The following is a 57671-nucleotide window of genomic DNA, read 5'->3' as shown; positions in this document are numbered from 1 at the left end:
TACCTAACGGAAATCTATATACCATAGGAATACCCTGTTGGTTCTGCACAACTTTTTCATTAAATGCAGCAGGATCAACTCTTACCCCATTTACAGGTTTGTGCATATCTATGGCTTGACCATACTTAGCCAACTGATCCATGTCTACACCAGCAGTATTGTTATAATCAGCTAATGCGTAGTTATTAATACCAGCAGTACTTCCAGCACCGAGACCATAGAGTAAAGCTGCAGTTGCAGCGGTACCATAAGTACGGTTCCACATTGTATCTGTACCGTTAGGTTTAGGTGCTTTACCCTTAAAACCTCTTATCATAGGTTGAAATGCCCAATAAAAAGGAGCAGCAGTACCTTTAATGGCAGATCCAATAGGATTTTTACCAGCTTCTATACCTACTGCCTTTAAAGTTTTAAGAGGCTGCTCTTTAAAGTGTTCAGGGAATTGTGCGTAATTTCTTCCCCAATTTGCAAACTTTTGTCCTGCAGCTTTTCTTGCACTCAACTCAGATTCTGATGGTTCTTTTGTATGTTTTCCTACGGGTTCTACTGTTTTTACTATTAAAGCAACTCCCACCCAAAAAATTACAGCCATAAATCCCAGAATAAATTCTTCTATAAACTTACTCATATAAGCCTCCTATATATTTATAGAAAGCTTACCATTAATGCTGGGATGCAGCTCTTGCCTTTTTAATCCATCCTTGTTTTATGTGATTTTTGGATAAAATCTATCGAAGGCGGAAAGTTTTCACTCCTGTTGCAACGGCCTTGGAAATTTTGAGACATCTCATTCCGTATAATACTGACAGCCGTTTCTTCACATTTCTGCCCCCGTTGCCTTCATCCCAGAAATCAAAAAGGCCCGGAAGATAATATCCTCCGGGCCCTCTTCTTTAGGGAAGGTCAGAAGTTACGATCCCCTGCTCCCGTCGGTGATAATTCCTCCGAACAGAGCGGCGTCATCAGGCTTGCCATTGGCGATGCGTTCCTGATTGTAGGCCACGGACTGGCTGTTCATCTTCAGGATATCGCTGGCATTCTTGAGATCGCCCTCTCTGGCCACACTGGCGATATTTTCGCGGGAGTTCATGTATTCCCGGAACTCTCTGACGATTTTGTCCAGTTCTGGCTCGTCCTTATGCATTTCCATGATATAGCGCTTGTTGTTGAAGCGGTTCACACCGAAGCCCAGGAAGGTGGTGCTGACAATTTTGGAAATGATGATCCAGGGGGAGATGCTGGATCTGACAAGCTCGTTTTCGGAACGGGTGGAGTCATAGACGCTCATGCCGGTGGAAATCTTGGAGCTGGTAAAGGTGCCGGTAACCCGGAAATACAGCAGGAGGGACTCGAACTTCATTTCGGCCCAGATTATAAAGGTGCCGCGATCCAGAATTCCGGAGTAGATCCACAGGCAGAGGATCCCCATGATATAGGGAAGGAAATACTGGATCTGTCCGGAGATGTCGCTGCCAATAGCCCTTACATCCGGGGCGCCGCGGTAGGCAAAGTACACGATAATGCCGGCGATCACCAGCTTCAGGAGATGCCCCATGACTGATGAAAAGAATCTTACAACATTAAAGGTTATGGAGTTGTTCGGTCTGATATAGGCCGGCTGGGTTTCCTGAATGGTAACGCCCTCGAATCTGCCCTTGGCGTTGTTGCTGTCCACGGAAAGATTCGGGTTGAGCTCCAGATATACCCGGTTCGGCACCTCCATATATCTTCTGTTGGCCATGATTTTGTTTTCAATGGCGATGAACAGCTCGTCAGGATGTATGGACTGCTGCCAGTTGTCCCGGAGCTCGGAGACCTCGGTTACCACCTCGTACCGGTGGGAACGCTGCCATAGCAGCCACAGGAGCGGCAGGCACAGTGCTATGTTGCCCAGGGAGATGGCCAGGAACCAGGGAGTAATGGAGAAGCTGTTTATGAAGCTGGAAATATGCTGGTACGCCGTGGTTTCATAAAAGTTTACGTAGGAGAACAGCGTCACCGTCAGTACCGGAAAAAGCACCGCGATGGAGATGCTGGCAATGAGCTTCTTCGGTGTCAGGTAGCTGGAGGTGTCAGGACTGTTGTAGAAGGTGCTGTAGTCATAGCGGCACATGGAGGTCCAGATGCCGGTCATGGCCAGGAAAAGATACCAGGTGTAGACAGTCAGCACAAAATCCAGGTCTCCGCTGATAAGCCCGGTCTTGCAGAGGAAGAGCGCCAGAATGTAGCACAGGATATTTATGAGGGTGCGGATAATGGCCGAGGAGATCTTCAGTGCCAGATTGCGGAACGGCAGCGGGAGAAAGAAAAGCGGCTTCAGGGTGGTGAAGAACATGTTTTCCAGCCAGTTCGACGGTTCCATGAAGGTGTGGTTGGTTCTGCTGTTCAGCATTTCCCAGAGAATCGGGGCAGAATAGTCGCAGGGGGAATGATCCGCCACGATGTTGCTGTTGGCGGCCAGAGACGAGGGATCGGTTCTGCCCAGGGGCATCTTGAAGGTCATGTAGAAGCCGCGCCAGATTTCCCTGACAGAATAGGCCAGAACCATGAATCCCACCAGAAGACAGATCCAGCCGGAGATCATATCGGTTTTAGTGACCCAGGTAATGCTCACCAGCACGTAAATGGACAGTACGAGAGAGATGAGACCGGTCAGAATCTTGATGTAGCCCAGCTTTTTCAGCGGGTTATCAATTTTGGGGAGATTGGAACCCCAGTCGTTGGTATTTCCCATAGTTTTTTCCTGAAAAATCAAAAACAGGGCATTATATACCAGACAGACCGTGGTGTGAGGAATGATATGGTTTTCAGTGTCGGAAGTTTCAGGCGGGGGCCCTTATCCGGGGATCTTTCCGGAAAATTCCGGGCCTCTGGTTTAGAGCCGGATCCGGCGGGACGGTTCCGGCAGTGCGTTCCGGCTATTTTCCCAGAGCCTTCTGGACGCGGCGCAGCTCCTGGCACCCTTCGGGATCCCGCTTCTGGCAGAGATCCTGATAGATTTCCAGGGCCTTTTTTCTGTCAAGAGCGGTATGGCCGTCATGGAATTCATAGTAACGGGCGAGGCGGAGGCAGGAGGCACTGTCGCCGTCGCGGCAGGTGTTTTCCAGATCCCGAATCTGTTCTGAGTCCCGCTGTTCTAAGCGGAGACCGCCCGCGTTCCAGTCCTTGCAGAATTTCATATTCTGGGGATTCTGGCAGATTTTATCGTGAATCTGCCGCCTTTCAGAAGCCTTGTCCGGGGGCAGACTCATAGCATACGCACGGCAGACCTCAGGGTACCAGAATTGTGTGCAGGTGTCCTTCAGAAGACCATGAAGATGCCGGGGAACCTGTTCTCCTGCCCCGTAGGACGCCAGTGCCAGATAAAGACAGCTTTGGGATCTGTTCTCCGGTGCGGGACAGGCCCGGGAAGCATAGTCGCGGGCAGAAGCATAATCCCCCCTTTCGTAGAGTTTTATGGCTGCTTTGCTGCATCCCTGAGCGACATTGAGGTCACAGGCTCTTTTCAGGGCATAAAGCATCCTTTCGGCAGAAGTGTCAGTCTGGGGAATACTGGTTCCCTGAAAATAGCAGGCGGCACCGTTTCCGAGATCACAGGCCCTGCCCATGTAAAGGTCTGCCTTGCTGTAGGAGGCATTTGAGATATTTCCGTAATAATGCCAGAGTCCCAGGGTCAGGCAGCTCCGGAGACTTCCCTCACTGCAGAGTCTGTCGTGCTCTTCGGGCGGGGTATTGTCTGTCCTGAGGATCTCCGGGGAAACCTCAAGTTCTCCGCTGTCTTTAAGTGTAAACTGAAAATCCCCGTTTTTTTCCTCTGGGGCGGCGTGAGTATTTCCTCCGGAATCCTTGCTGTGTGCCATCCCTGATGATGTGGCGGTGATATCCGGCGGCTCCCGGATTACAGGTCCGTCCCAGTTATAAAAATCCTTATACGTTATTGCAGCAAGGATCCCCGAAACTGCTGCCAGCGCGATAATGCCGGCGGCGGCCAGCTTATGGATTAAAACTCTGGCGTTTCCGGATGACGGATACTGGCCGGTACGGCTGTCATTTGCATTCATGATGATACTGACGTCCTTCTATGGTTGCGGGCTGCTGTTTCCGGAGGCTGTCCCGAGCCGCTTCTTTTCCTTTTCAAAGGGATCGCAGAACTGTTTCTGGCTGGAGGTGCTGCAGGCTTTTTCAAGATACTTCAGCCGTACTGCGGCATTTAACGACCTTAGGCCGTAAAGAAAGCACGAACCTGGGATATCGTACTTATCGCAGCCCTGTCTGAAATAGCTCTGCCGTACTTTTTCGGGAGGATCGGGATTCCCGGTGTTTTCTGCGGCAATGGCATAAACGGCACAGCCCTGCTCATTACCGGATTCGCAGGATTTCCGGGAAAGCTCCCAGGCCTTCTGGTGATTGTTACTGCTCCACTGAAAAACCGCCGCTTTAAGACAGCTTTCAGTGAGGTCCATTTCGCAGGCCCGGGTATGGTATTCACCGGCCCTCCGGGGATCCCGGGCGGTACCGGTCCCCTTTTCTGTAAGCTCTGCCATCATCTGGCAGGCCGGCGGGAAACCGGTGATGCAGCCGTTACGAACCTTGTCAGTTCCATGCCGCAGGGTATCTTTGACGGATCTTCCGGTGTTCCCGGCTTCCTGATTCTGGCGGGCTTCCCGAATCATGACTATCCCCTGAAGATAGCAGCCCTCGGCGCTTCCGAGATCGCAGGCCTTTACGGCTGTTTTCCGGGCAAGCTCCGTATTTCCGTTTCTCCCGTAGATGCGGGCCTTTTTCACGCAGTCATGCTGATTCCGGCAGATGTCTTCGCTGTCATCCTCTGCCGGGATGTCCATAGGGGGCGGCTTCGGGCTGTCGCAGCGGACCGTGAGAAGAAGAGGCGATAAGGCCAGGGCAGCGATGATCAGATTTTCTCCGGAAAACACTTCCCTGAAAAGTGCTCCGGCCCGGGACGGGAGCGCCATGATAAAATCCCGCCCCGCAAGCTTTCCGGAGGTGCCGCGGGGATTCCGGGGCTTTTCAGGCTCCTCTTTTAGACTGTTCTCAGGGCCATAAGTCTCCGGCGGGGGAGCAATCGGGGAGTTCTGGCCTTTTTCTGTGCTTTTTTTCATGGGCGGGATTCTGTTAAAGTGCGGTGCTATCCTGGTACTTAAGGCTTTCGGAAGCTCCGGGCCGGCAGCTTCAGAAAACTGTCTTCAGTCATTACAACTCTATATTGACAGTCGCGTTCCTGTCAACCGGATGAACCTGTCATTACGTCATATGCCGCATATCCGCCTGTCCTTTTTGGGAAAAGTGCGGATCCGGAAGGAACCGCTGCCCCCCGGCGCCGTTTTCCCCGGCTCCCTTAAAGTCCCGCCCTGGACTGTTTTTCCGGCTCTGATTCAGGAACGCACTTATGAATGTCCCTTCCGAAATTTCTGAAACTCAGGCTGTCAGGCTGGAACTTGCGAAAAATTTCCTGTTGTGTCCCTGGGAATTCATATTGTCAGGCGCATTTAGATCTGTATAATGCCTCTAAGTACTTATTACCTATAAGATAAATAGGTTTTAACAATACCCTAGGACTCCCTCCATTGCGGCTATAATGCGGATCTGAACAGATCCGGCCGGACGGCGTCCGGATAATATGATTTTTCAATGTTCTGAATGAGTTAAGGAGGTACGGATGACAGATATAAAGGGAGATACTTCTCCTCAGGAAAAAAATACGGTGGGCAGCAGCTGGAAGTATGCTCTGGCATTTACGGTTGCGGTGCTGGCCGGGGTTTTTAACGGCTGGATCTCCACCAGGCCGGGGCTGGAGGCGGCGCGATTCCTGTCGGAAGTATTCATCAGGCTTTTTAAATTTGTCAGCGTTCCGGTTATCGGTGTTACCATCTGCCTTACCATTGCAGAGCTGGGGAGCTCGAAATCAGGAAAATCTCTCTGGCAGCGCACGCTTTTTTACACCCTGACCACCACCCTGGCGGCAGCAACGGTGGCAGCGGTGCTTTATCATATTCTGTCTCCGGAAAACATCTCTCTCGCCGCAGGAACTGCGGATCCCGGCATTGCCGACAAAAAGAGCTATCTTGAATATTTCACTGCAGTGGTGCCTGATAATCCCCTGGCGCCCCTGGTTGACGGCAAGGTGCTGAGCATTCTGCTAATTGCCATTGCTGTGGGCAGTGCCATTCGCTGTGTTCCGAGTCCGGCCCAGAAGGAGACTCTGAAGAATTTTCTGGGCGGCGTGCAGTCGGTGATCTTTACTATCATCAAGTGGATCATTGCGGTTCTTCCCCTGGGGATCTTCGGCTTTGTTTCCCTCTGTGTCTATGAGTTCAGCACGGGGATCAGCACTGAAGGCATCGGCACCTACTTCTCGGTAGTGATTGGTTCCAATCTTATTCAGGGGCTGGTGATTCTGCCGCTGTTTCTCCTCGCTCACAGAATTAATCCTGTCAGGCATTTTGCCGGGATGTTTCAGGCTCTGGTGGTGGCATTTTTCTCAAAATCTTCGGCCGGCACCCTGCCCGTAACCATTTCCTGCGCAGAAAACAAACTGCACCTGAATCCGCGGGTTACCAGATTCACCCTGCCGATCTGCACTACTATCAACATGAACGGCTGTGCCGCCTTTATTCTGACCACGGTGGTTTATCTCATGCAGAATAACGGGACAGTCATTACTCCTGGCATACTGGCGGTCTGGGTGGTGATTGCCACGGTGGCCGCTATCGGTAATGCCGGAGTTCCCATGGGCTGCTATCTGCTTTCGGCCAGCCTGCTGGCTTCTATGGACGTGCCGATCGTCATCCTCGGTATTATCCTGCCGGTATATGCGGTGCTGGATATGCTGGAAACCGCTCTTAATGTGTTTTCGGATTCGTGTGTGGCTGCCATGGTTGACCGGACATCCGGAAAGGATGCCGGTGCGGCCGGAACTCCTATCCCGGAAAAGGCTGCCTGAGAGCCCGGGCGGAGCGGAAAACAGAGATCCTTTTTTTATTTTAGAGAAGTATCGGAGGCGGTTTTAAAATCCCGGGGGCGGCAGGAACGGCATAAATTTCAGGGCCTTCCGGGAACCTGGCGACGGAGCTGACTCCGCCGTGTTTTTGCAGCCTGGAGCATGTCTCCGGCGCCGCCCCCTTTAAATCATCCCATAATTCCCTTCAGTCGCTTTTCACCCAGGGCTTTCCCCGGCATTCTTAAATCGTCCGTACTGAGCCTCCCGGTGTTTCTTTCAGCTCTTCTTTCTGTGATTCTCCCCCATTATCTCCCCTCCATTCCTCCCATTTTAAAAATTCCCTTATCCCCTTCCGCCGTTCTCTCTCAGTGCTGCCGTATTTACGTGAACAGGCCCTGGAGCTTCTTTCGTACTGAAGTATTTTACGGGGCTGCCTGTAATTTCCGGAAACAGGTGTGATTTGTGTTGCAAAAATTTCCATCGCGGATATAATGAAAAAACTATTTAACCTACAGAGTTAATAGGCTTTAATGGAAGGCGCGTGATGCCTCTTGCCACGGAATCGCTGCTGACCGCTGTAACAGAATTATATTTATTAAGGACGTCATTATGTGCTGTTTTCTGGTTCCCGGAGCCGAGGCTGCTGCTTTAAGTATTGCCTCTCTGGCCCTGCATCACTGTCAGGGAGAACGGGCAGTATTTTTCAGGGATCACATTAATCGCCTCTCCCGGCTTCTCTGGGGCGGCTCCCTGCTCCTGGCACTTGAGCATATCTGGCACGGGGAAATCATGTTTGCGCCCCCGTTTATCACGGCCATGCAGTCTCCGGAGGACACGGAGGTAATGATTGCCGAAATGTCCACCTCCGGCGTAGCCATGGCGGTACTGGTGACTCTGGCCTATCTGGTATTTGCCCTGGTGCGCTCCCATGTTGCCGGCCGGACCGGCAGTGCCGCAGGCGCTCAGGAATAGTTTGCTTCTGGAACTTTGGACGGGAAACTCTCATGATTCTTGTAATGATTATGCTGATATCGGGGCTTCTGGCCACCGTTGGCTATGTATTGGACAAATCCGGCAAATATTCCTTTTCCGCTCTCTGCTATATGTTTTACGGAAGCTGCCTCATGTGGGTGGTGGATCTTGTAGCAGGACTTCGCGAGGAAGGTACTGCCGCGCTGGCGCTGACCGGGGAGGAAGCTCTTGACGACATTCTGCTCTCCCTTTCGGTAATCCTCCTGGCACTGACTGTCTGGGCCGTTATTCTGACAGCAGGCGCCCTGCGGAGATCCCGCTGTCCGGCCGCTGCCTGATCCGGATCCGAAGACCTTTTCTGAAAACGGTCCGGCGTGTCTGAAGCGGCACATCGGGCCTCAATAGGCCTTCGGACTTCATTTCCGCGTTTTCTTTCAGTTATTTCCCTAACCCTGGTATCAAGGAATATTATTCATGACCTCTGACAACTCCCTTAACATTACCGGTATTGCCGGCAGGAACAGCGATACTGTCTCTGCGGCACTGGCCGGAAACAGCCATGAGCACTCTCATGAACACGGGCACGGCCATTTTCATGATCATGTGCATTCTCATTCGCATGACGGCCTGGGCCATTTTCATTCACACCGCAACATTATCGGTTTCGACGAGCATGGCGTTCCGACAGTAATTATCAGGGGGGAGCATGATACCGGTGATGCGGAGGAGGATCCCCAGGCCTTCATTAAGGATTACAGCAAGGCGGTTACCGAATACCGGAAGACATTTCCTTCCAAACAGGATGTTATTGACAGCACTCCGGATCCTGCAGTCCGGGAAATGCTTTTAAGGTCGGAGCAGATCGGCTTTGATACCGCCTTTGACCGCTTCGACAAGCAGAAGCCGCAATGCAATTTCGGCATGGCCGGTATCTGCTGCAAGATCTGCAATATGGGGCCCTGCCGCATTACTCCCAAGGCTTCCCGCGGTGTCTGCGGTGCGGACGCGGATCTTATTGTGGCCCGGAATCTTCTGAGGGCCGGAGCTGCCGGAGCTGCTCAGCACGGCATGCATGCCCGGGAGGTCATTCTCAATCTGAAATGGGCTGCCATGGGAAAGCTTGATGTTCCGGTTATCGGAGCCCAGAAGGTTAAAACCGTAGCCGCCGCCTTTGGCATTGCTACTGAAAACCGGCCGGTTAATGACATTGCCATTGATCTGGCGGATGCCCTTCTGGAGGATCTCTCCCGCGCGGAACCCGAGGCCTATAAAACCATTGCGGCGCTGGCTCCCCAGGAACGGCAGAAGGTATGGCAGGAACTGGATATCATACCCATAAGTGCCTACCACGAGGTGTTTGAGGCCTACCACAAGTCCGGCTGCGGCATTGACGGTGACTGGAGATCGATAATGCAGCAGTTCCTGCGCTGCGGACTGGCCTTTACCTTTACCGGCGTGGTGGCCACCAATATTGCCACCGACTGTCTCTTTGGCGTGGGGGACCGGGTAACGTCCATGGTGAATCTCGGCGCTCTGAAAAAAGGCTACGTGAACATTGCCGTGCACGGTCATTTGCCTCTTCTGGTCAGTGAAATCGTCAAGTCCGGACAGTCTGAAAGGATGCTCGCGCTGGCAAAGGAACAGGGAGCGCTGGGGATCCGGTTCTACGGAATCTGCTGCTCCGGTCTGGCGGCCATGTACCGCTATGCCGGGGTAATCCCCCTGTCCAATGCGGTTTCCGCGGAGCTGGTGCTGGGCACCGGAGCCCTGGATCTGTGGGTGGCAGATGTTCAGGACGTCTATCCGGCCATAATGGATGTGGCAAAGTGCTTCCGGACTGCAGTGGTCACCACCTCTGAAAGTGCCCGTCTCCCGGGAGCCGAACGCTTTGAATTCGATCATCGGCACAGCAATATCGGAGAAGCCCGGGAGCTTGCAGACCGGATTGTGCTTCGCGCTATTGAAAGCTTTGCCGGACGCCGGGGGATTCCGGTATACATTCCGCCCTATGAGGTGGAGGCGGAAATCGGCTTTTCCGTGGAGTATGTCTGCAGGCGCTTTGGCGGCTTCGGCCCCCTTCTGGAGGCTCTGAAGTCCGGGCAGATCCTGGGGATTGTCAATATGGTTGGCTGCAATAATCCGAAGGTCGTATATGAAAAGACCATTATTGATGTTGCCGATGTGCTGCTGAAGAACAACGTGCTTATCCTCTCCAACGGCTGTGCCTCATTCCCGCTGATGAAGCTCGGCTACTGTGCCAGAAACGCCTTTGACAGGGCCGGAGACAGACTCCGGGAATTTCTGAAGCCGGACCTCCCTCCGGTTTGGCATGTCGGAGAGTGCATCGACAACACCCGGTCCTCCGGAATTTTCGGGGGAATTGCCGGAGTTGCCGGAAAGGCGATACACGAAATGCCGTACGGCTTTGCCTCTCCGGAATGGAGTAATGAGAAGGGTATTGATGCCGCACTGGGGTTCCGGCTTATGGGGGTTAATTCCTACCACTGTGTGGAGGCCCAGATCTGGGGATCCAAAAACGTTATTGAATTCCTGAAGGAAGGCACCCGGGAAACCCTGAAATCCGTCATGTACGTCAATACGGATCCGTTCCTCACCGGCAAGAAGATCGTGGATGACATGATTGTGAAGAGAAGAAATCTCGGCTGGCCGGTACCGGATGAAATTCTGGATCCCCGGACGGAGCAGTCCTGAACCCTGGGACTATGAGCGGGAGGTCCGGTATCGGACTTCCCTTGAAAACACCGGACGGGAAACAGAAATAAACAGCAAAAACAGCAGAAACGACAGCATTAAAAGCAGAAACAGAGGAGAGCAGAACATGATTAAGAATATCTATCTCATAGCGGCCTTCGGATTAATGGGCTTTACCGCCATAGGATGCGGCGACGGCGCCGGAAACAGCTCTAAGGCGAATTCTCTCGCAGCCGTGCCACCGGAAGCTCCGGCGGAAACGGCAAGGAATCAGACCCGCATTGAGGAAAGAGTGATAAAGGTAGCCTATCTTCCCATAACCCATGCACTGGCAGGCTTTGAAGCTGCCGAGCAGGAGAAGCTTAAAAAGGAGACCGGGCTCAATATAGAGCTCGTCAGGTTCGGTTCCTGGACGGAGCTTATAGATGCCCTGAACACCGGCCGGGTGGATGCCGCCTTTGCGCTGGCAGAGCTGGTGATGAAGGCCCGGGAACAGGGCATCGATGTTTACCTGAGTACTCTGGCTCACCGGGACGGCAATGTGATTGTGGTCGGCAAGGATATCGCCAGCGCCAGTGATCTCCGGGGTAAGACCTTCGCCATTCCCCACCGCCAGTCCTCCCACTATATCCTTCTTAACGAGGCTCTGGCAAAGGAAGGCCTTACCGTTAACGACGTGAACATTGTGGAGATGGCACCGCCCGAAATGCCGTCTGCTCTGGCCGCGGGCCAGATTTCCGGGTACTGCGTGGCCGAGCCCTTCGGTGCCCGGGCGGTATCTCTGGATATCGGAAAGGTTCTCTACAACTCTCAGGAGCTCTGGCCCGACTCCGTCTGCTGCGGTCTTGCCATAAGCGGCCGGTTCCTGAAGGAGCATCCTGAGCTGGCGTCCCGGCTGGTGGCGGCTGTAAAGAAGGCCGGAATTTCCCTGGACAGCGATCATGATCATGAAAAGGAGCTGGCGTCCCGGTATTTCAAGGTGTCTCCGGATACGCTGGATCTTTCCCTGAAATGGATCTCCTTCCAGGATCTGGATATCAGCAGGGAACAGTACGAAAGCCTGCGGGAAAAGGTTATAAAGTACGGACTCTCGGAAAAACCGTCAGCCTATGAGGATATTGTCAGAAATGTCGAATAAAGTGCTGCGCTATTTTTACAAAAAGGGCCGGGCTATTGGATGGGTGGTGCTGTCCTTTCTGATTCTTCTGACGGTATGGGGGACGGCTGCACACTTCAGCAATGTGAATGCTGCCCTTTTCCCGTCTCCTCTGGGGGCTCTGAACGGCTTTCTGGAGATTGTGGCTGACGGTTCTCTTCTGGAACATATCGCAGCCAGCATGTACCGGTTTTTCAGCGGCTTTGTAATTGCGGTGGCCGTAGCCGTGGTTTCCGGAGTGGTATTCGGCTGGTATGTTCCGCTGTTTCGGCTGGCGAATCCGGTGGTGCAGCTTCTCCGTCCCATTTCCCCTATTGCCTGGATGCCATTTATTGTGCTCATGTTCGGCATCGGGGATATGCCGGCCATTATCACCATTTTTATTGCGGCATTTTTTCCGGTATTTCTGTCTGCGGTGTCCGGAGTCATGACTATCCCCGAGATCTATCTCAAGGTGGCCCGGAATTTCGGGGTCGGCCGGGTTGCGATCTTCTGGAAGATAATTTTTCCGGCGGCATTTCCGCAGATCATGAGCGGCATTCACCTGGCCCTGGGTTCTGCCTGGGTATTCCTGGTGTGCGGCGAGATGATCGGGGCGCAGTCCGGTCTGGGATACCTGATTATCGATGCCCGCAATAACCTGCGCAGCGATATTCTGGTGGCCGATATCGCAGTGATCGGTCTTATCGGGTTCCTTCTGGATGCCCTTCTGAAATTTGCCGAAGGCCGTATTTTAAAAAGATGGGGCCTGGAGAAGGAGTAGCAGCATGTATATTGAGATTGCCAATGTAAAAAAGCAGTTCACCCAGAAGGGCCGGCTCTTTACCGCTCTGGAGAGTGTAAATCTGTCCATTGACCGGGGGGAGTTTATCTGTCTTCTGGGTCCGTCCGGCTGCGGCAAGAGCACCCTTCTGAACGCCATTGCTGGGTTTGATCCCCCTTCTTCCGGCCGGGTTGTTATTGACGGGAAGGAAGTAAGAAAGCCCTCCTCCCGGAATGTTACGATTTTCCAGAACTACGGTCTTCTGCCCTGGCGGAACGTGCTCCGGAACGTGGAGCTGGCACTGGAATCCCGGAAAGACGTGTCCCGGGCGGAACGGGAGGCGATTGCCCGGAAAAATCTGGAACTGGTGGGGCTTTCGGACTTCGCGGATGCCAGTCCGCATCAGCTTTCCGGCGGCATGCAGCAGCGGGTGGCCATTGCCAGAGCCCTGGCGGCGGATCCCGAGATCATCTTCATGGACGAGCCCTTCGGGGCGCTGGATGCCATTACCAGAATGAAGCTGCAGGACGATATCCGGGAGATTCAGAAAAAGAACCGGAAGACCATTATCTTCGTGACTCATGATATTGAGGAGGCGGTTTACCTGGCGGACCGGGTGGTGGTAATGACCCCAAATCCCGGAAAGGTGAAAAGCGTCATCAGGGTTGAGCTCGGCCCTTCCCGGGATCGCACCGGTCAGGATTTCTTCCAGCTGCGGGAGAAGATCTTCCGGATCTTCAGCCTGAAGCAGGATTACCCTATCGAATACAGCATCTAGCTTTCCCGGAGGGTGCTTTCAGAGGCCGGAGTGTGATCCTCCGGCTTTTTTAGCAGTGATTTCGGATCTACAATATGACGCGTGACGCGGCACCGGGGATTCCCGGCCGCAGCAGTTTTCAGAAAAATCGGAGCTATCCATGACTCTTTATAATTCCGTTACCGATCTTATCGGCAATACCCCGCTTGTGAGACTGTCCCGGCTGGAAAAGGCCCGGAATCTCGGGGCGCATATCTATGCCAAGCTGGAGATGTTCAATCCTGCCGGTTCCGTTAAGGATCGGGCCGCCCTTTTCATGATCCGGGATGCTCTGGACCGGGGGCTTATCCGGGAAGGTAGCACCATTATTGAGCCCACTTCAGGGAATACCGGCATTGGTCTTGCCCTGGCAGCCCGGGTATACGGACTCCGTCTGATTCTGACCATGCCGGAGAGCATGAGTCTGGAAAGACGGGCTCTTCTGAAGGCCCGGGGGGCCGAGCTGGTGCTTACTCCGGCATCAGAAGGCATGAAGGGAGCCGTCAGCAAGGCCGAGGAGATCAGAAACAGTATCCCCGGCAGCATTATTGTGGGCCAGTTTGAGAATCCGGCCAATCCCCGGGCACATGAGCTCACCACCGCTGTAGAGCTCTGGGAGGATCTTAAGGGTGAGATCGCTGCGGTGGTGGCCGGTATCGGTACCGGGGGCACCATTTCGGGAATTGCCCGGGGGCTTAAGTCCAGGAATCCCGCCATTAAGGCCGTAGGTGTGGAGCCTCTGGAATCCCCGCTAATTACCGGAGGTCAGGCCGGCCCGCACAAGATTCAGGGAATTGGCGCCAACTTTATTCCGAAATGTCTGTACCGGGATCTCGTGGACGAGGTTCTGCCGGTTGCGGGAGACCTGGCAATCCGGGAGACCCAGGAGCTTAACCGCATTGAGGCCATTATGGCGGGTATTTCAGGCGGGGCCAGTCTTGCCGGAGCACTGGAGCTTGCCAGACGGCCGGAGTATGCCGGAAAAAATATTGTGGCCATTATTCCGGATACCGGCGAGCATTATCTCTCAACCGAGATATTCTCATAAGGATGGAATCAGAAAGGAGCCGGAAAGACCTGGTTAGCGGAGTTCCCCTGCCGGAATAATGGTCAGGTTTGCCGCGTTTTCTAATCTGAACAGAGGAAAGTGCTATATGACAGTCTGCGCAGCCTGCGGCTTTACCGAAAATACCGGAAGATTCTGTCTTCGCTGCGGAAGCCCCCTTGCGGCGAATGCTGCCGGAAAGAAGCCGGATCCCGATTTGAGCTCTTCCTCCGCAGTGATCTCGGTTTCGCTGTCGGGGAGCTCCTCCGGAATGATGTACAACAGCAATTCCAGTCATGAGGAAATTCTGGAATATGATGCTGAAAAAGGTCTCTGGGTGGTAAGGATTTCTGAAAAGAAAGCCTTCGCTACTGTAAAGACACAGGATATCTACCGGGCTCCCGCGGACATGGCCGGGGTACTCCGGGATCTTATTGCCGGATCCGGCCTTCAGGAGGACGCCCGGAAAATCCCCCGGGATGCGCGGATTTCTCCGCAGGTTTTTGACTATTCCTCAGGGTACAGTCTTACGGTATGGTACCGAGAATCTCCGGAAAGCCGGAAGCCGTACCGGTTTTCAGTCAATAATGAAAAGATAGCCATAGCCCGGAAAACCGCTGTTGTTGCAGAGGTCCGGGCGTTATTCGACAGGGCTGCTGTTCCGGAAGCCCTGCTGAGCCACGAGGAGATTCAGCTTAATATCAGCCAGCCGTTTTTTCAGATGGTGCAGAAGCCGGCTCAGGGTTCTTCCGGAGCTCCCGCCCCCTCTGCTGCAAAGGAACCTAAAAGGACGTTTTCTTCAGGAATCCTGGCTCCTGACGGTTCCTGGACCTGTTCCTGCGGACAGTCCGGCCTTACCGGCAAATTCTGCTATGAGTGCGGTAACAGGAGACCGGATCCGCCGCAGGAATAGCACCTGTCAGGAGGCGGACTCTGTACCGGCAATGATTCGGAGGACGGGCCGCACGGTAATCCTGCTGTTCCAGCATTGGGTTCCCAGGTGCAGCACCCCGCCCTTGCTGACGATTGCCACGCCGTACATATGCGGGGATCTCAGAAACCAGGGGCTGATCCCCAGGTGACTTTCCGGCTTTTTGGCTTTGGCATAGGGGGTGGGCGAGCATTTCCGCTCTTCTCCGTTTCTGAGATATATCTGGGCCTCGTCGGCGCTGAGAATGAATATCCGGTCGTTAGTATCACCGCCGAAATAGTTTTCAACGTGCGAGACTGTTATCCATTCCTGCTCAGCGGCGGTAAAGGCTTCCTTTATAAAGATCTGGTTCAGCCATTTGCGGAGACTTGAGCTGTTCCAGCTGCTTCTGGATCCCCGCTCATTAAACGGGATGCAGTCCAGCCCGTAACGGCTTATCAGGAGCATTTCATGGTCATTCCTGTCCAGAATCCGCCATTCCAGCGGGGTTTTGCCGTTCTTCGGATCCGCAGACTGCCAGTATTTTCCGAACAGGATATAGGGGCCCTGCTGCCGGAACGGGGGCACCGGGTACCGCACCCCGCTTACGGTGATGGCGGCGGGGCGGATAATTGCGGAAGCTGCTTCCCGGATCCGGCCCACCAGGCTTTTGAAGCCACGGATTCCGGCAAGCTGATCCAGGGAATCCTTTCGGAATGCGGCGAATCTCCGGAAGAATTCGGGATAGCAGGCGTTATCCGAAAGGAGCTTTTCCAGCCAGGCTTTTAAATCCTTCAGGTTTGCAAAACGGTATTCGTCAAAGAACACTGCGGAGGCGTCCCCGGTATCCGGAGAGCAGGTTAAGGCGGGCACAGCTTTCAGAATTCCTGAGGCTGCTTCAGAAAGCTCCGGATCCCGGATGAGTGCATTAAGAGCCAGAGCATGACTGTTCCCGAATCTTCTCAGGAACTCGGGAGTTTCTGCGGCAGGAAGCTTTCTTAGAAAGTCTCCGAGCGCCTTTCGGGAGACAAAGATCCGGTCGTCAAACCACACAAGCTGAGTGCGGGCTTTCCGGAGGCAGTTCCGGGGATCGCCCTCCTTCCAGACTTCGCGGGAGAGAGCTCCGAGAGCGAGATCGAACCTTTCCGTGAGCCAGGCGATACGGATAGCGCTTCCGGATTTCTGAAGGCTGGCGATATATTCCTGAAAAGCAGCAGCGTCCCGGATCTGAAGCTCCCCCTCTCCGAAGACCGCCCTTTCAGTGTCGCGGCAAATTTTTCTGAGGGCGGTGCGGGTATCCTCCTCCGGGATCCACTGTGCAAAGAACCGGAGATCGTCACGGCACGGATCCAGAGAGTCGGCGTAGGAGGCGAAATCCCGGCTTTCCAGCTCCTTCATTTCAGAAATGAATTCCCGGGGACCTTTATAGACCCGGCCGCCGATTCTGATAAGGCGCTTTTTCCCGAAAAGATAGCCCAGGATCCAGAGAAGCTGGCCGGGAGTTACCGCTTCTCCGTTAAGCAGGGTAGCGGCCCGGTCAAGAATGGCGAGGGCCGCGCGGCTTTTCAGGATGCTGGCGGCCCAGAACCGGAGCGCCCCGCCCCGGAAGATAGTGTAAAAAGCAGCGGCAAATTCCCTGTCTCCGGCCGCGGCGGCCTTAAGCACCGCCTCTCCCAGTCCGGTTAATCCGGTAAAAGCCTGTCCGTTTACAAATAATTCCCGGATCTCCGGACAGAGACTGTATAACAGTCTCACGGTGATACCGACCTGTCCGGCCGGTTCTCTGCATTCCGCAAGCTCCGTCTCGGCTTTCTGGCAGATCTTTTCCAGAGGACTTCCGGTCATGCTGAAATACATGGCCAGCCGCCCGTGTCCCAGCTCCCGCACTCCGGCAGCGGGATCCCGGAGAAGTGCCCGCACCAGATCCGGAACCGCACTGTAAAAGACTTCTCCCAGCCTGTAGGGCTTCTGAACGATTCCGGATGCGGGGATTTCTCCCGGAACGGGGAGCTTCTCGCCCTTAAGCCACTGTACTACCTCGTTATAGCCCCAGCGGCGGTTGGGATTATCGGGTTCGTTCCGGTGTGAAAGATCCTTGTAGGTAAGCCCCAGTACCAGCTTCCGGAGATCCTCCGGGAAATTTTCCGGAAACTCGATTTTGCTGACGGAGGCCAGCCGGGCATTTTCCTCGGGAGGCAGGGCTTTGTTCTGAAAAGGAGTGTAACCTGTAAAAAGCTCGAACACGGAGATCCCCAGGGCGTAATAGTCCGTTTCCCGATGCCAGATCCCCTGCATGGCCTCGGGGGCGGCGTAAAACGGCGTCATGCCGGTAGAGGTGACCACAAAGGTGGCGCTGCCGGCCTCGGAGCTGATGCCGAAGTCAATCAGAACCACATGCTCTCCGGTATCGTCGGGAATCATGTTGGCGGGCTTGATGTCCTTGTGGAGGATTCCGGCCTCATGGATGGCCCGGAGTCCCTCGTTCACTGCGGGGATAATAAATTCCCGGAGATCCTCGGCGGTAAAGCGTTCTCCTGCTGCCAGCACCTCGCCGAAGGACGGATACTGATACCGGGGCATGATTACGTACTGGTGCTTTTCCAGCATGCCGTAAAAAAGAACCGGGGCGACGCAGGGATTATGCACCTTACGGAGTTTTTCCACGATTTCGGGCTTTATGGCGTTTTCCCGGCGGTAGAGTTTCAGGATAAACCCTGCCTCGGAGACGGGGCTGCCGCCATTATTGCTGTTCCGGGCACTGTTTCCGCTACTTATTGGGGCACTGCTCCGGGTGCAGAGATAGATATCCGCCTCTCCGGACTGGATGCTGAGACGGCGCTCCACATAAAAGCCGCCCAGGGTGAGTCCGGTAGCATCGGGAATCTCCATGGCGCTGCTGTTAATCATGGTCTTTTTAAACTTTTTAAGCATGGTGCTTATTCTGGTTTCGTTCATGCAGGAGCTCCGAATAATATTGCAACTGTCGATCCCCTGCCGGTTCCTTGTTTGTATTCCGGATCCATGAAAGTTCCCGGAGGATTCGGGCTTTGCTGCGTCCGGCGGGGATGTTTATTCAGATATGAATTTTAGGAAGTATACGTTCATAATCTGGTATCCTCAATAAAATTATGATTGGGATACAAAATATTGTGACAAGATACTTTTAAGCAGAATTATGAATTCAGGATTTTAATATGGCGCTTTGTATACCCGAATTTCCCTAAAAACGTTAAACATGAAACCGTTTTTTAGGAATAGTCTATAAATAACTTGTGCAAAACTAGAGTAGACATGATGTATAATAAGAACATATTTGCTGCAGGAAAACAGATATGTTTGATACCACCACAGATACTCTTGAAGAGAAGTTTAAACTCATCCTTCCCCACTTGAATGAAAGCCTAAAACGGAAATATCTCGCATCCGAAGCTCTTGCACTGGGACAAGGAGGTATCAAAACGGTCAGTTTGATTTCGGGGACTCACAGAAATACCATTAGTACGGGGATTAAGGAGCTCAGATCAGGAAACACTCCCAGCAGTTCCGACCAAACTGAAACCTCCAATAATGTCAGAATTAGAGCCAAAGGAGGCGGAAGGAAAAGCCTTATTGAGAAGCAACCTGGACTTCTTGAGGCTCTGAACCGTTTGGTAGATCCAGACTCCTACGGAGATCCGATGCGCCCGTTGCGCTGGACAATCAAAAGCTTAAGGACGCTTGCCGCCGAGTTGCAGAAGGGAGGTTTTATCATCCATAAAGACAAGGTTGGCGATTGTTTGAAACAGCTTGGCTTCAGCCTTCAGCAGAACCAAAAAATGAAACAGATCGGACCGGAAGCTGAGTACCGCGATGAGCAATTCAGGCACATTAACGATACTGTAGCCGCATATATCAGCCAGAACATTCCTGTAATATCAATAGATTGCAAGAAGAAGGAAAATATTGGTAATTTTAAGAATAGCGGCGCTGATTATCGGCCGGCAGGAAATCCAGTAGAAGTTTTAGATCATGTTTTTCCCTTAAAGGAAGGAAAGGCCTCTCCGTATGGTGTGTATGACATCAGCAGAAACGAGGGATATGTCACTGTAGGAATCAGTTCAGATACGGCTGTTTTTGCAGCAAATTCCATTCGTAATTGGTGGAACTACATGGGGAAGGAACGTTATCCCAAAGCTTCAAAGCTGTATATTACAGCTGATGGAGGAGGGAGTAACGGATATCGTTGCAGGCTTTGGAAATATGAACTTCAGAAGCTCGCAAATGATCTTGGCTTTCCAATTGAAGTCTCGCATTTTCCTCCGGGGACTTCAAAATGGAATAAGATAGAACACAGACTATTCAGCCAGATAACGAGAAACTGGCGGGGTAGGCCGCTGGATAGTATAGAGGTTATGGTTAGCTTAATTGCCGCAACAACGACAGAAGCTGGATTGAATGTTCAGTGCGGAGTTGATGAAACGGAATATAAAACAGGAATCAAAGTCTCGGATGATGATTATGCAGATATCAATCTGGTCAGGAGTGAGTTTTGCGGCCACCTTAATTACACCATATTTCAGCGGTGATGTGCACTAGTTATTTGTAGATTGTTCCCTAGTTTCTTGATTTAGTACACATAAAAAGATTTTTTTTTTCGTTTTTGAGGCTTTTCTAGTATATTTGTATAAGGGGGCTTTGTCTCGGTATGAAGACGCACCCCGGTACCCGTTAAAGATCTTTTTGCCATAAAACCTGCTTGCTTAGTTCCCCGCCCGGGAAGGCAAAAAAACGTAACGGGTCAGTGAATGATAATAATATTGGATAACTGATTGCCCATTTCGATGTCAGGCATTAAGAAAAAGCGCTAAAGCGGCCGTTATTACGGCTGACAGTATTTTCCAAAAGGGCTGCTTTTTCTGACGTCATTTCAAGATCCTTCAGGCATTTCAGGCAGGCTTTTCTGCGCTGCTTAAAATGCCGAATATTGCCTGCCTCGGCGAAATAAGGCAGGTTTGAGACAATCAATACGACTTATCACCGCCCGGGAATGCCGCTGCTCAAGTTTTTTCAGGCACGGTTTCCCGGATGACTATGAGCGTCATTATTAGAGAGCGGGATTATTGCAACTGTTTTTCTTCAAACATGAACGCACAGGCAACATGGTTATTAACACAGACTCGCTACATCGGAAAAGAAAACACTTTTCGCTACGCGCTGTCTTCATGAAGACAGCGACGGCAGAATTTATGCGGATTCGCCGGATTACCGCCATGCTCCTTGTTGCGGTAATAGCTAATATCCTGCTCTCTCTCAGCGCCGGCGCCGCCGAAGGCAAAGCAAAGGTTGTGCGGGTCGGCTGGTATGATTCATCCTACTGCTACAAGGATCAGTTCGCGCGCCGCCGGGGCATTGCCTACGAATACCAGCAAAGAATCGCCGCTCACACCGGCTGGGTCTATGAATATGTAGAAGGCAGCTGGCCCAATCTGTTTCAGATGCTAATGAACGGGGAGATCGATCTATTGAGCGACGTCTCCTATGTCAAGGAACGCGAAGAACATATGCTATTCAGCAATCTGCCCATGGGAACTGAATCGTACTACTCCTTCGTCATTCCTGAAAATTCCTCCATCGTCCCGGATGACCTGAGTTCTTATAACGGAAAGCATGTCGGAGTCAACAAGAACAGCATCCAGTCCGGGATGCTGAGGGACTGGGCCGCAAGAAACGGGGTTGACATAAATATCGAATATATCACCAATACCGGAGACGAGGCCGTAGACAGACTGAAACGGGGAGAACTGGACACCCTGGTTGCTCTGGACGGCTACGTCGCCCGGTATCATATTGAGCCCGTCAACAAGATTGGCTCCTCCGATTTCTTTTTTGCCGTTAACAAAAAACGCCCCGATATCCTGAATGAACTGAACAAAGCCATGTTCGCCATTCATGACGAGGATCCCCTCTATAACCACCGGTCGACTGACGAATACCTGCTCCTTACCAAAACAAACGCCTATGTCTCCCCGGATCTTGAAGCCTGGCTCGCCAAACACGACACCATCACCATCGGGTATGTGGATAATTTCCTGCCCTTCTGCTCCCGGGACAAGAAGACCGGAGAACTTACCGGAGCCCTGAAGGACTATCTGGAAGCAGCCGCGACACGGCTTAAAAATGCCAGCATTCACTTTGAAACCATCCCCTTTGCCTCGACGGAGGATGCTCTGGCGGCTCTGAAACGTGGTGAAGTGGACAGCATATTTCCCATTAATATCAGCTATGATGACGGGGAGAAACATGGGATGTTTCCCATTTCCCCGCTTATTAACACAGAAATGACGCTTCTTGTCAGGCCTGACAACCCGGTAATTGGTATGCTGAACATGAATCTTACCGTGGCCATCAACGCCGGCAACACCAGTTACGAAAATTTTATCAAGGACAGCGCTCCGAACTGGAATATAAAAAGCTGCTCCCCGGTGGAAGAGTGCTTTCTCATGGTAAAGAAAGGCGAAGCAGACAGCCTTATTGTCCCCAGTTACCGGCTGAATCAGTTCGAGGAAATGACCGATAACTACGGCCTCGTGCATATGCACACCGGCGAAACCATGGGCATGTCCTTTGCCGTAAGAAGAGATGCCCCGGAGCTTTATGCCGTGCTCAGCAAATTAGTTCATCTGGTATCCTCTGATGATATGCAGTATACCATAGCCAGTTATGCGTATCGCAACTACAAGGTATCGGTAATGGATGTGCTGAAAAACCATTGGATCGCCGTGGTTATCCTTATTGTGTCGATATTTTCAGTAATCCAGTTTCTGCTGATTCAAAAACTGCGCGCCGAACGCAAGATCAATGAACAGCAGCAGAAACTGATATCGGTTACCCGGATCGCCTACAGGGATCCCCTTACCGGAGTAAAAAGCAAAAATGCATATGATGAAGCCTGCCAGCAGATGGATGAACGCATTTCCGGCACGGAAGAGCCTGCATTTGCCGCAGTATTGTTTGACATCAACAATCTTAAACTCGTTAACGATACTCAGGGACACAACGCCGGCGATAACTATATCAGGAAAGCAACTCACATTATTTGCCAGTACTTCAGTCACAGCCCGGTTTTTCGCATCGGCGGGGATGAATTTGTGGCCATACTGGAACGCGTTGATTATGAACGCCGGGAAGAAATCTTCAGAGAATTCGACCTGATGATGAAGCATCACGCCGAAATAGGAGATATGGCCGTTGCCTTCGGATATTCCTGCTTTGAGCCGAAAACCGACAAAAACATTAAAGCGGTGATAAAACGCGCCGACAGCAATATGTATAAGCACAAAAAGCTTTTGAAGAGCAAAATGAAGGGGGGATTGCCGGAGGCTTAACCAAAACGCGCAAAAATTCCGTCAGTCTGTTATGCCCCGCATGAGTTTTTCAAGTTCGGTAAAGCTTCCTCATTTTTTTGAGAAGACATGCTGTCATGTCATATCCGGCCTTCTCATAACTCAGTTCCCTCACGCCTCCATTCCTTCTCAATAACGGAACCCGCTGCTCTTCCTGTTCATTTGCGCCCTCTTTCTCCATAAACAAAAAAGTATGTTTCCTAGATATCCGGGGATTGCAATTGAAAAAGAAAAGTTCTAAATTCGAGACTGGGAGATCTCAACCCGATTAACAGCAATATCAGAAAGCAAAAAAGAATTGGCGGGATATAAGCAACATTCCTGCTTTTGTCCTACTTAACCCTGAGGGGCTGACACTGATGTGATAAAGAGTCTAAAATAGGGATCGTTCTCCCCCTTGTTACCACTTGCAAGCGGCATTTTTAGAGAGGTTAGACGGTTAGGGACATTTTGTTTTTAGGAATCATGCGGTGTATTTGGAATTGGAAAGCCCGGAAACGGCGTTCCGGTTTCTGACATATACATATCATGCGGTTATATTGCCTGCAGAGGCCATAGTTCCTCGCAACCAGATGGCCGTGTTGCGAACACCGTTAATGACTCCATTGATAATTTCTCTGCCTGCTGATGTTTCAGAATCGGTTTCTGCTGATTCGTGACATCCCTCATCTGCTTTTTCGCAGTTTTCCTCAGCATGAGCAGGCTGCATTGCTGTGGCAGCTTTGCAGGCCTTTTCTACCTCGGGGAGCCATGGAAGCAGGACACTGTCAAGCTTCTCAGGATGCTGTCTGTATCCGGGAATCTTTCGGATGTTGTCTAGCACATACTGAAGGTAGCTGACAGGATTCAGTCCGTTCTGAGCTGCCGTTTCCACCAGGGTATATAGTAAACGAATTTAATTTCTGAGTTATAGCAGTGAGACATGGTATAATGGTCATGGAGGTAGTTGCAATGCGTACAAGACAATTCATCCATGATCCCCAAGAACTTCTTTCCCAGGGCAAAGCTTTAGTTAAGGATAACTCTGATATTAAGTTCGCATACCGTGTGACTATGGTAAACCTTCTTCTTGGTGGCATGTCCGCCAAGGAACTTGCTGAACATTGCGGTGATGGTGAAACAACGCTCATGTCATGGGTCAAGAAGGTAGATGAAAACGGCTGGGATTCATTGCGGGCAAAGAAACAGACCGGCCAGCCTCGTAGATTGACTGATGAACAGATTGCCAAACTTAAGGAGAACGTGAGCAGTAATCCTAACAACTTTGGCTTCAACGTTTGGGATGGGCCTTCGTTATCAAAACACATCAAAGACACGTTCGATGTTGAACTTGGGGTCAGAGCATGCCAGAAGCTGTTTCATAAGATGGGGTTTGCCCTTATCAGACCGCAAACATACCCGTCTCTTGAGAATCCTGACGACGAGGCTCGTGACGCCTTTAAAAAAACAGTGCGAATTGAGTAAGAATCCTTCCTTCAAGGTTGTATTTCAGGATGAGGTTCATTTTCAAGTTCAGACAAGTATCACTTCCAGGTGGGCAGAGAAAGGCTGCAATGGGCGGAGCTTCTCCCGATGATTACCCGCAATCACTTCCAGGTGGGCAGAGAAAGGCTCCAAACCGAAGGTGATGTCTAAGCCAGGCAAAGAGAGCATTGCTTATAGTGGTTACCTGATTCCGGAGACAGGAGAACTGATTGTTACGAAACCAGGGTGGTTCAACTATGAGACTGTCATTGAATCGTTCAGAGGTTTCCTGTCTGCTGTACCTGCAGAGGATGGGAAGATGTACTGCATGGTATTGGATAATGCTCCCTGGCATAAGAAGGCGATCAGGCTGATTTGGGAAGAGGAACTTCCTAAATACCAGGACATCCGGGATAAAATGACCTACATCAGCATGCCACCGTATTCTCCGGATCTGAATCTGATTGAGCAAGTGTGGATAATTACACGCAGAGAGATGACTCACAATCGATACTTCCCAAGTAGAATAGCCCTCGAAGAAAAACTGGATGCTTACTATTCTAAGTACAGAAAACCTAATGCGAAACTGGCAAGTCTCTATAGTTTCAAGTGCTTTCGAGATGAACAGGTTCCGGTACCTGTATAACTCAGATATTAAATTCGTTTACTATAATTACCCGATCCTGCTCTTCATGCCTTTTCTGCAGCCCCTATAGCGTCTTTGGCCTTTTCAAATCTGGATTCGATATCCAGATTTTTATCAACGAGTGAATAAACTCCCATTATGAGCTCCACCTGTTCCGTGGACTCATCATCAGCATAAAGGCCGGCGGAGAGGCGGGGCAGAAGCTCCGGATAGTTCTCCCGGTGCGGACAGTAAATCAGGAAGGTATCCTCACCCTGACGGCTGCCTACACCGCCGAGCTCCCGGGCCAGAGTTCTCAGACGCTCTCCGATGCTCCGGATTATCTTGCTGCCGCAGGACGTGCCATAATGCCCGCAAATGCTGCGGTAGTTGCTTACCGTCACTGCTACTGCATCCATGGGAGCCTCCCGGTCGCTCTGGTCAAACAGCTTCACGTACCGGAAAAAATAGTTAATGCTGAAGAGACTGGTGAGCTTGTCCCTTTCAGTGGATCGCATCATGTCCCGGTCTTCGGAGAGCTCGATGCACCTGTTTACCCGCGCCTGGACAATTTCCCACAGCGGAAATGGCTTGGAAACAAAATCCATCACCCCAAGACGGAGACATTCCATCTCAGCATTCTGATCGTCTGTCATAGCAATAACGGGAATATCTCTGAGATCCTCATCGTTATTCATGGCCCTGAGCACATCAATGCCGTTCATACGGGGCATTACCAGGTCAAGCAGGATCAGTGCCAGATCGTCTTTGTGGGCACGTATCTGCTCCAGAGCTTCATAGCCATCCAGGGCATATACGAGATCATAGCCATTGCCAAGACCGGCTGCGATGAGCTCTCTGTTGACCTGCTCGTCGTCAGCAATAAGGAGACGCCGTTTTACCCTGACAATGGACTGCGGGGTACCATCCCCTGATTCCTGCGTCCTTTCAGGTTCGCTGTCCCGCGTAACCGCCCCGTGACTCTTAAGGAGCTTTTTCTCCGTATACATCAGATCGTCGGCACGCTGGAACACCTCATGCGTGCTCCGGTCCTTACCGGGGCGGAATTCGGACATTCCTCCCGAGATTACCGCGCCACCGGCGGTAATATGATCCAGGGAGCGGTTATGGAGCATATTCATCAGCTCCTTGCGGATGGCATAATCCCGGCCGGTCATGATTACGGAAAATTCATCGCCGCCCACACGGTATACAGGACTGTGCTGAAATATCTCGCACACCATCATGCAGGCTTCTTTTATGTACTCGTCTCCCGCCTTATGACCACAGGTGTCATTGATCTTTTTCAGGCCGTTAACATCACATACAGCCACGGCAAATTCCCCGGAGCGGTCTGCTTCAATTTCCAGATTGAGGTCCTTTTCCTTCATCAGGTAGGCATGCTTGCTCCGGACTCCGGTCATAGGGTCGGTCTCTGAGAGTGCTTTGAGCCGGTCCCGGTCCTTTTTTTCCGCATCAATGGACTCTGTCAGCCACATCACCCGGACTACCTGGTGATCTGCATTTCTGGCGGCGGCGAGGAAACGGGCGCGGCACCAGACATTCTGGTCATTCAGATATTCCGCCGCCACGGTATTGGTGTTCTTAAGACGTTCGGAGATGGTGCCGATGTCGGCAAAGGAGGTCATGACCTCTTTTGAGGGTTCGGCTACCAGGCTGTCGCAAATATCGCGGAGGGCCTTCCCTGCGCCGTGCTGGCTGGTGCCAATGACATGACCGGCCTTGTCTTCAGGCTCCCGCCGAATGGCACGAATGCTGTCGGTGGCGAGGTCAATATCCTGAATAGACATATACATATCGCCAAGAGCGCCCAGCTGGACATTCTGAATGGAGATTGCCAGGTTTTTGGAGCTGAGGTGGTAAAGCGCGGCAATAAATACAAAAGCCTCCAGCAGTGTCAGGATGATAAGAAGAGCCAGAATGATCTTGAGCGGTCTGTAGAATTCAGCGGTGTTTACCAGAGAGGCGCAGTACCAGCCGCCTTCAAGCTTTTCGGCATAGACCATGTACTGCTGTCCGCCGTATTCCAGCTCAAACTGGTGTTTCTGTTCGTCGTAGAGAGACTGAACTACCGCTGCCCCGAAGGTTCCGGTCTCCTCCTGATAGTTTTTTCCCAGCTCGCCGGAATCGGAATGTGCGATAACCTTGCCATCCTTGTTGAGCACAAAGCAGTAGCTGTCTCTGGTCTGACGGGCAATCTCCTCGGTGATTATCTGAATCTGCATGAGAGAGATGTCCAGAGCCAGCACACTGACGCCGTCATTGAGCCGGGTGGCCAGAGTCATCATTACCGTATTAGTCTGAGCATCCAGATACGGGCTGACAAAGGTTATTTCACTGGTGTCAGCCATTGTTTCTGTATACCAGGGACGTTCTGTGGGAACAAAGTCCTTATCCGGAATCCAGCCGCCGCCGTCCAGATACTGGCCCTGCACCCACCCGTATAGACCGGTGTAGTCCCGATCGATGGAATCCTTTACACTTTGTGAGGCGTGAGTAAGGTATTCCAGAATATCGCTGGCAGGCCGCTTTTCCGTCAGCATGTTGTTGACGGCATTGCCTGCCAGGAGAACCGTATTCTTGCGTACCAGAAGATAGCGATCAAAGGACATGGCAGACTGTTCTGCATTTACTGCGCCCTGAAGCACAATACTTTCCTTTGTGGCTCTATAGAGCTGTATTCCGCCGGTGAAAGTTACCGCCACCGTAAGCAGGAATACAATGACGGAGGCAATGATGCTTCTGGTTCCGATGTTTTTAAGAACGTCACGGATATGCGACCATTTATTCATGGCAATTCCTTCCCGCAATTCCCAGTATGTCAGTTCCGCATCACAGACAGGCATGCTTTTGATTCTGACAAATGTTCTGTGGCCGGAAAATGCTGTCTGCAGGCTAACAGTGCCCAGAACTCTTTTACACACCTGCTTTAGGGCTGGAGACTATAGCTTCATGTTTTCCGGTGATTAAAGCGGTATTCTTCTCTCTCCGGCACTGCTGTCATATTCTCCTGCCAGAAGACTCATTGCCGGGGATTTTATTCGGGGGCCTGATATCCGGCTCATTAAGCCCCGGAAATAACGCCGCATCTCAGGTGTTATACCACACATAGACGGTCATCTCTAGTTTCCGGAACCGAAAATGCACTATGGGTCTCTCACATGCCTGGCATGACACCTCCATGCACCAGAATGAGACAGCGGCACGGTGCTCTGTTTCTGGCTTCCGGCTGCTTCTGAATTATTCCCGGTCATGCTCGTTCTCCAGATGAAAGGCTCCGGAGATTCTGGTACGGAAGCTTTTCCAGACAACGCAGCACTGCAGATATAGCAATCACATCCTCTTACTTGCTGGCTGGACATGCTGGGAAATGGCAGGCTGGAGTCATTTCTGACTGTGGCGGTGAACTGTGCCCGCCACGGTATCTCATGGCCGACGCGGCGAGGTTCGCAGTCATCAAATTTCTGATACTGTGCTTCATGTTCACTAAATGTCGTATTTGTCAAATTTCGAGATGGTTAAAAGTTCTGACTCTTTAACTGAGAATATAGTTTTAATACAGGCGGTTTAAATACCGGCTTTTCGGAGAATTTGTTACAGGATCCTTTTTTAATACGTTTTATTTCCGGACTGATATGCGAGCGCCGCGGGCGAACGCAGTCAGTGTTTCCGGTTTCTGACGGAGATATTGTTATGGGTAAAAAACTCATTGGCAAGAAAAGTGCCGCAGAACTGGCCAGTGCCATTAACAGACTGGCCGACTCATTTTTTGCGCTGGCGGAGAGCCTTCAGGGGGCTTCAGATGTTCCCGGAAGGCGGAAGTCCGCAGCCGGTTCCGGATCAGCCCCGGAAGCGGGGGCGGAATTTGGCACTGCGGATGCGGTGCCGGAGGACGTGCTTCAGAATACAGCCGCCGATCCGGGAGTGCCCGGGATTCCGGATGTCATGGGTCCGGTTCCGGCGCCGGTGGCTGCTCCGGCCCCGTCTGTGGATGCCAGCGAGACCCGCTGCGGGGATGCTCTTCAGAAATTCATGAAGGACAACGGTTTTCTGATAACCAGAATCGACAATATTATTAACGAATCGCCAGTCTGGAATCAGATGGCCCGGATTATCGGCCGGGACTATCATGCGGTGCTTCCGATTATTAATGCCCTCAAGGTATCCCAGGGCCGGGGAAACCGGGTGTTTCTAAACCTGTCCCGCTTTGACCAGAAAACCCGGAACGCCTGCACCAATCTTGCCTCAGTGCTGTACCGGAACGCCCTTCTGGTGGAATACCGCTATTCCTCGGGGGCGGTGCCGACTCTCACCATGCGGGTTCAGAAGGATGGTGCCATCATTAATTTCATTACCGGGCACTGGATGGAGATCTATGTATACGGCATGGTCCGTGAAATCCTGGACAACTATGCCAGACTTTACAGCATCGAGGTGGAAAACTACAGCAATGTTCAGTTCCAGATGAATCAGAAGGAAACCTTCGAGCTGGATGTGCTCAGCTTCGTAAACGGCATTCCGGTCTGGGTGGAATGCAAGACCGGGGAATTCCAGCAGTCTATCGTTAAGTACAAGACCTTCGGAAAGCGCACGGGCATTGCCCCGGAGCATTCCTTTCTGGTTCTGGCCGGTGGCACTCCGGAACAGGCCCGGAACATCACCGATATCCATCGCTATAACGTCATCAGCCTGGATAGTTTCCGGACAGCATTTTCCCAGGCTATGGCCGGTCTGTGTCTGGCTGCGGGCAGAAAGGATCCCCCGGCGGTTCCGGAGGCCAGGACGGCAGCGGGCTCTGTTCCCGGTGCTTTTCCGGGTTCTTCCGGAAATCAGGATGGCGTCACTGCCGCAGCTCCGGCTTCTTCCGGGGAGGAAAATCCGGCAGGAACGCCGCTCACATCAGCTGCCGCCTCAGGAGATCCGGAGAATCCCGCTCCGGATAACGGGATCCCGGTGTCAGGTTCCCGGGCCGTTTCCCGGAACCGGAGCTCTTATGACCGGATGATGGCCCTTATAAGCAGCACCCGTCCGGTTAAAAGTCTGGAAAACCGTCCGGAGCAGTCCCGGCCTTCAGCGGCTCCCACGTTTACGGTGCCCGCGGGGCTCTATACGGTGATTGACCATCCCTTTCTGAACGAGGCCATGGCTGAGCGTCTGAAATCCCTCGGGGTGCAGTGTCTCTCCGGACCTCCCGTCTCGCGGACGGAGATCGACCTGGATGTGCTTTCCCGGATGAAGTCCGGCAGATACGTGCTGGCTCCGGTGCTTTTCAGGAGAATTGCCCGGGCTCTTCAGACCGGAGATCACTCGGTTGCCCAGTCCCTTAACGGCTGCGATGCGGTACAGGTAGGCACCACTGTCCAGATGTGCCGGCACATGGCTGATAACATGAAGGTGATTCGCAGCTTTGAATACTACAGCAAGGAAAAGAGCGTCAGATTCGATCTGGTCTGCAACAGCAATTTCAGTCAGTATGTACTGGAGGACCGCCGGTTTTTCCATGCTGCGGGCAATGTTATCGATACGGTATTTCAGAATACGGATGCCGGTGTTTGCGGTATCTCCCGCAATGTGCGTCTCTGCAAGGGGGAGGTGCGGATTGATCTGGATTATCTGGTGCGTTTCCAGGATATTGTTACCGCGGTTCTTGCCGGTGCGGCCGATCCCGAAAAGGCGGCCGGGAATCTGGAGCTGGCGGGAAAATGGCTGAACATTCCGGCCCGGAACCTTCTTTTCATTCATAATTTCAGAAAGGACAGTCCGGAATTTGCCAGCCTTTCCAAAAAGACCACGATCAATGCTCTCAGTCATGACGAATTTGATAAAACTGCCAGGCAGCTTATGAAAGTGCCGGAATTCCCCGAGAACGCGGGTTCTGCCAGGATTGCCATTCCGGAGCTGCAGTTTAATCCGGACCAGCTTTATGCCTGGTTTTCGCGTTCCGGCGTCATTGTTACCGAGGCGGAGCTTGTCAGTGCTGCCCTTTCGGCTCTGGACGGCAGCGCCAGCGAATTCTGCAGGAACGAGGAGATTTTCCAGCCTCTTCTTAAGGAGGTGTGCCGTATTCATGAAAATCACATTTCCAGACAGCGTTTTGTCTGGAATGTGGAGCAGCTTGACGGCGAAAAGACCTCTTCAGTCAGCAACCTGTGCTCCAGTCTTTACCGGACAGACCTTATCAGGGACTTTAACTACTCCAGACAGTCCCGGAAGTTCATCATTGATCTTGACGATAATCCTGATCTTTACAGCTTCTTCACCGGAGGCTGGCTCAGGTATTACGTGGGCAGCAGGACGCAGAAGTACCTGGGGCAGCATATCCGGAACCCCGGAAGTGTCAGGTTTATCAGAAACATTGCTCTGGAGCTGCCTGACGGTGATGATGTCCGGATTGATGTTCTTATCTGCCATGCCGGAGACTGGACCGCTATCAGGAGCTGTACGGCCGAGAACTGCATTGCCATGGCGGAGCATCTGGCTACGGCGGGAGATCTGCTGAATATTCCGCGGGAAAGGCTCCTTCTGGTGTTCCGGAGCGCGGCCGAAACCCGCTGTGCTCCCCCTGCCGTCCGTGAAGCCATGACAATCACTGCGGTATCTGGGTTCCTGCCGGCTCTGGAGGAGATTCTTCCCGAAGATCTGCTCGCAAAGGAAGGTCCGGATTTTGCGGAGCTTCTGGGCCGGATCGGGGCAGAGAAAAATGCTCCAGAGACCTCTCCGGAAACAGCTGCTCCTGAAGCTCCGCAGGTTTCGGAAATGACGGAGGCATCTGTCCCTGACGCCGGGGCAGATCCCGAAATCTCCGGTCCGGATCAGAAAATTCCAGACGAGGCGGCTAAGGGACTCACTCTTCCCGAGGTTCCTAAGGAAATTATCACCGAGGTCATGGGAGAGGAAAAGAAGAATACGCAGGAAATCGTGAAGAAGACTGAGGAAGTCCCGGGGCCGGAGACCGGGGAGCATGGTCCTCTAGGAGCTCCGGCGGATTCAGATCCCCCCCCTGCGTCTCCTGAACCCGCCGCTCCTCCGTTTTCAGCTACTGCCGCCCCCGGGGGCTCCGGTTCCGCGGCAGCAGCGTTTCCGAAGCCGTCCCGCAGTGAGGACCGGGATTCTGCGGAGGCTGCGGCCAAACGGCCCCGCCCTGCCATTTCGGACAGTGTCCTCGCCTCCTACTATCAGATGCTTATGGATGAAGCCCGGGATCAGGCCCTCCGGGACGATTTTCTGGAAAGTCACCTCATGAAGCCGGAGGAATGTGCCGATTTTCTGGATGATGAAAACATCAGAGTGATGGATGTTCTTCGCTACAACGGTCAGGCTGAGGATGCCGACAGGCTGTCTCTCTGCATTCTGACGGACTGCTGCCGGAATCAGGAATATGGAACGGTCTTCAACATGCTCCTTGAGGGACTTTCCCGGGAACTCTCGTCTTTTGCACTGGACATGGATTTTCCGGATGAAATTCTCTCCCGCTATCAGAAGCTTCTGAATGACATGATGGAAATTGGCCTTATATACAGGAACGTCTATATCAGGGATTCCCGGGAATCGCGTATTACCGTGCTGAAACCCCGGGCGCTCCGGGACTTCATTACCGGAGGCTGGTTCCACAGAGCCGGTGCGGCCATCGTGCAGAACCGGCTTATGGACATGACGCTCAGGCATCCGGAATGCTTCTGTCTCTTTGCCCGCAGTGCCGGAATTCTGCTGGATAACTACAGGATAGAACTGGATCTGGTTATCAGAACCATGAGCCGGGTGCTGCTGTTCGTGTTTGCCACCGCGAATGCCGAAGCCGCTGCCGGAGAACTGACGATGCTCTGTGAGTACATGGACAGCGATCCCCGTGATGCGGTTCTGGTATGTCTGGACAGCGATCCGGAATTCCTTGCCCGCCTTTCGGAAAAATTCCCCGTTTCGGTAATCGGGCTTGATGCTCTGGGAGAATTTCTGGACAGCCGTCTTACTCCGGAATATCTGGAATCGGAGTTTGTCCCTGATGAAGGATCTGCTGATGACGCGCCGGATGATCAGGATGCGGAGACAGTCCTTCATAAATTCGGTTACTGTCCGGGACTTTTTGACTACATGAGGTACGAGTTCTAGTACCGCCGGAGGAGCATATTTACAGGGGCTGCCGTGATGATCTGCCGGCCCCCGTTTCCTCCGGTGATGGCAGGATTTAGCGGATTCGCCGAAAATATCCGGAGCTCCGTGCCGGTTACAGAATGAGAGGCCTCGTCCCCTTCCCCTTCCCCTTCCCCTTCCCCTTCCCCTTCCCCTTCCCCTTCCCCTTCCCCTTCCCCTTCCCCTTCCCCTTCCCCTTCCCCTTCCCCTTCCCCTTCCCCTTCCCTCCCTTCCAGTTAGCTGTTTTTCCCGGTGGCTTCCATAACAGCTCAGTCTCTTCATTTGCTTCTCCGTCATCACCTTCTGTTTCTCTCGCTGTACTGCTCCCCTGTGCTGGAAATCTGCATTTTCCGCGAAGGTTTTCATTAATTGTGAATTCCCGTTCAAATTTGAGCTGTCAGGGTTCATATATAATATGGATATGGGGAGATTTGAAAGCATGATGAACTCAAAAACCGGTTTTGTGGCCAGACTGATAATCGGTATTTCTGGTGCTCTTATAACTGCCAATGTGATTCTGGGGACGGTGCTTTTTGTTAATTCCCGTTCGGCCCTGCAGTCTCTTATTGACAACCGCATGCTGGATATTTCCAAGACAGCTGCGGATATGCTGAACGGTGATGATCTCGAAAAGGTGCAGAAAGATGATGTGAATACTCCGGAGTACCGCAGAATCAATGATACTCTGGCTTTTTTTCAGGATAATATCGAGCTTCGCTACATCTACTGCATCCGGGATACTAAAAAGCCCGGCCCTGATCGTTTTATCTTTACGGTGGATCCGACAGTAAAAGATCCCGCTCCGTTCGGTGCGACAGTGGTTTATACCAGGGCACTGGAGCGTGCCAGTGAGGGAGTTTCTGCTGTTGACGACACTCCCTATACTGATGAGTGGGGGCAGTTTTACAGCTCCTACAGTCCGGTATTCAACTCCCGGGGGGAGGTTGCCGGTATTGTGGCGGTGGACTTTTCTGCAGACTGGTATGACAAATGGATTACTGGTCAGGCCACCCTGATCCTGGCAAGCACGGCCGCTTCATTTATCATCGGCATTATTCTGGTGCTGCTTGCCACGGCCACCCTGCGCAAACAGATATTTTCCTTCACGGCCGCACTTGCCGACATTGCCAGTGATGTTAACGGACTGACCCGGGAAATCAACGAGGACGGCATTCCCCTGAATCTTGCAGATATGAGTCCCAATCCTGATCTTCATGAACTGGGAAGGCGAATTCATCTTCTCCGGGATCAGCTGCGGGACTACCGTTTAAACATTCATACCCAGACCAGCAGTATGATAAATGCCCTCTCAAATGAATTCCGCTGGGTGTTTCTGGTGGATCTGGAAAGCAATACCAGCGTCTGCTATCAGTCCGACAGTTCCGCTGACAACGGTGTCAAGCCCGGAGACAGATTTATCTACGACGAAAGCGTCGTCACCTATTCGGCCGGGGTTTCTGAAAAGTACCGCACCATGTTTCTGCATTTTATGACTGTGCACTGTATTCGTGAGGCCCTGAAAACCGAAAAGCTTATCTCGTTCCGCTATCTTGTTCAGAGGGAAGGCCGCGAGTTTTATGAAATGGTCTGTGTGGCACCGGTGTTCAATAAGTCTGCTGATGATATCCGGACCGTGGCTGTGGGCTTTGCGGATATTGATCAGGAAACCCGCAAGGCCATGGCCCAGGATCAGAAGCTTCGTGATGCTCTCAGTAACGCCGAGGTGGCCAACCGGGCAAAGACGGCATTTCTGTCCAATATGAGTCACGAGATCCGCACCCCCATGAACGTGATTATCGGGCTTAACCGTCTTATTCAGAACGAGCCCGGGCTAACCCCATCCGTAAAGGATTATCTTCACAAGATGGAAAGCTCTGCCACGCATCTTCAGGAGCTTATCAACGATATTCTGGACATGTCCCGCATCGAATCCGGAAAGATGATAATCCGCCGGGAACTGTGCTCTCTCCGTGACGTTCTGGAGAAGATAAACGACATTATTGGCGGACAGTGCCGCCAGAACGGCCTGGAATGGAATTACACTCTCCGGTGCGATCTTCAGGAGTTTTACCTGGGAGACAGTGTCCGTCTGAAGCAGGTGTTTATCAATATTCTGGGTAACTCCGTAAAATTTACTCTCCGGGGCGGCAGGGTGTCATTCATCGTGGAGGAGGTTGGCAGATACGACAATAAAACCACCTTCCGCTTTATAATCTCCGACACCGGCATTGGCATGAGCAGCGAATTTCTGCCTAAGCTCTTTGACCCCTTCAATCAGGAAGATCCCGGGGAGCCCAGCAAGCTTGGCAGCACCGGACTTGGCATGACCATTACCAAGAGAATTCTGGAGCTTATGGACGGCACTATCGAGGTGGTCAGCAAAAAGGACTATGGCACTACTTTTACTGTAACGCTGACTCTGGAGGCGGTAAACAGTGCTCTCGGCTCAGGAGATATCACGCCCCGTGATGTCTCGGTTCTTATCGTCGATGACGATGCGGTGTTCTGTGATTTTACCCGGCAGTCCTTTGAAAAGGACGGCATGTCAGCGGACATTGCTGCTTCCGTGGCTGAGGCTTTGCGCATTCTGGCTCTTAAAAAGGGCAGGAACGATCCCTATAACCTGGTGCTGCTTTCCCGGGATATCCCGGAAATCGACCTTGATGCCGCCCTGACGGCAATCCGGGAGGCTACGGCCGGAGATTCCGAGCTCTTTGTTATTGGTGACGGTGCGGCGGTTCCCGAAGGGGTTCCCAAAGACCGTTTTATCGCGAAGCCCCTTAATGGCGATCTGCTGTTCGGCAGATACTGCCAGGCCCGAAATGAAAACGCGGCGTCCGGCAGGGCCGAGCTTTCCGGGAGAAGAGTGCTTCTGGCCGAGGATATGCCGGTGAATGCCGAAATAATCGTCATGATGCTCCGCCTCAAGAATGTGACGGCCGAGGTGGCGGTGAATGGAAAGATGGCGGTGGAGATGTTCTCTGCGCACCCTTCCGGCTATTATGATGCAATCCTGATGGATATGAGAATGCCGGAAATGAACGGTCTGGAGGCAGCCCGGGCAATCCGGGAGATCGACCGGCCCGATGCTGCCAGGGTGCCGATTATTGCCCTGACCGCCAATGCCTTTGACGAGGATGTGCAAAGGAGCCTTCAGTGCGGTCTTAACGCCCATCTCTCAAAACCGGTGGATCCTGAGCTTCTGATGCATACTCTGGAACGGCTTATCAGGGTGGTGTAAGCCGGGGGAGAGCGCTTTATTCTGAGGTACAGAACGGCAACGCCCTCCCGCGGTCCCAGCCATTACGGAGATCTCTTCTGTTCGTTATCCGGGATGAAAAAAGGACAGGTCTCTCTTTAGCCTGTCCCTTCATGCGCACACCGGAAAAAACTTTTCCGGAAAGCCGTTTTCAGACCTGTCTGTCGTCCTGTCTGATTATCACCGTCGGCGTGGCCTTTGACTCATCACCTGCTCCGGAAGAAGTCTCTTCGTCATGAGATTTCTCCGAATCTGTTTGCGGTTTTTCCCCGGCAGCATCCTCCTTCTTATCCAGGGTATCCCGGATTGTGGCGATAAGATCCTTTCCCGAATAGCTGCTGTCATCCTTCATGTCGCTCTGCGCCTGGGAGACAATTTTGCCGGTAATCTCGCGGCATTTTGCCAGATCCTCGTCGGAGGCCCCCTGGGTGGCAAAGGAATCCAGAAGCTTTTCGAGATCCTCCGGAGTCTTCGGGAGCAGCCCCCTGCGCACCAGAACCTCGCCGGCTACCACGGTTTTAAGGTCGCCCTCATCCCGGATATTGACATTGTAGTCCAGGCTGTCATATACGGTTTTTTCAGAAGCTCCGGCAGAAGCTGCCAGATCCGCCAGTTTTCCCTGGTATGACTGGTAGTCATTGTAGTCTCTGGTACCGTAAAGAGCGATATCGTTAAGCGTGGAAAACGCGGATACGATGTACCAGACACCGTCATTCATATCTCTGTTAACGAAGATATTGCGGGAAAGAGTAAGCTCGGTGTCCAGCTGATCCTTTTCGCCGTATACCAGATCGGAGGTTCCCTCCGGAGCGGTGACGATTACCTGAAGAGCAGTATCTCCCTGTTTGTTAAGCTCATCCTTTCTGACATCAAGACGGACGAGACCGTTATAATCCGTATAGCCCCGCGGCTCATTGCGATCCCATTGAAAATTCCGGTCAAGGTCGATGAAGACCCGGGCATCCTTAAGGTAGCCGTCAATAACCTGAATGTCGATGTAAATGGAATCCTCCTGGGGATCGTCGGGATCGTGATGCCCGTGGTGGCCGTGATGTCCACCGCCGCACCCTGCAAGAGAAAGGGAAGCAGCAGCAATTAAAGCTGCAGCGAGTTTACCGAATCTGAATTTCATGGCGCTGTTCTCCAGAAAGCCGAGTTCTCAAAAAGCACTCCGGAAGCAGGGAATTTCTCTGGCCGGGGTGCGGTTTCTGTCAGTGTTTCAATAGCGGGGGCCTGGAGCCGTCAGGATAAAAATCCGCTGTCTCATGACCAGTCCCGCTTTCCTTCAGACAGCTGTAAAACGATTAAGTTCATCTTTGAGGAAAATTTTTGAGAACCGCATAATTGTGAGCTGTTGTCTTAAATAATCATCCGGAAAGGGAATTTTTCAATTTATCCGGGGAAGCTGCGGTATGATTGCTGTGAGGATTCTCCCCGGTACCGCTTTTTGAGGGGCTCCCCGGAACCGGAATTTTCAGGGCATTGGACTGGGAACCGCGAAACCTTGTACCCGGACGCTGTTTCCTCCCTTTCCGGGACTATGGTTTCACGAAGGAGCGCGCTTTTGAAGTGTCTGCCCGGAATAACACCGTTCCGAAACTCAGGAGAAGCATTATGGATGCCAAATCTAACAGGAAAACGCTATTTGCGGTCCTTGCCGTACTGGGAACCTATGCTGTTGCCAAGGCTCCGCTGACTACTGCCCTCAGGGTAATGTATAAGGATTCGCTCCCGGGAGAACCGAAGCCGGGGGCCATCATTTACCGGGATCTCCTGACCGGCTATGCAGAACATTCCGGAATTTATGTCGGCGGGGGTGAAAAATGCATTGTGGAGCTTCAGAGAGACGCCGAAACGCACCACAGTGTTATCAGACTGGTAACCCCCGGGGAATTTGTTCAGAACGGCTACGGCTGCACGGAAACCATATTCGTTTCAGCCCGGGACGGGGTTCCGGTGGGGAATCCGGAGGTAGCCAGTATAGCCAGAAGCCAGCTTGATCAGGATTATGATGCTTACAGCCTATTCAAAAACAACTGTCACATGTTTGCCTTTTCCTGTCTTAAGGCTGCGGAGGCCCATGAAGAATTTTCCGTCGCAAAAATGCAGGACACCAGCATGCGGCACTGGCCGAAGAGAAAAATGACTCTGACAAGCCTTAAAAGCACCGCTGAAAGAGTTCTTGGCGCCGATTCCTGGCTTAAATGGGAATGGCAGGAGAAGACGGCACTGGAGGGAGCACGGAAGCAGCTGTCTCCCGAAATCTGAGAGGCTTATCAGGGACAGTGCTGTATTTTACAATGCCTGCCAGGGGCGGTTTTTTCTGATTTTGACGGGCAGGGATTTTTGGTTGAGTGCATGCAGTTTTTTTTCGAACCCGGCAACTGTCCTGGTTCCGGGATTACAGGAGATCTGATTCATGACAGACAGTATCATCTTAAGGAAAAACGTACCAGAGGTCAGGAAGTCTCAGCGAAGGACATTTTCAGAGGCGATGCGGGTGTGCTTCACTGAGAAGTATGCCTGCTTCCGCGGACGGGCCTCCCGTTCAGAATTCTGGTGGGCCCAGCTGGGCATCGGGCTTCTTTTTATTGCCGTTCTGATTATGGCGGTTGTTCTTGATAAAATGGGGGGCTCCGGACTTGCGGGCATTGCCATTCTGGTATTTATTCTGGGAACCATTATTCCCGGTTATGCCGTTGTGGCCAGAAGACTGCATGACTCCAACAATTCTGCCTGGTGGATACTGCTGAGCGTGCCTCTGATGTTTCTGGGTATTAGAATTATATTTGATATTGTAGTAGGACTGCTTCCGCCGGAAGATACTGATAACCGCTACAATGACTGAATTCCTGCCGCCGGCGATGATATGCAGAAATGAGGGATGATTTTTCTGCATATGGAAAGTACCGGCAGATCTTTTGAGTCTGGCCCGCAGCAGACTCTGTTGCCAGAATCGGATTTACTGGCAACAGACAAGCCTTCCTCTGTACTTTCAGGAAAACCCCGAAGGCTCCGTTTCCCTTATTAAGAACCTCCGCCTTTCCTGTACGTGCTCTCTTTTTTCGGAGTCGTTCTGTGAAACATGAAGTCTGTTCAATTTTATAAAATTTCTGAAAAACAGGTTCGTTTTTTATTGCTGCAGATATCTAGAGTTATCTATAATTAATGCTGCCAGCGGGTTGTTTTCCGCGGCATGTGTCGGTTTTTCCTTTTATTCCACATGGCATTTGGCCAGCAGCAATTAAGGGATCCATCATGAAAAGATCAGTCTTTCATTCTGAGAATTTTGTCCTTTCTTCAGGAGCGGCGCGTTCCTTTGCCCCGCCGATTTCTCCCGAGCCCGTAACGGCTCTCAGCTTCTGGCGTCTTTACCGGGAGAGCCAGCTTCGTCTTGTCCGGTTCCTTGCCTCCTGGTATGCCTCCTCATGCTGGGGCATGTACCTTGGGGTATTTCCGGCCTCCTCCGGGTATCTGGCAGCGGCTCTGGAGAAGAGCGCCCTTGACGCCGCCCTTCCTGTCATGGTGCAGCGGAACTTTGTATTTCCACCGGACTCTGCCTCTGGGGCTACCGCTATATCCCGTACTGCCGTTCTCATTTATGGGCACGAAACCCGGAGGATCCGGGATGAGCGGACATTCCGGGACACACAGGAAGCACTGTTCCGGGATCTCGGAATTCCGGAATTTGCCTATCTTTCCTTTTCTTCCGGAAAGATTTTCTCCGGTTCTGCCGAAGTATCCGGCCCGGGAAGCAGTACTTCACCCGCCGTACCCGCTTCGTCTGCGGAGACTATGCCGGAACATCCCGGCACCCCCCGGGATCTCCGTTTCTCCGGCATCATCATAGGGGATCTTCTCCAGGCGGCACTGCACCTTTCTCCTCTTCCGGAAAACGTACGGCGGAAGCCGGGAATTCCCGGCTTCGACATGTATGGAAAAGCTCCGGAGGCCCCGCTGGCACTTATGCTTTTTCAGAAGATCCGGGATCTCCGAACCTGGACACTGCGGCCGGCAGCGGGATCTGAGATACGGAAGCCCGGGGATTATCTTCCGGATCCGGAGCGGGATATCTTTCGGGACAGTCAGGTTCATATCAGAACTGCGGATAAATGCTACCGGAAATTCCTGGAGATCCCGGTACTGCGGGAACAGCTTCCGGGAAAATTTGTTACCATGGAGGACCTGGATCCGGGACTCTGGCCGGAATTTTTCATATGGGAAAGAATTCCGGCAGAAAATCTCTTTTCGAACTGCAGTGCCGGAGACCCCGATTTAAGACGGAAGATTGCAAGGAGCCGCGCTGCTGCTCTGAAACGGGTTTTTACCGGCACATTTCCGGAGGAGGCTGATCCTCTGGAGGAAATTCCCTCCTCATGGAAATTCCGGGCCCGGGCCTTCTTCCGGTTTTCCCGCAGTGATCACTCCAGAAGAGCCGGCTTAGAAAGGATTTTTGGGAAAGCTTCTTCCGGGATCTCCGGGGAGTTTTCTACGGGAACGGACGGCCTGGCGTTTCTGGAATACAATCCTGACCGGGATTACAGCACCAGGTTTCGGGATGATCCCGGGGCTCCTTCAGATATTGCGGATCTTATTACGGGATATTTTCCGGGATATGCCGCTCTCTACTGGTTCTTTGTCTGTATCATGGTATATGCAGACCGGGAGAGACTTCCGGAATTCGCCTTTGCCTTTAATACTCCCTGGAGACCGGAGTCTTTTCTCCATATTTGCTACGAGAAGCTTCCTGAAAATGCCCTCCCGGATGCCTGGAGTGTTCCCGCTGCCTGGCTTCCTGCCTTTCGGTGGCTCTGGAAAAGAGGGAGCTTTTTCAGCTTCATAAAGGTTTATGAGTTCACATACCGGGTAAAGGAAGCTGCAATCCGGGGATAGCAGCTCCGGAGCCGGAGCTTTAGCACTATGCGCTGTTATTCATTATGTCCGTCGGAGTGCTCTCCGGAGACTCCGTTATTGCGGGATCTGCTGCGGTCCGGAGGTCGCATTTTTCAGAGGTGATTATGACAGTTTGTGAATTCTCAGAGAATGAAGATCTGAATTTAATGGCAACGTGCTATGCAGATGATAAAACAGCGATAATTGTAAATCCGCCTCCTTCTGAAAATCTTTCTTTTTTTAAGTACTGCAATGGCCGGGGCTATAATTCACAGACAGCAGTAGCAGGAATATCCATGATGAATGCTGCATATATCTGCACTCATAATAACGGGCATCCCTTTCTGGTGCTGTCGTACGAAGCAAAAATAAAGCTGAATAAAAAGCTAATGCTGCCGTCGATGAAATACCGGGGGTTTACAGTTTTTCAGGCTGTAATTATTGATTATAATCTTGAGAGGTTTTCCCTTTATCCCAAAGATACCGAAAAGATAACGGAATATAAATCCGGTGAGCCACTCCCTTTGAATTTAGCACGGCCGGATTATTCAAATCTGCCCTCAGAGGATGAAGTAAGAAGGATAATCAAGGATAAGAGAATGGTAATCATTTAATAATACACTTCAGAAAACTGCTTTTATATCATTAAGTCCTGAATCATAAATATTTATGCTAGTAATTATGACAGTAGTGCAAGGAGATGAGTGCAAGCGGATGTTCCAGTGTCTTTAAGGATCTCGGGGCACCGTTCCGGAGCTGGGGTACCGGAAAATACAGCCCCGGAAAGTGTCCGGACGGAACGTGTCCCAGGGCAGCAGCCGGGGAATTCCAGCCAGTCCTGCCGCTCTTATTCTGTCATGAATTCGACTCCCCCGGGGATAGCCTTCCGGTATTTGCCCGGGATGTATTTCCCGAATACCAGCACCCTCTTGTTCTGTCTGAGAGCCTTGGTCATGGCATCAATGGTGCCGTTTCCGAAATCTGCAGTCACCACCATGGCGGCATCGCTGACTATAAGCGTGTTTCTTTCCATAAAGCCCAGTCCCGTGTCCACCACCCGAACATTGGGAAATTTCAGAACTTTCTGGCAGAGATCGCTGTTATGGTAACCCTCCGGAGCGTAAACGGTAAGGGCAATACCGCGTTCCGTAGCATACTCCATGCCGGCGCTGTCGGCTCCGAAGGCCCCTCCGGTCACAATTTCTGTAAGATCTGCAATGCTGCTGAGATAGGCGTTAACCCGGGCAATGCTTTCCTGAGAGGCAGTTCTGGAGCCGATGTAGGCGATTTTCATAAATTCTCCATGCTGTGAATCTGATAGCAGTTTTAAATAATATGTCCAGTATGATTTTACTGCTGTTATATTTTAGAAATGAATTCCAGATTCACTGTTTCCTTCCCGCAGTGCACGAACTTCCCGCTTCCCGGAATCTCCGGACGGATTTTTCCTGGATCCTCGGTAATGACAATGGCAGCGGCCGGCTCTCCCCATGCATGATCGGGACGCTGCGGTCCCTGATCTGGAAAAACCGCTCCCTATTCCGGTCTGCGGCAGAGATTCTGCTGTCCCCCGGGAATCACCCGGGTACCTGTCCTGGCTACGCCGGGTTCTGTGGCGCTCCGGGGACAACTTCATTAACGTTCAGAATCACCTCGTTTCCGAGTCTGGCAGTGGAAGCTCCGGATCGGAACTGCACCCCGGCGGCATTAACCTCGGAAACATAGTCCTGAATGGCGTTTTCCAGGCTGACAGTAATGAGTTCCAGCTCGGCCATGGCGGTTCTGTCATTTCTGTTCATAGCGTCTCCGGTAATTTTGCCCAGGTTATCCAGAAGCATGCGGATACCGCCGTTATCTTTGCCTGAGACATTAGCAGACAGCCGTGCGGCATAGTCCGGGAACCCCTTCTCCTGCAGCTGCTTCTGGGCTCTCTCCATGACGGTCTTCACTGAAGCCGGGAAATTCTCCTTGCGGTTTCCTTCTCCGGGGCCATGTCTGGTAATTGATGTCACGAGGGACAAGCAGTGCAGGAAGGACTCGGACTTGTCTCCGGACCGTTCCTTGCGAACCTGCATTCCGGAAACCCGGGAATCCTCCACCTCCTTGTCGGAGATGGTGCTGTTGTAAATGCCATGGGTCTCGCATTTGAGGTACAGTCTCCGGGGTTCGTTTTCTGTAGCCGGCACCGTGAAATAATGGAATGTTCTCATGCCGCCCATAAGACCTCCCATGCTCCGGGGAATGTCAATCCCCCGCGGCATATTAAGATGTCCGTCTACCTGCTGATGGTGGTAGGCTCTGGCATGGGTGGACGTGCGCAGGTAGACCTCCTGGCACTTGTCGAGCCACTGGTAGATGCGTCCGTCAGGATCCTCCACCGAGAAGGCTCCGCGTTCATTGTACTCGCCCTTTTCCACGGTGGCTGCATGAAATGCCAGGGTAACGCAGGCGGCGTTACGGAGACTTGTTTCGTAACGGTGTCCCTGTCCGCTATAAACTGCCTTCAGGATTTCCTGCCCCCTGCCTATTCTGGCGGCAAGAATATTTCTGAGCTCGGCAATGCTCCGGGGGCGGTCAGCAGGCGGGGTGTCCATGATCATGGCGGTATAATGCTCCTTCCGGAACCGGTAGGTTTTGCCGTTAACAGCCACCTCCAGATTATCAGGAATATTGAAACCGAGAGTGTTACTGGCGGTCTCTCTGGCCTGGTTCACTTCGGTTCTTGCGGCCTCCGCTTCCCGGTTGAAGACCCGCCCCTCTTCGAGACCGGTGCCGCCTGTGGTCCGGGCCATGAATTCCTCCGGATGGGTGATTTTGGAGACGTTCTTTTCTGAAAACTTCTCCATAATCCGGGCGGCGCCGGCTTTTGGTATGGTGAGCCGGGCACAGCCTTCGGCGTCTATTTCCAGGGCGGCGCCGGCAGCCTGAGCCACAATGGTGAGATATTTCCGCCCCTCTTCGGAAAGAGGTCTGTCGCAGTGATAGACGATGCTGTCCCCTTCTAAGTGGGCTCTCCAGGGGACTCTGGTTTCCTGAATGACAGAAAGGTGCTCCAGGGGCGTTTCCCCGTGAGGGCTTATCCAGGTGGTAGGCGAAGTCAGCTTCTCCAGATTCTCAATGGTTTCAATGGCCAGCTCCTGAATCCCGGGGCCGTCCGGAGCGAGATCATCATAGAGCCTGAGCTGGTTTTCAGATACGCTGAGCACCTTGTCCAGGTTATCCCGGAATTCCTTTTGCTTTACATCAATTTCACTGATAATTTCCTTCCGGAGGGCCTTTTCTTCAGCGCTAATGCCCATTTCATCAGGATCAAAGGCCTTTCGGTAATCCTCAAACAGTTTTTCCGCCCGCTGGCTCTGTTTCATATCACGGAGCTCCAGAACTCCCTGGAATTTGGCAAAGCGGGTATCGTCATCAAATACTGAAAAGTTTTTAAACCGGGGTTTTGTGGAATAGCCATAGGTATCACGGAAGGATAAATTGTCGTCTACGGTGAGATGCCGGCCGTTCCCCTCCAGGGAGTGTCCGGGATCAATGGCAAAGAACTTGCCGTCTGCGAAGCCCTTGTTCTGCCCCCGGGAGCCGATGCCGTCGCGGTCGGCACTGACCAGGAAGAAGGCCTTGTACTTGCCGATCTTTTCGGCAGTTTTGCCTGGCGGCGGAACTATCTGGCCGTCCTTCAGGAAGCCGTTTTCCAGATCCTGGTAGCCCTGGGCGAATTTGGCCTCCAGCATGATCTTGGGGTGCCCGTCAGAATACTGCCCTCTCACAATCCTGAGTTCCTGGGTCGGAACGCCGGAGAGCCGGGAAAGGTCATTTGCCAGAGCTTCTGTAACCGCCCCCACGGAAGACTTGTTCGCGGTGGTGGCGGTCTGCAGGCGGTACAGCTGGCCAAATTTGCGGTTGGTGATAATGCGCTCGGGACGCATGAATTTGCCGGCCGAGGCCTTGCTCTTATTAATGATCCGGACGTTTTCGTTGTAGTCCAGCTTGACAATGTGCCGGTCTGAAAAATGCCGGAACATGGGAGACTTGTCATAATCAGGGTCTCCGGGCCTGACAGACAGCACGGCATCCCGGATCTGGGCAAACAGCTCTTTCTTGATGCTGTCGAGGGGGATGTTCTGCCACTGTCCGGGGTCGCAATCCGGGAATTTCTGGCAGAATTCCCGGTAAAGGCTGCTTTCGGGATTTTTCATTTCGCGTTCGATCATAAATTCAGCAACGGCGGAAATGCATGCCGGATGCGCCCGGCCGAATTTCATGATCTGTTCCCTCAGAGGGAGCTTCGCGCATTCACTGGCGGTAACGGGATACTTCTTCTTAAGATCATCCAGAATCTCGCGGCTTTCCGGGGAGTCGTAATCCTGCATGAGTCCCCGGGTATCGTTCTGGGACCAGTCGTTGGTATAAATAAATCCGGGTTCCACACCGTTGGTTTTAAGCTTAACCAGGAGAGTGGGATTATCGGAGGAACTATTAATGCGTTCCCCTACGCCGATAGTTCCGTTTTTGATCCGGTCCTCGACAGAGGTGGACCTGCTGTCAAAAATCAGGCTGAGATTTTTAAGTCCCACCGGGGTGCGGCTTCCGGCTTCGTGCTCCGTATCGGTACGTCCCGTCAGATCCTGGGTAACTATATCCTTCTTTCCGGTGAGAGAATTACTGTGAGATTCCCGGACGCTTTCCAGGGAATCCCTGATAATGTTCTGGGCGATTTTTCCGATATCCGCGTTGTTGCTGATCCGGGAGCCGAGGTTTTTGCAGGCGTCGATTTTCTTTTTGACAGCCAGCCGTACCTCTGACTGGACATCTTCCGGAAGCTCCATCATTTTTGGGTCTGTGTCCATCTGGCGGTTGATTTCGCTTTTAAGCCGGTTTTCCTTTATTTTGTTAAGGCTGGACAGGGTGTCTCTGATATCGCAGACTCTCAGGGATTTGTGGAGCTGGCTTCTGGCACCGAGAATGGTATCAAAGGCATGTTCTCCGAAGACGCCGTATTTTCTGGAAAGAGCATCGCGGAAAGCCTGCATGGTCTGATCGTTTTTGACTGCACCCTGAGAGATAATAAATCTGCCCAGTTTGGCATCGCTGCCCTGTTCGTTGACAACAACGTCACGAAACCCGAGAGACCATGAATTTGCAATATTCTCAAATCTGTTGATGATATCGGTCATTTTGCAGCTCCTGTTTTCGGGGGTACGGGGCTAAGGGTAGATGGTCTGCAGGTGGTGCGGGATCATATCCAGATCAGGCTCGGAATCCGGGGACAAGAGCTCCTGAATTCGTTCGACCCACAGACCGCAGAGCTGGAGAATCTTTTCAAGAGCGGCTACGAATTCCTCAGGATCCCTTTCAATTTCATTGCCGTCGAAAAAGTAGCTGTAAACCACCATTTCACTGGTATCCTCTATGCTGAAATAGCCGCCAGCTGTTTCCTTCCCGAAAAGGCTTCCGGTCAGGAGTTCCCGGTACACCTTTTTCGGAGCGTCTTCGGGAAGCTGGCAGATTTCAACAAAGCAGAGAACGGAATTATTGTGTGCCACGTACTGAAGATTGACATTAAAGGCATCGTCTATGCGCACTGAAACAAGACCGGTTTCATCAGGAATGAAAGCCTCAATGCCGGTGTCCTTTCGCAGCCCGGCAATAAAGTTCCTGTAATCGTCTAAAGTCTTCATGCTGTATTCCTTCAAGAAAAAATCTCAGAACCGTACGGGGAAAAGTCTGGTGAGCAGCATCTTTTCAGCTCTGGCGATTCGGAGGCCCAGTGTCTGGACAAGAGGATAACGTGCCTTAGTGGGATAACGTTTTTTCTGTTATGAGGTTACAGCCGATTTCCGGTAAGGCATCAATTTTAAGTTATCATATTACGGGGTTTCAGGAGGTGACTCCAGTCACGGAAGCCGTGAATACCCGATAAATGCTGCAACTATGATGCGGTACCAGCTCAAAAAATGGTATTTTCTGAAGGGATGTCATGACGGACAGCGATGGTTATGAGCGGAGGATTCTCCCGAAAGATACCTAAATAAGCTTCGGTTTTTAATGCCGAAGCTTTTAATGGGAGCGCGGCTGACAGTGGCTCAGCTTATAGGGCCGGGGTTTTCAGAGATCTGCTACAGGGCATCCTTCAGGACTGCGATGATATCCTCGCGTCCCAGAGGCTTCAAAGCGTTTTTAAAGTCTCCGAACCAGTGGGCGGTAATGTGATCAGCCATTTCTCCGAAATGCTCGTCGGAAGGAATGCCGGCTTCCCGGAGGGTGGCCGGGAGACCAATGCTCTTAAAGAAGTCGGCGGTCTTCCGGATTGCCTCCTCGGCGTTGGCCATGACATCATTGTCCGGATTCAGCCCAAAAACCCTGACCCCGTACTGTGCGAAACGCGGTGCGGTTTCTGCGCTAAGGCTGTAACGCATGAGAGGCGGCGTCAGAATGGCCAGTCCGGCACCATGAGTAATGTCATAGAAGGCAGAAACCTCATGCTCAATGCCGTGGCAGACCCAGGGGGACGGGGTGCGTCCCAGAGCCGGGAGGCCGCAGCAGCCGAAGGAACTGACCATCATAAGCTGTGCTCTGGCCTCATAGTCCTCCGGGTTTTTAAGTGCCTTAGGAGTGCATTCGATTACGGTTTTAAGCATGGCCTCGCAAATGCCGTCGGTGAAAATATTGCCGTCCCGGACGAGATATGATTCGAAGACATGGGACATGATGTCGGCAGAACCGGCAGCTGTCTGCCAGGCATTAACGGAAAAGGTGTACTCCGGATCCATGATGGAGACCTCGGGGAAGATCTCTCCCATAAGGGCGTTTTTTTCATTGGTGGCCGGATTGGTGATAACACCGGAGCCGTCATACTCGGAACCGGTGGCGGACAGTGTCAGCACCGCAAAGAAAGGAACATGCTTTCCGATGAGACGGGGATTCATCACCAGATCCCAGGGGTCGCCGTCATAGCAGGCACCTGCGGCTATGTTCTTGGTGCAGTCAATAACGCTGCCGCCGCCGGCAGCTACGATAAAGTCTATATTCTCCCGTTTGACGATTTCCACGCCCTTCCGCACTGAATCGATGCGAGGATTCGGCTCAATTCCCGAAAGCTCAAAAACCTCGAAGTCCCGGAGCAGTTCCCGGAGGCGGTCATAGAGGCCCAGCTTTTTTATGCTGCCGCCGCCATAGGTTATAAGCACCCTTTTGCCGCGGCCGGACACGTATTTGGAGAGCTCTCCTAAGCGGCCCCTGCCGAACACCAGGCGTGTCGGAACAAAGTAATCGTAATTATGCATGGCAAATCCCTCTCTTGTAGTTGTTAAATTACCGAAACTTCCTCGCTCCGGAGAAAATTTTCCGGTTATTTTTCGATGATATCCTGTATTTCACCGATAAAGACATAGTGCGGATTATTATCGCCGTAGAACTGTTCCCTGATATCTGCGGGTATGGCGCTGATATCAAACTGGGAGGCATAGAGCCTGCGGCAGACCAGAGTCAGATCCGCCTCTTCGTAAATAACCCCCCGGGAGCTGTCCCTGACGTGAATTCCGGCCGCAGCGATCTTGTCGGTATCCCGGCCAGATTTTCTTCCAAAGACATTATGAATTTTTCTGAGATTCTCCGGGAAAAACGAAATGGTAAAGTCTGCGGATTTCTGCAGGAACTCAAAGGTAAAGCGATCCGGTCTCACATATACCGTGGCAACGGGCTTTCCGCGCGGCGGCATCCCCCAGAGAGTGCCCAGGGATCCCCAGCTTATGGTCATGCCGTTAAAGCTGTCGCCGGTCCCTGCCGTAAGTACTGCCCACCGGTCATCGAAAAGGCTGAAAATATTGGTATTGAACTTTTTGATTTCCCTGAGTTCCATCACTGTGCTCCTGTCTGGACGAAGATTCTGAAAACGCGTGGCACGAATGCAACACCTCCGCAATGACATACGATTGTAAGGGGGAACCTCAGGTTACGGCATGAAAAATATTTATATTTTGAGATCAGGAAAGGGATTTTGTCAGAATTCCCCGTCTTTTTTCAGCATTTCTGACAGGGACTCAAAAGAACTGTGCGAGTAAAGATCCTGTGACAGGAAGGATGAAAACAGACTGAAACGCGGAATGGCATTTATCCGGTGCGGGAAATGCAATAAAAAAGGGGAGCTGCACACTCCCCCTTCGGAATCTTTGCCGTTTCCCTGTCAGAGATCCACTTTTGGCACGGCCTTTTTTGATTCCTCGGCCTTGAAGAAGACAGCCGGTTCATAGCCAAACTGACCGGCAAACATGGATCCCGGGAATCCCTTGATGCAGGTATTGTACTTCTTTACGCGGGAGTTATACTGATCCCGGGCATAGGAAATGCGGTTTTCGGTGCCGGCGAGCTCGTCCATGAGGCCGATATAGACCTTGTCGGACTTCAGATCCGGATAGTTTTCGGAAATGGCCAGAAGGCGTCCCAGAGCTCCGCTGAGAGCTTCATTGGCCGCAGCCTTTTCATCGATGCTTTTGGCACTGAGAAGAGCTTTGCGGGCCTCGGTAACATCCTTGAAAATGCCGCTTTCATGGGCGGCAAACCCCTTCACGGTGTTTACCAGGTTGGGAATAAGATCCGCCCTTCTTTCCAGTGAGGAATCAATGTTGGCCATGGCCTCCTCTACCTCGGTGCTAAGCTGCACCATTGTATTGTACTGTGATACTCCCAGGCCGACGGCCAGAATCAGAACAACTATCAGCCCTGCGAAAAATTTCCCCATGAGTAAGGTTCTCCGTTTAATGAAAAGTGCCGGAAACGCTGCCGGTTTTGCCGCTGCTGGATACCGGTGCCTGATCTCAGGATGCGGTCCCGGTTTCCGTCGCATATTTTAGGTAGTTTTTTCCGTGCTGTCATTATTCTTTCCGGCATAAATTTTTTCGGGGGAGCGAGGTACTGAATAATCAAAAACTGTCTATGGATTTATCGCGTGACAGTATTCACAAAACAGCAGTTTTCTCACGGTTTCCGCTGAAGATTCTGAAAATCCGTCCGCTGTATCAAACGTAAGGAAACTATAAAGCCACCGGGGCAGCGGATACAGCAGATCCTCGGCAACAGTGGATTTTCAGGTCGGTGCTGACGCCAACCAGAAGATTTCCATAACTCTGGGACTGGGGGGATGACGGACTTGGGTTCAGCGTTAAGGATGTGGCCAAGTCTCTGAGTGCTACTAAGGCCGCTGCTATCAGCAACGATGCCACCAGGTACCTTAAGGCCAACGGCGAAGAGCTTACATTTGATATCAGCACTGTAGCTACTGCGCAGAACACTCTTTCCAACATTGATGCCTTTATTGCCAAGGTTGACGGCAATAGAGCCGAGCTCGGTGCTGTGCAGAACCGTCTGGAATCCACTATCCGGAACCAGAGCAATGTTTCTGAGAATGTTGCTGCCGCCAGAAGCCGGATCCGTGACACCGACTTTGCTTCGAGACTGCGGCCATGACCCAGCAGAACATTATCCAGCAGGCCTCCCGGTCCATTCTGAGCCAGGCCAACCAGAGACCGCAGGTGGCGCTGAGTCTCCTGGGCTAGCAGCCTGACAATCTGAAATACGGGGCGGAATGCGAGTTTCGCCCTTTTGGTTTTTATGGATGAGCTGCTATGCGGCCATCTGGCGGGTCCTGCCAGCCGATTCTGAAGAGGAACACATTTTTAAACCGCATTGATAGGCGGCAGGAATTAGCTGTGATATAGTTTAAAATGAATTTTTAGCTCTGAATGCTATAAAAACGAACAGATATGGACATCTGCATCATATGCGAACCGATATGGAGCCTTTTTCGGAATTTTTCCATAGCCCGCTGCCATATGTTGCCATCCGGGATTTCATTCCCGGTATTCCAGGACAGTGATAGGGGAAGCTAGCAGGGATGTATTATTCTGCAATTGGTATACTTGCAATCCTCATTCTGCTAATTGAGAATCACGATATTCTTGCCGGCAGAAATGAGGCTTTCCGGATTCATGCCTGGCGTGTCTATCGTAAGTTCCTCCTTGCCGTGCTTCTGTATTACATTATTGACAGCGCCTGGGGGGTTCTTGAGTTCTTCAAACTGGGCTACCTTCTTTTTGCGGATACCACGGTGTATTTTGTGGCCATGGCCGCCGGTGTGCTGTTCTGGGCCGAATACACGGTGCTTTATCTGGGCGAAAACAATCTTTTCGGACGTCTCCTGGTTTATTCTGGCCGTGTTCTGTCCGGTACCATCATCGCACTGACCGGCCTTAATATTTTTGTTCCGGTACTGTTTGTGGTGGACGGTGCTTCCGTCTATCACGCCCTGCCATTGCGGTATGCCCTTCTGATAACGCAGGTGGCATTTCTGCTTCTTATCGTTATCTATGCTCTGATTTCCATGATCAGTCATACCCTGGAGCATCCCCCCGAGAAGATACAGCAGTACCGCACTCTGGCTCTTTTCGGGTTTATTATGGCCCTCTTCCTGGGGCTGCAGCTGTTTTATCCCTATCTGCCGCTGTATTCGGCGGCCTATCTGCTGGGAACCTCGCTTCTTCATGTCTTCGTGACCGGCTCCGAAAAGGAGCAGGCTATTCTGAAGCTGAAGGATGCCGCAAAGACTGAGGAATTCCAGAAAATCGTCACCTCTCTTCTGGATAATATCCCCGGCATTGCCTTTACCAAGGATGCGAAAACCGGAGAGTTCCTGGCCTGCAACCAGGCATTTGCCGGCTATGCCGGTAAGAAATCTCCGCAGCAGGTAACCGGCTACACCTCCATTGAACTTTTTGACGGCGATCTGGCCGCCCGGTTTGCCGCAGATGACAAGGTCGCCCTGTCCATGGAAGAGCCTTATATCTTTTATGAGGACATTCCGGACCCCAGCGGTGCGCTCCGGCAGTTTATGACCACCAAGCGGAAATATCGCGACTATGCCGGCAGAGTATGCATTCTGGGAATCTGTCAGGACGTAACAGACATTGCCCGCATCAAGCGCGAGCATGCACAGACCAGGGAAGCCTACGAAAATGCCCAGAGAAGCGGCCTGATTTTCAATCACATTGCTCAGACTCTGGCCCGCGGGTATACTGACCTTTTTTACGTCAACATTGAAAACGGGGAATTTATCGAGTATCGCACCGATGCCGACAGCGATACCCTCATTGAGGTCAGGCATTCCTGGCACTTCTTCGACCGGTGCGGCGAGGAGGGAGTGGTTTACATTTATTCCGAGGACCGGGATGAATTTGTCCGGGCCATGAAAAAGGAAAACATTATCGATGCGCTTCATCGCAACGGCGTATTCATGCTGACCTATCGCCGCCTTGTCAACGGTATTCCGGTATATGTAACCATGAAAATATCCCAGATGAAGGATGACGAGCGCTATATCGTTATTGGGGTTATGGATGTGGACGAGCAGATGCGCCAGCGCCGGGAAACCGAAAGAATGCATGAGGAGAGGATTGCCTATACGCGTCTTAACGCCCTTTCCGGGAATTTTCTCCTGGTATACATTGTGGAACCGGATACCGGAGCCTACCGGGAACTCAGCACCACCACCGGATGCGAACATATCGCCCTGCCCCGCGAAGGAACCGATTTCTTTGAATCAGCCCGCGGGATTGCCGATCGCGTTATCTGCCGCGAGGATCTGAACCGCTTCCTGTCGCTTTTCACCCGGGAAGCGGTATTTGAAGAAATCGAAAACAGGGGACTTTATGCAGTCAGTTTCCGTATTTGTCTCGGGGATCGGAATATTTATGTGCAGCTTCGGGCAGCTATGGTGCAGGAGAATAATGACCGGAAAATTATCGCCGGCCTCAGCGATGTGGATTTTCAGGTGCGCCAGGAGGAGGACTATGCACGCCGTCTTTCCCAGGCTCTCAGCAAGGCCAATATCGACGCTCTTACCGGAGTTAAGAGCAAGCATGCCTATCTGGAAACTGAAAAGACCCTGAATATTCAGATCCGGATGGGACATGCTCCGGGATTTGCTATCTTTATCCTGGATGTTAACGATCTTAAAAAGATCAATGACAGCTCCGGTCACCATGCCGGTGACCAGTATCTCCGGAATGCCTGCCGGATAATCTGCGATATTTTCAGTCACAGCCCGGTATTCCGGATTGGCGGCGATGAATTTGTAACGGTTCTTCGGGATCAGGATTACGAAAATGCTGACACCCTTGCCGCCAGGATGCGGGAGCACAATGAGAATGCGCTGAAATCCGGTGGTATCGTCATTGCGTGCGGCATGGCCAGATTCTGCGGTGATGACTGTGTGGCTGCGGTGTTTGAGAAGGCTGACCGCATGATGTATGAAAACAAAAACATTCTTAAAGCCCGGAAAGATCAGCTGATTTCCGGAGAGGCTGTTCGCTCTTCCTGAAAACAGTATTGCCCGGTTTCCCTGAGAGTGTCCTTAGCGGTCCCCCTGCTGACCCAGATCTGTCAGGGGGCACTTCTTTTCTGACGGCGGTAGTCAGAGGGATACACTGGCCGGGGATCCTGCCAGAGGCCGCGCTTTTCAGATCGTGCCTGTTCCTCCCAGCGCAGGTAGTCCTGGCTGTCCAGATGGCGCCGGTAGGCCCAGGCCATTCCCTCCCGTACCTGAAGTCCGTTGATATTGATTCCCCGGAGGTAGATCGTTCCCAGATATCTGCCGTAGCGATCTGTCCCATTGATGTCGATGCGAACCTTCTGGCCGAGAATGTGGTGCCGGAGATTTTTCCCGGAAGCTTTTCCCCAGGGCTGGGATTTTTCCGGAGCATCGATACTGCGAAGGCGGATCCGGTAAAGTCCTTTTGTTTTGCTGCAGTCAATGGTATCCCCGTCCAGCACCCGGGTGACGGTGCAGTCCAGAATGGCAGAGCTGGCATCTCCAGAATAAGCCGCCGTCATGAGAATAAGCGGAAGGAACAGTCTGAGCACGGAAACTGGAAGTGTCAGTGTTTTTCTGGCTGACATGGAGTTCTCTCCTTAAGACAAAGGAACTGAGACCTGCATTTTCTGCATCGGGAATAATGATCAGGAGTGCGCCACGGAAACGAACCTGGCATGATGTTCATTTTAAAAGATGCCGGCAGCGTTGTATGTGACAGGTTTTGCTTTATGGACGGGAAGCTGAATCCGGTTCTGCCTGGCGCATTTAAGGCTAAAAATCATTCGTCTTAATCACCGGCGGCGGATACAGTTTCTGAGAATCCATGGAGCCCCTGTCCGGAGTTCCTTCGTGAAGGGGATTTTCAGTCATTTCATGTTATAGTAGCATTAGTTGCCGATACCTGTCCGGGCTGCTGTCATGAAGTCCAGAAATTATTTCCTTCTGGTAATATACCGTTCTTTCTTATGGTGCGGCAGCGTCCAGTACGGTATACTCCGGTGGCCGCATCCTCCGGACATACAGCCTTAACGCCAGCGGAGGTGTCAGGAAGGGCTGGAAAATTCTCAAAACGGCGAGAATAAACTAACCGTCTTTCGAAGAAAATCCGGAAATACGGCACTGTTTCCTTTTCCTCTGGCTCAGTGCGGGAGCTGCCATTAACCGGGATGACAGTTTCGGGAATCATGCAGTAAAAGTAAAGGAGGCCGGTTCCAGTAACCGGAGCTACAATCTCCTGGCAAGCAGTATCAGGGACGAAATCAACGGGAATTTGAGATGTCCGGATGAAAAAGATCTGCGGGGTAAAAAGGGCCCCGGTGTCAGGCAGCAGTTAAGGAGGATTCCTGGCGTAACCGGAGCTATGGTATTCCGGAGAGGCATGTATTTCAGACGCTTTTCTCCCCTCTCCTTATTTCCGTGGTCTCCTGGCTTCCTGTTCAGGATTTGCCGTGCCGGGAGTTTGCTGTCTCCAGAAAGTTTCCGGCAGAGTTGTCCGGCTGGATAGACAATTACAATTTTGCAACAAACAAAAGTTTCTTTAGGGAACAGGATGAACCATGAGTTTCTATACATTTGAGATGACGGGAAAAGTGGAATTCTACGACTGCGATCCCATGTGCGTGGTCTGGCACGGCAATTACCTTAAGTATCTGGAGGCGGCCCGGGGACGTTTTCTGGAACTGATTGACTATCCCTACCTGACTGTGGGACAGGAGGGGAATGTGTTCCCGGTTGTGGATCTTCGTCTGAAATTTACCTCGTCACTGAAACTGGGGGATACCTATACGGTGGTAACTGACCTTGACGAATACGAAAACCGGCTGGTTCACAGCTTTGTAATAAAAACCGGTGATCGAGTCTGTGTCAAAGCCCGGTCGGTGCAGGTCCGGGTTGCGGCCGGGAGCTCCGAACTATCCTTCTTTATGCCGGAGAATTTTATCAGAAATGTCCGTAGCTTTCTGGAACGGCAGGGAACGCCTGCTGCCTGAGCAGACTTGTCCCTAACGTCCGGTCCGGCACTCCCGCTCTTTCTGAATTCCAGAACCGCGGTAATCCGGTCCTTCCTGTTCTCTGCGCTGATTCCAAGATTCCTAAAAAGGGTTTTAGGAGTTTTATAGTTTATTTCTGGAAAATCGGGCAGCATGCTTAGGGACAGTTTTTCCAAAAGTGTACTGTAGAGAAGCACAAAATGGAACACTTCAGCTGCAGATGTCAGCAGAGATTTTAAGTATGAAGCTTTATCAATATAAACGTAAATTTTCCCAAAATTCCTACTAAAATTCCCACCCAAAAAAATTAATGAATTCATTGTCACATAAGCGTTTGTGAAGATCAATTTATTCTTTACTCCCCCCGAAAATTGACATATAATTTTAGTAGAATTCCTACTAAAGGAATTTGAGGTGTCAGTAAGGGGATCAGGGTATGCCAATTTACCGGAATATTGTTGTTGACATTCCATCTAAATGCTATATCGAGAAAAAGGATCAAAGTGTATTTGTAAAGGACAGGAACGAATATGATCCTGCTGTGAAATATAATCGGGTAAGCCATGTAATTATCGGCAGGGCAATTGACAAGACAAGGATGTACCCCAACCATAATTTCCGCATGAGATATCCTGAAGCTTTTCAGCAGGCGGCGGGAGAACCGCAGCTGAAATCCATAAAGAGGATGGGGATGTATGCCGTTGTCCTGGCTCTTCTGGAAAAGAACTCCATGTACCGGTGCCTGCACGAAACCATGGGAATTGAGTCGGCAAACCTGATTCTTGATTTTTGCATGTATTCCATACTCCATCATTCAGCTGTTTCCGATCACTTCAGAACAGCCATGTCTGAACAGCTGCTGTTCTCCCGCAATCTCAAATCCGGAAAGGATTTATCTTCGTTTTTTAATCAGGATGAGAATATTGAAAGGCTGGAAAGGTTCAAGACAGAATGGGCAGGCGCCTGCAAAAAACGCGGGATAAAGAATGTCTGGCTGGCAATTGACGGCTCAAATAATGATTGCGCCGCAGATGCCGATATTGCTGAGCGGGGGTACGCAAAATCCAAAAAGGATGTTCCGGTCGTTAGTTATCTTTATGCTGTTGACAGCAGTGACGGAACCCCGATAAGCTTTGATGTTTACCGGGGCAGCCGAGTTGACAGCAAAGCCGTTATGAAAATGATCGGATGGCTGAAAGCATATGAGATGAATGTCAAAGGGGTGGTGGTTGACCGGGGTTTTGCAACCAAAGATGTTCTTGAGATGCTTGACAGCAATGAACTTCAATATGTTGCCATGCTCAAGGGAGATACAAACGCTCATAAGACAATGCTTGCCGAATATGCATCCAAAATCAGCAGGCAATTCGAGTTCATGCTGGACAGATATGATAACAGCGGAAAAACAGACAATGTCAGAGTCTTCAGCAGTAATGACAATGTTTACTATGGGATATCATCAGAGGATAAGGTTAAGCTGTTTAAGCAGCATAAGTATAAGGCTTATGTTTCTCTGATTTTTGACGGACAGAACGGTGAGGAGCGCCAGCAGAACTGGTTTAAAAAGGTCTCTAATGCTGCGGTGGATTTGCAGAACAGACTGAATTCAGGAGAAGATGCCAAAGTTCCGAAGGAATTTGAAAAAAGCATGGAAATCCAGCAAAATGAAGGCAGGAAAACAGTCCTGATAAATATGGAAAAAGTACAGATCTGCGGCGATCAAAAAGGATTCAGTTCTCTTGCAACTTCCGAAAAGATGAGCGCCGGAAGAGCCAATGAAATTTACACCATGCGAAGCTCTGTTGAAGCTGATTTTGCGATAGTTAAAACTCAGCTTGGTTACGGCAAGACCGGAGTACACAGTGAAACTGGGATAAAAACCAAGATTTCCATTGGTTTCATCGCCTCTGTGATTCGAAATGAACTGCTGAAAGCTGCAAAAAAGGCGGGACTTCCTACCAATAAAATAGCAAAGGAAATCAACTACATTACGATGGGGCTCAATCAAAGCGACCGGTATTTTGTCTCTCATACCGAAAGTAAGAAACAAAAAGAGTTCCTTAAGGAATGCGGTGTTCTCCCTGCAGATCTGGATCGTATAGCCGAGGCTGAAAATAAGAGAATTTCCAGTAAAGAACCGAACCCGTTCCACAAATTCCCTAAAGCTAACACAAAGGAAAAAAAGTCAAAGAGCGGACAGTCAAAAGCTGACAATTCCTCCGTCAGCGGGACA

Annotated in this window: 37 protein-coding genes and 1 pseudogene (1 of these 38 cut by a window edge); 23 read left to right on the top strand and 15 right to left on the bottom strand. The window is 51.8% G+C overall.

What is annotated here, in order from left to right:
• From F557_RS0113150 to F557_RS0113130, 4 genes are all read right to left on the bottom strand, one after another.
• A protein-coding gene (locus F557_RS0113150) for an RlpA-like double-psi beta-barrel domain-containing protein (RefSeq protein ID WP_019002687.1) crosses the window boundary here: on the bottom strand, nucleotides 1-628 show its 5' portion. It extends 536 nt beyond the left edge of the window; 628 of the gene's 1164 nt are visible here — the first part of the coding sequence; the start codon lies at nucleotides 626-628; the stop codon falls past the left edge of the window.
• A gap of 282 nt (nucleotides 629-910) precedes the next feature.
• Nucleotides 911-2734 (bottom strand): hypothetical protein, encoded by a 1824-nt coding sequence (locus tag F557_RS0113145; protein WP_019002686.1) that lies wholly within the window; start codon nucleotides 2732-2734, stop codon nucleotides 911-913.
• A 184-nt stretch (nucleotides 2735-2918) separates the two neighbouring features.
• A complete protein-coding gene (locus tag F557_RS0113135) occupies nucleotides 2919-4061 on the bottom strand; it encodes an SEL1-like repeat protein (protein ID WP_019002685.1) in 1143 nt (380 codons plus the stop codon).
• An 18-nt stretch (nucleotides 4062-4079) separates the two neighbouring features.
• Nucleotides 4080-5120 (bottom strand): tetratricopeptide repeat protein, encoded by a 1041-nt coding sequence (locus F557_RS0113130; protein WP_019002684.1) that lies wholly within the window; start codon nucleotides 5118-5120, stop codon nucleotides 4080-4082.
• A gap of 557 nt (nucleotides 5121-5677) precedes the next feature.
• On the opposite strand from F557_RS0113130, the gene F557_RS0113120 reads away from it, so the two are divergent.
• The 9 genes from F557_RS0113120 to F557_RS0113075 all read left to right on the top strand — a co-directional run bounded on the left by F557_RS0113120 (nucleotide 5678) and on the right by F557_RS0113075 (nucleotide 15315).
• Nucleotides 5678-6961, top strand: coding sequence for a dicarboxylate/amino acid:cation symporter (locus tag F557_RS0113120; RefSeq protein WP_019002682.1), 1284 nt, complete (start codon nucleotides 5678-5680; stop codon nucleotides 6959-6961).
• Nucleotides 6962-7567: 606 nt separating this feature from the next.
• Nucleotides 7568-7930 (top strand): hypothetical protein, encoded by a 363-nt coding sequence (locus F557_RS0113110; protein ID WP_019002680.1) that lies wholly within the window; start codon nucleotides 7568-7570, stop codon nucleotides 7928-7930.
• A 32-nt stretch (nucleotides 7931-7962) separates the two neighbouring features.
• Nucleotides 7963-8268: a hypothetical protein gene (locus F557_RS19965; protein WP_019002679.1), complete on the top strand. Its 306-nt coding sequence runs from the start codon at nucleotides 7963-7965 to the stop codon at nucleotides 8266-8268.
• A 136-nt stretch (nucleotides 8269-8404) separates the two neighbouring features.
• Nucleotides 8405-10642 (top strand): anaerobic carbon-monoxide dehydrogenase catalytic subunit, encoded by a 2238-nt coding sequence (locus tag F557_RS0113100; RefSeq protein WP_019002678.1) that lies wholly within the window; start codon nucleotides 8405-8407, stop codon nucleotides 10640-10642.
• Complete coding sequence (locus F557_RS0113095; RefSeq protein WP_019002677.1) at nucleotides 10608-11780, top strand: ABC transporter substrate-binding protein; 1173 nt, start codon at nucleotides 10608-10610, stop codon at nucleotides 11778-11780. Before F557_RS0113100 ends, F557_RS0113095 begins: the two co-directional genes overlap by 35 nt.
• Complete coding sequence (locus tag F557_RS0113090) at nucleotides 11770-12561, top strand: ABC transporter permease (protein WP_019002676.1); 792 nt, start codon at nucleotides 11770-11772, stop codon at nucleotides 12559-12561. The genes F557_RS0113095 and F557_RS0113090 overlap by 11 nt, the downstream gene beginning before the upstream one ends.
• A gap of 4 nt (nucleotides 12562-12565) precedes the next feature.
• Nucleotides 12566-13339 (top strand): ABC transporter ATP-binding protein, encoded by a 774-nt coding sequence (locus tag F557_RS0113085; RefSeq protein WP_019002675.1) that lies wholly within the window; start codon nucleotides 12566-12568, stop codon nucleotides 13337-13339.
• A 139-nt stretch (nucleotides 13340-13478) separates the two neighbouring features.
• The gene (gene cysK / locus F557_RS0113080) at nucleotides 13479-14405 is read left to right on the top strand and encodes a cysteine synthase A (RefSeq protein ID WP_019002674.1); all 927 of its coding nucleotides are present in this window, start codon (nucleotides 13479-13481) and stop codon (nucleotides 14403-14405) included.
• A gap of 106 nt (nucleotides 14406-14511) precedes the next feature.
• Nucleotides 14512-15315 (top strand): hypothetical protein, encoded by an 804-nt coding sequence (locus F557_RS0113075; protein ID WP_157617890.1) that lies wholly within the window; start codon nucleotides 14512-14514, stop codon nucleotides 15313-15315.
• Between the two features lie 6 nt (nucleotides 15316-15321).
• Here F557_RS0113075 and F557_RS0113070 read toward each other — a convergent pair whose 3' ends face one another.
• Entirely contained in the window at nucleotides 15322-18267 is a 2946-nt protein-coding gene (locus F557_RS0113070; protein WP_019002672.1) for a protein kinase domain-containing protein, read from the bottom strand.
• 377 nt (nucleotides 18268-18644) lie between these two features.
• On the opposite strand from F557_RS0113070, the gene F557_RS0113065 reads away from it, so the two are divergent.
• Nucleotides 18645-19877: an ISAzo13 family transposase gene (locus F557_RS0113065; protein WP_019002671.1), complete on the top strand. Its 1233-nt coding sequence runs from the start codon at nucleotides 18645-18647 to the stop codon at nucleotides 19875-19877.
• 660 nt (nucleotides 19878-20537) lie between these two features.
• Nucleotides 20538-22676 (top strand): transporter substrate-binding domain-containing diguanylate cyclase, encoded by a 2139-nt coding sequence (locus F557_RS0113055; protein WP_019002669.1) that lies wholly within the window; start codon nucleotides 20538-20540, stop codon nucleotides 22674-22676.
• Between the two features lie 544 nt (nucleotides 22677-23220).
• On the opposite strand, the gene F557_RS0113045 is transcribed toward F557_RS0113055, so the two are convergent.
• Nucleotides 23221-23568, bottom strand: coding sequence for a transposase domain-containing protein (locus F557_RS0113045; RefSeq protein WP_019002667.1), 348 nt, complete (start codon nucleotides 23566-23568; stop codon nucleotides 23221-23223).
• 62 nt (nucleotides 23569-23630) lie between these two features.
• Between F557_RS0113045 and F557_RS0113040 the strand changes: the two genes are divergently transcribed.
• Together F557_RS0113040 and F557_RS0113035 are read left to right on the top strand one after the other, a co-directional pair.
• A complete protein-coding gene (locus F557_RS0113040) occupies nucleotides 23631-24158 on the top strand; it encodes a helix-turn-helix domain-containing protein (RefSeq protein WP_169335203.1) in 528 nt (175 codons plus the stop codon).
• Between the two features lie 121 nt (nucleotides 24159-24279).
• Entirely contained in the window at nucleotides 24280-24804 is a 525-nt protein-coding gene (locus tag F557_RS0113035) for a transposase (RefSeq protein ID WP_281167350.1), read from the top strand.
• Between the two features lie 44 nt (nucleotides 24805-24848).
• Here the strand turns inward: F557_RS0113035 and F557_RS21395 are convergent, their stop codons facing one another.
• Nucleotides 24849-27596 (bottom strand): diguanylate cyclase domain-containing protein, encoded by a 2748-nt coding sequence (locus F557_RS21395; protein WP_211209563.1) that lies wholly within the window; start codon nucleotides 27594-27596, stop codon nucleotides 24849-24851.
• A gap of 901 nt (nucleotides 27597-28497) precedes the next feature.
• On the opposite strand from F557_RS21395, the gene F557_RS0113015 reads away from it, so the two are divergent.
• Together F557_RS0113015 and F557_RS0113005 are read left to right on the top strand one after the other, a co-directional pair.
• The gene (locus F557_RS0113015) at nucleotides 28498-32910 is read left to right on the top strand and encodes a Card1-like endonuclease domain-containing protein (protein ID WP_157617887.1); all 4413 of its coding nucleotides are present in this window, start codon (nucleotides 28498-28500) and stop codon (nucleotides 32908-32910) included.
• Nucleotides 32911-33370: 460 nt separating this feature from the next.
• The gene (locus tag F557_RS0113005) at nucleotides 33371-36172 is read left to right on the top strand and encodes a hybrid sensor histidine kinase/response regulator (protein WP_169335202.1); all 2802 of its coding nucleotides are present in this window, start codon (nucleotides 33371-33373) and stop codon (nucleotides 36170-36172) included.
• A gap of 169 nt (nucleotides 36173-36341) precedes the next feature.
• On the opposite strand, the gene F557_RS0113000 is transcribed toward F557_RS0113005, so the two are convergent.
• Nucleotides 36342-37322, bottom strand: a complete 981-nt coding sequence (locus F557_RS0113000) for a hypothetical protein (protein WP_019002658.1) — start codon at nucleotides 37320-37322, stop codon at nucleotides 36342-36344.
• A 482-nt stretch (nucleotides 37323-37804) separates the two neighbouring features.
• On the opposite strand from F557_RS0113000, the gene F557_RS0112990 reads away from it, so the two are divergent.
• The 4 genes from F557_RS0112990 (at nucleotide 37805) to F557_RS22330 (ending at nucleotide 41697) form a co-directional block, all read left to right on the top strand.
• Entirely contained in the window at nucleotides 37805-38458 is a 654-nt protein-coding gene (locus F557_RS0112990; RefSeq protein ID WP_157617886.1) for a C40 family peptidase, read from the top strand.
• A 151-nt stretch (nucleotides 38459-38609) separates the two neighbouring features.
• Nucleotides 38610-39038, top strand: a complete 429-nt coding sequence (locus F557_RS0112980) for a DUF805 domain-containing protein (protein WP_084761647.1) — start codon at nucleotides 38610-38612, stop codon at nucleotides 39036-39038.
• Nucleotides 39039-39448: 410 nt separating this feature from the next.
• Nucleotides 39449-41083, top strand: coding sequence for a hypothetical protein (locus F557_RS0112970; protein WP_019002652.1), 1635 nt, complete (start codon nucleotides 39449-39451; stop codon nucleotides 41081-41083).
• A gap of 296 nt (nucleotides 41084-41379) precedes the next feature.
• On the top strand, nucleotides 41380-41697 hold the full coding sequence (locus F557_RS22330) for a hypothetical protein (protein ID WP_157617885.1): 318 nt from the start codon (nucleotides 41380-41382) through the stop codon (nucleotides 41695-41697).
• 233 nt (nucleotides 41698-41930) lie between these two features.
• Here the strand turns inward: F557_RS22330 and F557_RS0112960 are convergent, their stop codons facing one another.
• The 6 genes from F557_RS0112960 to F557_RS0112920 form a co-directional block, all read right to left on the bottom strand.
• Nucleotides 41931-42377 (bottom strand): SLOG cluster 4 domain-containing protein, encoded by a 447-nt coding sequence (locus F557_RS0112960; RefSeq protein ID WP_019002650.1) that lies wholly within the window; start codon nucleotides 42375-42377, stop codon nucleotides 41931-41933.
• Between the two features lie 304 nt (nucleotides 42378-42681).
• Nucleotides 42682-46260, bottom strand: coding sequence for a hypothetical protein (locus F557_RS0112950; protein WP_019002648.1), 3579 nt, complete (start codon nucleotides 46258-46260; stop codon nucleotides 42682-42684).
• Between the two features lie 30 nt (nucleotides 46261-46290).
• Nucleotides 46291-46764: a type III secretion system chaperone gene (locus F557_RS0112945; RefSeq protein WP_019002647.1), complete on the bottom strand. Its 474-nt coding sequence runs from the start codon at nucleotides 46762-46764 to the stop codon at nucleotides 46291-46293.
• Nucleotides 46765-47202: 438 nt separating this feature from the next.
• The gene (locus F557_RS0112935; protein WP_019002645.1) at nucleotides 47203-48369 is read right to left on the bottom strand and encodes an iron-containing alcohol dehydrogenase; all 1167 of its coding nucleotides are present in this window, start codon (nucleotides 48367-48369) and stop codon (nucleotides 47203-47205) included.
• 65 nt (nucleotides 48370-48434) lie between these two features.
• Nucleotides 48435-48944: a flavin reductase family protein gene (locus F557_RS0112930; protein WP_019002644.1), complete on the bottom strand. Its 510-nt coding sequence runs from the start codon at nucleotides 48942-48944 to the stop codon at nucleotides 48435-48437.
• Nucleotides 48945-49268: 324 nt separating this feature from the next.
• A complete protein-coding gene (locus F557_RS0112920) occupies nucleotides 49269-49823 on the bottom strand; it encodes a LemA family protein (protein ID WP_019002642.1) in 555 nt (184 codons plus the stop codon).
• A 572-nt stretch (nucleotides 49824-50395) separates the two neighbouring features.
• Between F557_RS0112920 and F557_RS23690 the strand changes: the two are divergent.
• Nucleotides 50396-50637, top strand: a pseudogene (locus F557_RS23690) (flagellin); the annotation flags it as partial.
• Between the two features lie 338 nt (nucleotides 50638-50975).
• Nucleotides 50976-53456, top strand: coding sequence for a GGDEF domain-containing protein (locus tag F557_RS0112900; protein WP_019002640.1), 2481 nt, complete (start codon nucleotides 50976-50978; stop codon nucleotides 53454-53456).
• A gap of 62 nt (nucleotides 53457-53518) precedes the next feature.
• Here F557_RS0112900 and F557_RS0112895 read toward each other — a convergent pair whose 3' ends face one another.
• On the bottom strand, nucleotides 53519-54034 hold the full coding sequence (locus F557_RS0112895) for a thermonuclease family protein (RefSeq protein ID WP_019002639.1): 516 nt from the start codon (nucleotides 54032-54034) through the stop codon (nucleotides 53519-53521).
• A 972-nt stretch (nucleotides 54035-55006) separates the two neighbouring features.
• On the opposite strand from F557_RS0112895, the gene F557_RS0112875 reads away from it, so the two are divergent.
• Together F557_RS0112875 and F557_RS0112870 are read left to right on the top strand one after the other, a co-directional pair.
• Nucleotides 55007-55438, top strand: a complete 432-nt coding sequence (locus F557_RS0112875; protein WP_019002635.1) for an acyl-CoA thioesterase — start codon at nucleotides 55007-55009, stop codon at nucleotides 55436-55438.
• A gap of 436 nt (nucleotides 55439-55874) precedes the next feature.
• Nucleotides 55875-57671, top strand: a 1797-nt coding sequence (locus F557_RS0112870) for an IS1634 family transposase (RefSeq protein ID WP_019002634.1), incomplete at its 3' end; no start/stop codon positions are given.

This window comes from Succinimonas amylolytica DSM 2873 (genome assembly GCF_000378405.1).
Classification (GTDB): Bacteria; Pseudomonadota; Gammaproteobacteria; order Enterobacterales; family Succinivibrionaceae; genus Succinimonas; species Succinimonas amylolytica.
This window is presented reverse-complemented; position numbering and strand designations above follow the sequence as displayed.

What these genes read in the sequence shown, in the direction of transcription:
- F557_RS0113145 (WP_019002686.1), bottom strand. Translation starts at nt 2,734, where the DNA reads ATGGGAAATACCAACGACTGGGGTTCCAATCTCCCCAAAATTGATAAC.
- F557_RS0113135 (WP_019002685.1), bottom strand. Translation starts at nt 4,061, where the DNA reads ATGAATGCAAATGACAGCCGTACCGGCCAGTATCCGTCATCCGGAAAC.
- F557_RS0113130 (WP_019002684.1), bottom strand. Translation starts at nt 5,120, where the DNA reads ATGAAAAAAAGCACAGAAAAAGGCCAGAACTCCCCGATTGCTCCCCCG.
- F557_RS0113120 (WP_019002682.1), top strand. Translation starts at nt 5,678, where the DNA reads ATGACAGATATAAAGGGAGATACTTCTCCTCAGGAAAAAAATACGGTG.
- F557_RS0113110 (WP_019002680.1), top strand. Translation starts at nt 7,568, where the DNA reads ATGTGCTGTTTTCTGGTTCCCGGAGCCGAGGCTGCTGCTTTAAGTATT.
- F557_RS19965 (WP_019002679.1), top strand. Translation starts at nt 7,963, where the DNA reads ATGATTCTTGTAATGATTATGCTGATATCGGGGCTTCTGGCCACCGTT.
- F557_RS0113100 (WP_019002678.1), top strand. Translation starts at nt 8,405, where the DNA reads ATGACCTCTGACAACTCCCTTAACATTACCGGTATTGCCGGCAGGAAC.
- F557_RS0113095 (WP_019002677.1), top strand. Translation starts at nt 10,608, where the DNA reads ATGAAATTCTGGATCCCCGGACGGAGCAGTCCTGAACCCTGGGACTAT.
- F557_RS0113090 (WP_019002676.1), top strand. Translation starts at nt 11,770, where the DNA reads ATGTCGAATAAAGTGCTGCGCTATTTTTACAAAAAGGGCCGGGCTATT.
- F557_RS0113085 (WP_019002675.1), top strand. Translation starts at nt 12,566, where the DNA reads ATGTATATTGAGATTGCCAATGTAAAAAAGCAGTTCACCCAGAAGGGC.
- cysK (WP_019002674.1), top strand. Translation starts at nt 13,479, where the DNA reads ATGACTCTTTATAATTCCGTTACCGATCTTATCGGCAATACCCCGCTT.
- F557_RS0113075 (WP_157617890.1), top strand. Translation starts at nt 14,512, where the DNA reads ATGACAGTCTGCGCAGCCTGCGGCTTTACCGAAAATACCGGAAGATTC.
- F557_RS0113070 (WP_019002672.1), bottom strand. Translation starts at nt 18,267, where the DNA reads ATGAACGAAACCAGAATAAGCACCATGCTTAAAAAGTTTAAAAAGACC.
- F557_RS0113065 (WP_019002671.1), top strand. Translation starts at nt 18,645, where the DNA reads ATGTTTGATACCACCACAGATACTCTTGAAGAGAAGTTTAAACTCATC.
- F557_RS0113055 (WP_019002669.1), top strand. Translation starts at nt 20,538, where the DNA reads ATGCGGATTCGCCGGATTACCGCCATGCTCCTTGTTGCGGTAATAGCT.
- F557_RS0113040 (WP_169335203.1), top strand. Translation starts at nt 23,631, where the DNA reads ATGGAGGTAGTTGCAATGCGTACAAGACAATTCATCCATGATCCCCAA.
- F557_RS21395 (WP_211209563.1), bottom strand. Translation starts at nt 27,596, where the DNA reads ATGAATAAATGGTCGCATATCCGTGACGTTCTTAAAAACATCGGAACC.
- F557_RS0113015 (WP_157617887.1), top strand. Translation starts at nt 28,498, where the DNA reads ATGGGTAAAAAACTCATTGGCAAGAAAAGTGCCGCAGAACTGGCCAGT.
- F557_RS0113005 (WP_169335202.1), top strand. Translation starts at nt 33,371, where the DNA reads ATGATGAACTCAAAAACCGGTTTTGTGGCCAGACTGATAATCGGTATT.
- F557_RS0113000 (WP_019002658.1), bottom strand. Translation starts at nt 37,322, where the DNA reads ATGAAATTCAGATTCGGTAAACTCGCTGCAGCTTTAATTGCTGCTGCT.
- F557_RS0112990 (WP_157617886.1), top strand. Translation starts at nt 37,805, where the DNA reads ATGGATGCCAAATCTAACAGGAAAACGCTATTTGCGGTCCTTGCCGTA.
- F557_RS0112980 (WP_084761647.1), top strand. Translation starts at nt 38,610, where the DNA reads ATGACAGACAGTATCATCTTAAGGAAAAACGTACCAGAGGTCAGGAAG.
- F557_RS0112970 (WP_019002652.1), top strand. Translation starts at nt 39,449, where the DNA reads ATGAAAAGATCAGTCTTTCATTCTGAGAATTTTGTCCTTTCTTCAGGA.
- F557_RS22330 (WP_157617885.1), top strand. Translation starts at nt 41,380, where the DNA reads ATGATGAATGCTGCATATATCTGCACTCATAATAACGGGCATCCCTTT.
- F557_RS0112960 (WP_019002650.1), bottom strand. Translation starts at nt 42,377, where the DNA reads ATGAAAATCGCCTACATCGGCTCCAGAACTGCCTCTCAGGAAAGCATT.
- F557_RS0112950 (WP_019002648.1), bottom strand. Translation starts at nt 46,260, where the DNA reads ATGACCGATATCATCAACAGATTTGAGAATATTGCAAATTCATGGTCT.
- F557_RS0112945 (WP_019002647.1), bottom strand. Translation starts at nt 46,764, where the DNA reads ATGAAGACTTTAGACGATTACAGGAACTTTATTGCCGGGCTGCGAAAG.
- F557_RS0112935 (WP_019002645.1), bottom strand. Translation starts at nt 48,369, where the DNA reads ATGCATAATTACGATTACTTTGTTCCGACACGCCTGGTGTTCGGCAGG.
- F557_RS0112930 (WP_019002644.1), bottom strand. Translation starts at nt 48,944, where the DNA reads ATGGAACTCAGGGAAATCAAAAAGTTCAATACCAATATTTTCAGCCTT.
- F557_RS0112920 (WP_019002642.1), bottom strand. Translation starts at nt 49,823, where the DNA reads ATGGGGAAATTTTTCGCAGGGCTGATAGTTGTTCTGATTCTGGCCGTC.
- F557_RS0112900 (WP_019002640.1), top strand. Translation starts at nt 50,976, where the DNA reads ATGTATTATTCTGCAATTGGTATACTTGCAATCCTCATTCTGCTAATT.
- F557_RS0112895 (WP_019002639.1), bottom strand. Translation starts at nt 54,034, where the DNA reads ATGTCAGCCAGAAAAACACTGACACTTCCAGTTTCCGTGCTCAGACTG.
- F557_RS0112875 (WP_019002635.1), top strand. Translation starts at nt 55,007, where the DNA reads ATGAGTTTCTATACATTTGAGATGACGGGAAAAGTGGAATTCTACGAC.